Source organism: Leifsonia lichenia, assembly GCF_054780215.1.
Map to the genome: position 1 here is coordinate 111,506 of NZ_BAAGWT010000009.1, position 55,820 is coordinate 167,325.

Annotated in this window: 54 protein-coding genes and 1 pseudogene (2 of these 55 running past the window's edge); 32 read left to right on the forward strand and 23 right to left on the reverse strand. The window is 64.7% G+C overall.

Annotated elements, in window-relative coordinates; all coding sequences use genetic code 11:
* The 10 genes from ACYVGI_RS15610 to ACYVGI_RS15655 form a co-directional block, all read left to right on the forward strand.
* On the forward strand, positions 1-585 hold the 3' portion of the coding sequence (locus ACYVGI_RS15610) for a hypothetical protein (RefSeq protein WP_460633514.1). It extends 60 nt beyond the left edge of the window; the window shows 585 of its 645 coding nt (coding positions 61-645); its start codon lies beyond the left edge, outside the window; its stop codon occupies positions 583-585.
* 5 nt (positions 586-590) lie between these two features.
* Entirely contained in the window at positions 591-746 is a 156-nt protein-coding gene (locus tag ACYVGI_RS15615; RefSeq protein ID WP_460633515.1) for a hypothetical protein, read from the forward strand.
* Positions 743-1,066, forward strand: coding sequence for a hypothetical protein (locus ACYVGI_RS15620; RefSeq protein WP_460633516.1), 324 nt, complete (start codon positions 743-745; stop codon positions 1,064-1,066). Before ACYVGI_RS15615 ends, ACYVGI_RS15620 begins: the two co-directional genes overlap by 4 nt.
* Entirely contained in the window at positions 1,063-2,109 is a 1,047-nt protein-coding gene (locus ACYVGI_RS15625; RefSeq protein WP_460633517.1) for a hypothetical protein, read from the forward strand. Before ACYVGI_RS15620 ends, ACYVGI_RS15625 begins: the two co-directional genes overlap by 4 nt.
* Before the next feature lie 3 nt (positions 2,110-2,112).
* Entirely contained in the window at positions 2,113-3,648 is a 1,536-nt protein-coding gene (locus ACYVGI_RS15630) for an SCO6880 family protein (RefSeq protein ID WP_460633518.1), read from the forward strand.
* A gap of 1 nt (position 3,649) precedes the next feature.
* Positions 3,650-5,098, forward strand: a complete 1,449-nt coding sequence (locus ACYVGI_RS15635) for an ATP-binding protein (RefSeq protein ID WP_460633519.1) — start codon at positions 3,650-3,652, stop codon at positions 5,096-5,098.
* Positions 5,095-6,900: a type IV secretory system conjugative DNA transfer family protein gene (locus ACYVGI_RS15640; protein WP_460633520.1), complete on the forward strand. Its 1,806-nt coding sequence runs from the start codon at positions 5,095-5,097 to the stop codon at positions 6,898-6,900. Before ACYVGI_RS15635 ends, ACYVGI_RS15640 begins: the two co-directional genes overlap by 4 nt.
* Positions 6,900-7,301 (forward strand): hypothetical protein, encoded by a 402-nt coding sequence (locus tag ACYVGI_RS15645; protein ID WP_460633521.1) that lies wholly within the window; start codon positions 6,900-6,902, stop codon positions 7,299-7,301. Before ACYVGI_RS15640 ends, ACYVGI_RS15645 begins: the two co-directional genes overlap by 1 nt.
* The gene (locus tag ACYVGI_RS15650; protein ID WP_460633522.1) at positions 7,298-7,768 is read left to right on the forward strand and encodes a hypothetical protein; all 471 of its coding nucleotides are present in this window, start codon (positions 7,298-7,300) and stop codon (positions 7,766-7,768) included. Before ACYVGI_RS15645 ends, ACYVGI_RS15650 begins: the two co-directional genes overlap by 4 nt.
* A 111-nt stretch (positions 7,769-7,879) precedes the next feature.
* A complete protein-coding gene (locus ACYVGI_RS15655) occupies positions 7,880-8,323 on the forward strand; it encodes a single-stranded DNA-binding protein (protein ID WP_460633523.1) in 444 nt (147 codons plus the stop codon).
* A 201-nt stretch (positions 8,324-8,524) separates the two neighbouring features.
* Here the strand turns inward: ACYVGI_RS15655 and ACYVGI_RS15660 are convergent, their stop codons facing one another.
* Positions 8,525-10,873 carry an AAA family ATPase gene (locus ACYVGI_RS15660; protein WP_460633524.1) on the reverse strand — a complete coding sequence of 783 codons (2,349 nt, stop codon included), beginning with the start codon at positions 10,871-10,873 and terminating at the stop codon, positions 8,525-8,527.
* 375 nt (positions 10,874-11,248) lie between these two features.
* On the opposite strand from ACYVGI_RS15660, the gene ACYVGI_RS15665 reads away from it, so the two are divergent.
* Both ACYVGI_RS15665 and ACYVGI_RS15670 read left to right on the forward strand, forming a co-directional pair.
* Positions 11,249-11,434: a hypothetical protein gene (locus ACYVGI_RS15665; protein ID WP_460633525.1), complete on the forward strand. Its 186-nt coding sequence runs from the start codon at positions 11,249-11,251 to the stop codon at positions 11,432-11,434.
* Positions 11,435-11,533: 99 nt separating this feature from the next.
* On the forward strand, positions 11,534-12,379 hold the full coding sequence (locus ACYVGI_RS15670; RefSeq protein WP_460633526.1) for a PIN domain-containing protein: 846 nt from the start codon (positions 11,534-11,536) through the stop codon (positions 12,377-12,379).
* Between the two features lie 754 nt (positions 12,380-13,133).
* Here the strand turns inward: ACYVGI_RS15670 and ACYVGI_RS15675 are convergent.
* The 7 genes from ACYVGI_RS15675 to ACYVGI_RS15705 form a co-directional block, all read right to left on the reverse strand.
* Positions 13,134-15,809 carry an AAA family ATPase gene (locus ACYVGI_RS15675; RefSeq protein WP_460633527.1) on the reverse strand — a complete coding sequence of 892 codons (2,676 nt, stop codon included), beginning with the start codon at positions 15,807-15,809 and terminating at the stop codon, positions 13,134-13,136.
* A gap of 372 nt (positions 15,810-16,181) precedes the next feature.
* Complete coding sequence (locus ACYVGI_RS15680) at positions 16,182-17,042, reverse strand: ArdC-like ssDNA-binding domain-containing protein (RefSeq protein WP_460633528.1); 861 nt, start codon at positions 17,040-17,042, stop codon at positions 16,182-16,184.
* Positions 17,043-17,282: 240 nt separating this feature from the next.
* A complete protein-coding gene (locus tag ACYVGI_RS15685; RefSeq protein WP_460633529.1) occupies positions 17,283-17,792 on the reverse strand; it encodes a DUF2306 domain-containing protein in 510 nt (169 codons plus the stop codon).
* A gap of 23 nt (positions 17,793-17,815) precedes the next feature.
* On the reverse strand, positions 17,816-18,337 hold the full coding sequence (locus ACYVGI_RS15690; RefSeq protein WP_460633530.1) for a GNAT family N-acetyltransferase: 522 nt from the start codon (positions 18,335-18,337) through the stop codon (positions 17,816-17,818).
* A 33-nt stretch (positions 18,338-18,370) separates the two neighbouring features.
* Complete coding sequence (locus tag ACYVGI_RS15695) at positions 18,371-18,781, reverse strand: arsenate-mycothiol transferase ArsC (RefSeq protein ID WP_460633531.1); 411 nt, start codon at positions 18,779-18,781, stop codon at positions 18,371-18,373.
* Complete coding sequence (locus ACYVGI_RS15700; RefSeq protein ID WP_460633532.1) at positions 18,778-20,163, reverse strand: FAD-dependent oxidoreductase; 1,386 nt, start codon at positions 20,161-20,163, stop codon at positions 18,778-18,780. The genes ACYVGI_RS15695 and ACYVGI_RS15700 overlap by 4 nt, the downstream gene beginning before the upstream one ends.
* Before the next feature lie 13 nt (positions 20,164-20,176).
* A complete protein-coding gene (locus tag ACYVGI_RS15705; RefSeq protein WP_460633533.1) occupies positions 20,177-20,914 on the reverse strand; it encodes an aquaporin in 738 nt (245 codons plus the stop codon).
* Positions 20,915-20,952: 38 nt separating this feature from the next.
* Here ACYVGI_RS15705 and ACYVGI_RS15710 point away from each other — a divergent pair, with 38 nt between their 5' ends.
* Entirely contained in the window at positions 20,953-21,618 is a 666-nt protein-coding gene (locus ACYVGI_RS15710) for an arsenate reductase/protein-tyrosine-phosphatase family protein (protein WP_460633534.1), read from the forward strand.
* Here ACYVGI_RS15710 and ACYVGI_RS15715 read toward each other — a convergent pair.
* Together ACYVGI_RS15715 and ACYVGI_RS15720 are read right to left on the reverse strand one after the other, a co-directional pair.
* Positions 21,615-22,799, reverse strand: a complete 1,185-nt coding sequence (locus ACYVGI_RS15715) for an MFS transporter (RefSeq protein ID WP_460633535.1) — start codon at positions 22,797-22,799, stop codon at positions 21,615-21,617. The genes ACYVGI_RS15710 and ACYVGI_RS15715 overlap by 4 nt on opposite strands.
* The gene (locus tag ACYVGI_RS15720; RefSeq protein WP_460633536.1) at positions 22,796-23,149 is read right to left on the reverse strand and encodes an ArsR/SmtB family transcription factor; all 354 of its coding nucleotides are present in this window, start codon (positions 23,147-23,149) and stop codon (positions 22,796-22,798) included. Before ACYVGI_RS15720 ends, ACYVGI_RS15715 begins: the two co-directional genes overlap by 4 nt.
* A gap of 85 nt (positions 23,150-23,234) precedes the next feature.
* Between ACYVGI_RS15720 and ACYVGI_RS15725 the strand changes: the two genes are divergently transcribed.
* The 11 genes and pseudogenes from ACYVGI_RS15725 (at position 23,235) to ACYVGI_RS15775 (ending at position 31,672) form a co-directional block, all read left to right on the forward strand.
* The gene (locus tag ACYVGI_RS15725; RefSeq protein WP_460633537.1) at positions 23,235-24,545 is read left to right on the forward strand and encodes an NAD(P)-binding domain-containing protein; all 1,311 of its coding nucleotides are present in this window, start codon (positions 23,235-23,237) and stop codon (positions 24,543-24,545) included.
* A gap of 150 nt (positions 24,546-24,695) precedes the next feature.
* Positions 24,696-25,040, forward strand: coding sequence for an ArsR/SmtB family transcription factor (locus ACYVGI_RS15730; RefSeq protein ID WP_460633538.1), 345 nt, complete (start codon positions 24,696-24,698; stop codon positions 25,038-25,040).
* Positions 25,037-25,717, forward strand: a pseudogene (locus tag ACYVGI_RS15735) (cation diffusion facilitator family transporter). Before ACYVGI_RS15730 ends, ACYVGI_RS15735 begins: the two are co-directional and overlap by 4 nt.
* A gap of 10 nt (positions 25,718-25,727) precedes the next feature.
* Positions 25,728-26,633 (forward strand): metalloregulator ArsR/SmtB family transcription factor, encoded by a 906-nt coding sequence (locus ACYVGI_RS15740; protein WP_460633539.1) that lies wholly within the window; start codon positions 25,728-25,730, stop codon positions 26,631-26,633.
* 71 nt (positions 26,634-26,704) lie between these two features.
* Positions 26,705-27,115: an arsenate reductase ArsC gene (locus ACYVGI_RS15745; protein ID WP_460633540.1), complete on the forward strand. Its 411-nt coding sequence runs from the start codon at positions 26,705-26,707 to the stop codon at positions 27,113-27,115.
* Positions 27,116-27,120: 5 nt separating this feature from the next.
* The gene (locus tag ACYVGI_RS15750) at positions 27,121-27,783 is read left to right on the forward strand and encodes an arsenate reductase/protein-tyrosine-phosphatase family protein (protein ID WP_460633541.1); all 663 of its coding nucleotides are present in this window, start codon (positions 27,121-27,123) and stop codon (positions 27,781-27,783) included.
* Positions 27,780-28,763, forward strand: a complete 984-nt coding sequence (gene trxB, locus ACYVGI_RS15755; RefSeq protein WP_460633542.1) for a thioredoxin-disulfide reductase — start codon at positions 27,780-27,782, stop codon at positions 28,761-28,763. The genes ACYVGI_RS15750 and trxB overlap by 4 nt, the downstream gene beginning before the upstream one ends.
* A 57-nt stretch (positions 28,764-28,820) precedes the next feature.
* Positions 28,821-29,144 carry an ArsR/SmtB family transcription factor gene (locus ACYVGI_RS15760; RefSeq protein WP_460633543.1) on the forward strand — a complete coding sequence of 108 codons (324 nt, stop codon included), beginning with the start codon at positions 28,821-28,823 and terminating at the stop codon, positions 29,142-29,144.
* A gap of 3 nt (positions 29,145-29,147) precedes the next feature.
* Complete coding sequence (locus ACYVGI_RS15765; protein ID WP_460633544.1) at positions 29,148-30,131, forward strand: arsenate reductase/protein-tyrosine-phosphatase family protein; 984 nt, start codon at positions 29,148-29,150, stop codon at positions 30,129-30,131.
* A gap of 86 nt (positions 30,132-30,217) precedes the next feature.
* Positions 30,218-31,063: an AbiJ-NTD4 domain-containing protein gene (locus ACYVGI_RS15770; protein ID WP_460633545.1), complete on the forward strand. Its 846-nt coding sequence runs from the start codon at positions 30,218-30,220 to the stop codon at positions 31,061-31,063.
* A 93-nt stretch (positions 31,064-31,156) separates the two neighbouring features.
* On the forward strand, positions 31,157-31,672 hold the full coding sequence (locus ACYVGI_RS15775) for a universal stress protein (RefSeq protein WP_460633546.1): 516 nt from the start codon (positions 31,157-31,159) through the stop codon (positions 31,670-31,672).
* Here ACYVGI_RS15775 and ACYVGI_RS15780 read toward each other — a convergent pair.
* The 5 genes from ACYVGI_RS15780 to pstS are packed head-to-tail and all read right to left on the reverse strand — an operon-like array spanning position 31,648 to position 36,307.
* Positions 31,648-32,430, reverse strand: a complete 783-nt coding sequence (locus ACYVGI_RS15780) for a response regulator transcription factor (protein WP_460633547.1) — start codon at positions 32,428-32,430, stop codon at positions 31,648-31,650. The genes ACYVGI_RS15775 and ACYVGI_RS15780 overlap by 25 nt on opposite strands.
* Positions 32,427-33,200 (reverse strand): phosphate ABC transporter ATP-binding protein PstB, encoded by a 774-nt coding sequence (pstB, locus tag ACYVGI_RS15785; RefSeq protein WP_460633548.1) that lies wholly within the window; start codon positions 33,198-33,200, stop codon positions 32,427-32,429. The genes ACYVGI_RS15780 and pstB overlap by 4 nt, the downstream gene beginning before the upstream one ends.
* Before the next feature lie 8 nt (positions 33,201-33,208).
* The gene (gene pstA / locus ACYVGI_RS15790) at positions 33,209-34,117 is read right to left on the reverse strand and encodes a phosphate ABC transporter permease PstA (RefSeq protein ID WP_460633549.1); all 909 of its coding nucleotides are present in this window, start codon (positions 34,115-34,117) and stop codon (positions 33,209-33,211) included.
* Positions 34,117-35,163, reverse strand: a complete 1,047-nt coding sequence (pstC, locus tag ACYVGI_RS15795) for a phosphate ABC transporter permease subunit PstC (protein WP_460633550.1) — start codon at positions 35,161-35,163, stop codon at positions 34,117-34,119. Before pstC ends, pstA begins: the two co-directional genes overlap by 1 nt.
* A 10-nt stretch (positions 35,164-35,173) precedes the next feature.
* A complete protein-coding gene (gene pstS / locus ACYVGI_RS15800; RefSeq protein ID WP_460633551.1) occupies positions 35,174-36,307 on the reverse strand; it encodes a phosphate ABC transporter substrate-binding protein PstS in 1,134 nt (377 codons plus the stop codon).
* A gap of 710 nt (positions 36,308-37,017) precedes the next feature.
* On the opposite strand from pstS, the gene ACYVGI_RS15805 reads away from it, so the two are divergent.
* Positions 37,018-37,320, forward strand: a complete 303-nt coding sequence (locus ACYVGI_RS15805) for a hypothetical protein (RefSeq protein WP_460633552.1) — start codon at positions 37,018-37,020, stop codon at positions 37,318-37,320.
* A 55-nt stretch (positions 37,321-37,375) separates the two neighbouring features.
* On the opposite strand, the gene ACYVGI_RS15810 is transcribed toward ACYVGI_RS15805, so the two are convergent.
* Positions 37,376-38,779 carry a ParB/RepB/Spo0J family partition protein gene (locus ACYVGI_RS15810; RefSeq protein WP_460633553.1) on the reverse strand — a complete coding sequence of 468 codons (1,404 nt, stop codon included), beginning with the start codon at positions 38,777-38,779 and terminating at the stop codon, positions 37,376-37,378.
* Positions 38,780-39,132: 353 nt separating this feature from the next.
* On the opposite strand from ACYVGI_RS15810, the gene ACYVGI_RS15815 reads away from it, so the two are divergent.
* Together ACYVGI_RS15815 and ACYVGI_RS15820 are read left to right on the forward strand one after the other, a co-directional pair.
* Positions 39,133-39,513 carry an ArsR/SmtB family transcription factor gene (locus ACYVGI_RS15815; protein WP_460633554.1) on the forward strand — a complete coding sequence of 127 codons (381 nt, stop codon included), beginning with the start codon at positions 39,133-39,135 and terminating at the stop codon, positions 39,511-39,513.
* Positions 39,510-40,550 carry a cation diffusion facilitator family transporter gene (locus ACYVGI_RS15820; protein WP_460633555.1) on the forward strand — a complete coding sequence of 347 codons (1,041 nt, stop codon included), beginning with the start codon at positions 39,510-39,512 and terminating at the stop codon, positions 40,548-40,550. Before ACYVGI_RS15815 ends, ACYVGI_RS15820 begins: the two co-directional genes overlap by 4 nt.
* 426 nt (positions 40,551-40,976) lie before the next feature.
* Here ACYVGI_RS15820 and ACYVGI_RS15825 read toward each other — a convergent pair whose 3' ends face one another.
* Positions 40,977-41,684: a hypothetical protein gene (locus ACYVGI_RS15825; RefSeq protein WP_460633556.1), complete on the reverse strand. Its 708-nt coding sequence runs from the start codon at positions 41,682-41,684 to the stop codon at positions 40,977-40,979.
* Positions 41,685-41,815: 131 nt separating this feature from the next.
* Between ACYVGI_RS15825 and ACYVGI_RS15830 the strand changes: the two genes are divergently transcribed.
* Both ACYVGI_RS15830 and ACYVGI_RS15835 read left to right on the forward strand, forming a co-directional pair.
* Complete coding sequence (locus ACYVGI_RS15830) at positions 41,816-44,311, forward strand: glycoside hydrolase family 2 TIM barrel-domain containing protein (protein WP_460633557.1); 2,496 nt, start codon at positions 41,816-41,818, stop codon at positions 44,309-44,311.
* Between the two features lie 37 nt (positions 44,312-44,348).
* Positions 44,349-45,290, forward strand: a complete 942-nt coding sequence (locus ACYVGI_RS15835; RefSeq protein WP_460633558.1) for an alpha/beta hydrolase fold domain-containing protein — start codon at positions 44,349-44,351, stop codon at positions 45,288-45,290.
* A 69-nt stretch (positions 45,291-45,359) separates the two neighbouring features.
* Here ACYVGI_RS15835 and ACYVGI_RS15840 read toward each other — a convergent pair whose 3' ends face one another.
* Together ACYVGI_RS15840 and ACYVGI_RS15845 are read right to left on the reverse strand one after the other, a co-directional pair.
* Positions 45,360-47,369, reverse strand: a complete 2,010-nt coding sequence (locus tag ACYVGI_RS15840) for a glycoside hydrolase family 3 protein (RefSeq protein WP_460633559.1) — start codon at positions 47,367-47,369, stop codon at positions 45,360-45,362.
* A gap of 52 nt (positions 47,370-47,421) precedes the next feature.
* The gene (locus ACYVGI_RS15845; RefSeq protein WP_460633560.1) at positions 47,422-48,705 is read right to left on the reverse strand and encodes an MFS transporter; all 1,284 of its coding nucleotides are present in this window, start codon (positions 48,703-48,705) and stop codon (positions 47,422-47,424) included.
* Between the two features lie 151 nt (positions 48,706-48,856).
* On the opposite strand from ACYVGI_RS15845, the gene ACYVGI_RS15850 reads away from it, so the two are divergent.
* Both ACYVGI_RS15850 and ACYVGI_RS15855 read left to right on the forward strand, forming a co-directional pair.
* The gene (locus ACYVGI_RS15850) at positions 48,857-49,576 is read left to right on the forward strand and encodes a TetR/AcrR family transcriptional regulator (protein ID WP_460633561.1); all 720 of its coding nucleotides are present in this window, start codon (positions 48,857-48,859) and stop codon (positions 49,574-49,576) included.
* Positions 49,573-50,421, forward strand: a complete 849-nt coding sequence (locus ACYVGI_RS15855; RefSeq protein ID WP_460633562.1) for an alpha/beta hydrolase — start codon at positions 49,573-49,575, stop codon at positions 50,419-50,421. Before ACYVGI_RS15850 ends, ACYVGI_RS15855 begins: the two co-directional genes overlap by 4 nt.
* Positions 50,422-50,425: 4 nt before the next feature.
* Here ACYVGI_RS15855 and ACYVGI_RS15860 read toward each other — a convergent pair whose 3' ends face one another.
* On the reverse strand, positions 50,426-51,058 hold the full coding sequence (locus tag ACYVGI_RS15860; RefSeq protein WP_460633563.1) for a TetR/AcrR family transcriptional regulator: 633 nt from the start codon (positions 51,056-51,058) through the stop codon (positions 50,426-50,428).
* 65 nt (positions 51,059-51,123) lie between these two features.
* A complete protein-coding gene (locus ACYVGI_RS15865) occupies positions 51,124-53,547 on the reverse strand; it encodes a glycoside hydrolase family 3 N-terminal domain-containing protein (protein WP_460633564.1) in 2,424 nt (807 codons plus the stop codon).
* A gap of 309 nt (positions 53,548-53,856) precedes the next feature.
* Between ACYVGI_RS15865 and ACYVGI_RS15870 the strand changes: the two genes are divergently transcribed.
* Entirely contained in the window at positions 53,857-54,441 is a 585-nt protein-coding gene (locus tag ACYVGI_RS15870) for a TetR/AcrR family transcriptional regulator C-terminal domain-containing protein (protein ID WP_460633565.1), read from the forward strand.
* Positions 54,442-54,451: 10 nt separating this feature from the next.
* Here ACYVGI_RS15870 and ACYVGI_RS15875 read toward each other — a convergent pair whose 3' ends face one another.
* Together ACYVGI_RS15875 and ACYVGI_RS15880 are read right to left on the reverse strand one after the other, a co-directional pair.
* The gene (locus tag ACYVGI_RS15875; protein WP_460633566.1) at positions 54,452-55,678 is read right to left on the reverse strand and encodes a GDSL-type esterase/lipase family protein; all 1,227 of its coding nucleotides are present in this window, start codon (positions 55,676-55,678) and stop codon (positions 54,452-54,454) included.
* Positions 55,675-55,820: the final stretch of a TetR/AcrR family transcriptional regulator gene (locus tag ACYVGI_RS15880; RefSeq protein ID WP_460633567.1), read on the reverse strand. Its footprint extends 442 nt past the window's final position; 146 of the gene's 588 nt are visible here — the last part of the coding sequence; its start codon lies beyond the right edge, outside the window — the gene reads right to left on this strand; its stop codon occupies positions 55,675-55,677. The genes ACYVGI_RS15875 and ACYVGI_RS15880 overlap by 4 nt, the downstream gene beginning before the upstream one ends.

Here is a 55,820-nt window from a genome sequence, read left to right on the forward strand (position 1 = left end):
GTCTCCACGGGGCCCGCCAGAGACCCGTTATTCACGACCGTTGCGCCGGCCGAGCCGACGCCGACTCCGTCGAGCGCTGCAGCGCCGGCTGCGGACGGCATCGTGGATACCGTCTACGTCCAGGTCTTCCCCAGCCGCATCTTCAAGTCGAAACACGGCTGCCGGTGCACCCTCCCGGATTCGAACCAGGAGCTCTTCCCTGCCGGAACCCCCGTCGTGTTGATGAAGCTCACGATGACCGGCGAATGGAAGCCCTCGCAGGGGAATCAGACCTATCAGATAGTCACCGGCACCACTTTGCAGGGAACCCAGTTCGATGGGCGTCCCGAACCGGCCGTCCTCGACACGGCGGACGGACCTGCAGCCGCGAAAGCCGCAGGACTTCCATGGCTCCCGACCGGTCTCTTTCGTAGCAAGACCGACTGGACGGTACCGAACGACAAGGGACGCTCCTTCGCCGCCGCCTGGTACCTCCCGGACGGCGTGGACCGCCTCCTGCTGACCGTGGACGTCCCCTCCGAGGGGCAGCCCCTGCACCTGGTCGTTCCACTACCGAGCTCCGACGCGAACGCGAGCGGGGAGTGAACCTCATGGCCCTCCTGCTCAACCTGCTCGGTCTGCTGCTGATCGTCGGCATCGCATTGCTCGGCATCGTCGCCAGCGGACTGCTGACCGCAAAGCGGATGGCTGAGACGAACGAACCCACTCCGAAAACGGACACCCCGGAAAGGAAGACCGAATCATGAACGCACTCAACGAGGCCCTGGTGACCGTGCACTCGCGCGCCATCACCGTCCTGACAGTGGCCAACCCGTCGCCGGATTTCTCAGGCCCTGGCGTTTCCGCGCTCCAGTCGATCGCGAACGTCGTGTTCGCCATCGTCCTCAGCCTCGCCGTGATCGGCGGACTCATCGCCGCCGGATTCATCGTGGTCGGCCACATCTCGAGCAATGGACGGGTGCAGAAGATGGGCATGGTCGGGCTCGTCAGCTGTATCGCCGGCGTTGCCGTCGCGGGCGGGATCGCCGGACTGATCAATTGGGGTCAGTCGCTGAGGGTGGCGTGAGCATCATGTTGGTTCTTTCCGCACCGCCCGATCCGTTCTCGCCGAACTACGGCTGCTTCCTCTCCGACTTCAGCTGCCAAGCCTCACAAACGGTGGCCCATTTCATGGCGTCCACCATCCGCAATCTCGGCGACTTCATCGCCACCATGATCAGCGGGGCATTCAACACCAGCATCGACCAGGGCAGCTGGAACATCGCCCACTCCCAATTTCTGTTCTGGGTCGCGGTCACCGCACCGGTCATCCTGATCGTCGCGCTCGTCCAGATCGGGATCGCAATGATCCTGCAGGATTGGCACCGGATCGGCCGCACCGCCGCTGGCGCCGCCCTCGCCATCCCGTTCTCCGCGATCTGCGTGTGGGGGATGCAGAAGGCGTCCGGGATCACCGACGCCATCACGACCAGCCTCACCACCACCGTTCAAGGCGGCGACCTCAGCAAGGGGCTGCTGCGCGTGATCGGCATCCTCGACCTGTCGAAGCAGGGCCCAAACGCCGTCATGCACAACTCCCAATTCACGCAGGGCGGCGTCATCTTCACAATGGTGTCGCAAGGAGCGCAGGGACCTGCCTCGGTGGGCGAATATGTGATGGCGCTGCTGGTCGTCGCCCTGATGATGATCGCGTCGCTGTTTCTTTTCATCGCCATGTCCATCCGTGAGTTCGGTCTGCTGGCTTTGGCTGCAATGGCCCCGGTCGGGTTGATGATGATCGGCCAGCCCAAGCTGACCGCGTGGGCGCAACGGTGGATGAATCTCACCGTCGGGCTGCTGATCGCCAAGCCGCTCGCAGCGGGCGTCGTCTTGCTCGCGGTGGAGCTGACCAAAGCGAGCCTCAGTATTGGGGTCATCCTGATCGCCGCCGGCGCGGTGATCACCGCATCGTTTAGCCCGCTCTGGGCCACCAAGCTCGTCTCGTTCGCCGGAGCCGAGGTCGGCACCGCCCTTCATCACCGGTTCTCAATGCGCGACCAGTTCTCGCGGGTCAACACTGCTGCAGCACCCGTGCGGTCGGCCGCGCGGGTCATCAAGGTTGGGAGATAACCCATGACCACGTTCATCGCCGACCAGCTGATCAGTGACGAGGGCGCACCCCGCGTCCGCTTCGCCGCCCGCGAGCGCCGGGGGATCTTCCTCGGACTGACGTTCCTGCAACTCGTCGTCGTCGGCGGAGCCATCGCTGCCCTGCTGGCAACCTTGCTCATCAACCCCAATGCGATCTGGGTGATGTTGCCGATCGTCGCTCTCGTGGCCTTCTTCGCCCTCGCCACCTATCGACGCGAACCCGTCCTTGTGATCGCCGCGCAGGCTGCCCGCTACGCGTACCGCAGCGTCGCCGGGCAGACGGTGTTCCGCCGCGACGTGTGGCTGCGGGTCACCATGGCGTCTTTGAAGGTCGGCCACGCCCAGATCGAAGCTGTCACACCGACCGTGACCTCGAAGTTTCTTCTGCCGGGTGCGCTCGGGGACGTGCAGGTCGTGCAGATCCCGGGTGCGGGCGCGTTCATCTACAACGCCCGCGGCCGCCTCGCTTCCGTCACCGTCCGCGTCGGATCCCGAGCATGGGCGCTGCGCGACAAAGGTACCCAGGAAGCCGCCTACGACGGATTCGTCGAATGGCTCAGCTCACTGGAAAGCCTGCCCGGCGTCCGCGAGACCACCATTCGTATCCGCGTAGACCGCGCGTCGTCCAACGAGCTGCGCGACTACCTGCTGGCTCGCGAGAGCGAACACGCTCCGCAGGTCAGCTCCGAGCTGCGTCAGCAGTACTGGGACCTGACCCAGACCGCGTCCAAGCGGTCGATGGGATTCACGAACTTCGTCACCCTCACCTTCGACACCGGCATTCTGAACGCTGCGATCCGCGACGCAGGCAAGGGCCTCACGGGACTTGCTGGTGTGCTCAAGGAGCGCGTAGCGGGCATCGAGACCTCGATGGAACACGCCCGATTGACCCCGGCCGGATGGCTCACCTCGGACGACCTCGACGAACTTCTGGCCCTTTCAGCCGACCCCGTTTCGGCGGCAACCCGACGCGAGCAAGACGCGATCACCGAGGCGCAGCCTGCACCGCCGGTGATGGGGATCGACGAGGGCTGGGACACGATGCGGGTGGATGAGTCGTGGCATCAGACCTTTTGGGTGGCTGAGTGGCCCCGCACCGATGTCCGGACTGGATTTCTGGAGCCGCTGCTCTACGCCGGGGATGCGACCCGGGTTATCACGCTGCAAGTTCGCCCGGTGGCGACGCACAAGGCGCTGGCCCAGCTGAACCGCGCCCAGTCCGACATGGAGACCTCAGCCACCATTCGGATGAAGCTCTCCTCCCGGATCCCGCTGACTCACTTGCGTGAGGAGGAGGACCTTGCGGTTCGGGAGCACGATCTGGTCGATGGGTTCGGTGATGTGGAGTACCGCGGGTTCGTGACCGTCTCCGCTGAGTCGAAGGATGCACTGTCCAAGGCCCGCACGGATATCGAGCAGGCGTCACACCCGGCTCGGCTGGTGTTGGCGTCGATGTCGGGGCAGCAGGCGGCCGGGTTCGTCACCGGAGCACTGCCAGTGCCGTTAGAGGGGGAGTGAGATGAAGCCCAACACCGTCATCGGCCGCATTTCAGCTGACGAGAAGCCTGGAGCCAACGCGCGCAAACGCCAGCCGGAATCCGCGGAAAAGGGGTCGAGTTGGAAGCTGCAGTCGACGGAGTTGCCGGCGTCGAAGATGCCGGCGTGGGGGTGGAAGCAGCCGCACAATCTGCGCGGCCCACTGCGCGCCACCCCACCAGCACACCGCTGCAGTTCCAAGGTTCTTGGAGGTGCGTATCCGTTCCTGGCGGAGACGGGCGACATCCTCACCGGAGCGTACATCGGCGAGAACGAGCTCTCCCGAGCCCCGTTCTGCTTCGACCCCTGGGACGCCTACTCGGCCGAGGCCGTCCGCTCCCACTCGGTCGCCATCCTAGGCGTCAAAGGCACCGGCAAGTCGATGCTCGCCAAGTCCTGGTCCTCCCGCCTGGCGCGGCTGGGTCGCAAGGTCGCCGTCCCGCACGACCCGAACGGCGAATGGGTGCGCGTGGCCGAGTACGTCGGAGGCACCTCGATCAGCGTTGGCCCTGGCAAAGCCGCCCGCATCAACCTGCTCGATGAGGGTCCGCGGGATGCGACGTTTTCGGATGAGGAGTGGAACCAGAACGTGCTCCAGTATCGCCGCGGCACGGTCAAGACGATCATCCGCCGGCTGCGCGAAGGCGGAAACCTGGAACCGGTCGAACACACCGCGCTCGACGTGGCGCTCGACGCACTCCGCGGGCAGTCGACGGTCACCATCACCCACGTCTACAACCGCCTCATCGACCCCGACACGGACCAGCCCGCTGAGGTCGCCGAGGCCGGACACCGGCTCGCGCACTCGCTGCGGCGGATGGTGTCCGGCGACCTGACCGGGTTCTTCGACGGACCATCCACGGTTCGCTTCGACGCGGACACCCCAATGATGGTCGTCGACACGTCCGCGCTGAAGGGCGCCTCTCCAGAAGCGCAGGCGCTCGCCCGCCTCGCGACCGCGAACTGGATCCGCCGTTCTTCGCTCGGCGCCAACCGGCAGGCTCGGGTCATCATCCACGAGGAAGCCGCCGTCGAACTCCTCAACGATGTCTCCGGCGGTGACGGGCTCGCAGACCGGGTGGAAGACGAGAAGGTCGCCCGTCACCTCGGCACCAGCAACTGGTACCTGCTGCACCGGGTCGCGGATCTCGATGCTCTCGGCGACCGAGATAGTGCCCTCCACTCCCGGGCGCTCGGCCTCCTCGCCGACTGCGAGACCCGCATCTCGTACGCGCAGCACTCCGGCGAGATCGCCCGGTCCCGAGAGATCCTGGGCTGGAACGACACCCAGGCCGACCTCGTTCGCAAACTCCACAAAGGCGAGGGGCTCTGGCAGATAGGTCAGGACCGGGTGGCGAAGGTCCGCAACATTTGCACCGACTACGAGCTGGGCATCTTCCGCACCGACGCCCTCGGAGGCGAACGGGCATGAGGACTCACGACTCGTCCTGGACGCGCATCGCCCTTTATTCGCTCTTCGGGCTGGTCGTCGCCGGTGCACTCGCGACGGGGATCGCAGCGGGGACGATCGCCGCGGTCTGCGGCACCGGCGGTCAACCGTCGAGCGTCTTCGCTGGCCTCCAACTCGCCCTCAATGGCAGCCTTGCCGGTTTCACGTACCCGTCAACGTGTCAGGCGCCCGTCGCCCTGATTCGCGTGCTCGACGCGCTGGCCCTCCTGCTTATTCTCGGAACGGTCGCCGCCGCGGCCACCTGGTGGCTCCGCTACCGCCAGTCCGACCGACACTTCATCCACGAGCTCCGCGGCCGGGACGGGCTGGCCAAGCCCGGCGAAGTCCGCAAGCACACCTCCGCCGGCGCCGCCCTCCACCGTGCGAAGACCCTCCGGCCGTCCCTGACCGGTCCGACACCGTCGGCAGTCGGATGGAAAGTCGGCCAAGCGCACGGGCAGGACGTCTACGTGTCGATCGAGGACTCTATCGTCGTCGAGGGCGCACCCCGCTCCGGCAAGGGCTACCGGTTCATCATCAACGCCATCCTCGACTGGGACGGACCTCTGATCACCACTTCCACCCGGAACGATAATCTCTCCGCCACGATGCGGGAGCGCGCCCGCGTCGGCGAAGTGACGGTGTTCGATCCTCAGGAACTCTCCGGTGTCCGCTCCGCCTTGCGGATCTCACCGGTCACCGGATGCGAGGACCCGCTCGTCGCCGACCAACGAGCCCAGGCGATCGTCGCCGGAACCGCACTTGGCGCATCGAAGTCCAATCAGGAATGGGCGCAGGTTTCCTCCTCCGTTCTCTCCCGGCTCCTGCATGCCGCTGCCGTTTCGGGTCGCGGCACCGATGCGCTCGCGCGGTGGGGATCCAATCCGCGCCTCGCGCTGGAAGCAGTCGGGGTGCTCGCGAACCAAGGATCCCCGGGCTGGTCCGAGGACCTGGACGCGATCATCAATGGCGACGAGAAGCTCCTGGCCAACTCTTGGTTTGGCGTTTTCGGCGCCCTCCGCCCGCTTTCGATTCCCGCGATCCGGAACGCGATGACGCCTGGGCCGGGAGAGCAGTTCGATCTTGACCGGTTCCTTGCCGGATCCAACAGTCTGTATCTCGTCGGCACCGGTGCCGGCGCAGGGTCCGTCGGCGGCTTCCTGGGGGCGATCCTGGATGACATCGTCGAGACCGCGCGCCGCAAGGCGCTCGCCTCACCCGGCTCTCGCCTCGACCTGCCACTCGCACTGGTGTTGGACGAGATCGCGAACATGTTCTCCTGGCCCGCGCTTCCTCGGATCATGGCCGACGGTGGCGGCATCGGCATCTCCACCGTCGTCGTCCTGCAGGCGCTGTCACAAGCCGAGACTGCCTGGTCGCGGTCGGAAGCTGACACAATCTGGTCCGCAGCCACCGCCAAGCTTCTCCTCGGCGGCGCGTCCGACGTCGACCACCTCCGCGACATCGAATCGCTCCTTGGCCTCCGACGGGTCAGTAACACCGGTCACTCCTACAACGACACCGGGTCCTCCACCAACGTCAGCAACGAGAAGGTGCCGGTCATGACGATCGATGAGATTCGGCGAATGCCAGAAACCGTCGGGCTTCTCGCATACAGGACGCGTCGCGGGATCCTTCTTGACCTGCGCGGTTGGACCGACCGCGACGACGCCCGCCAGGTTGGAACGGGCAAGCAGCTCACCGAGCTCGACCAGCAGGTCGTGTTCGGCGAACAGTATCAAGCTGGTCTGGATCGCCGAGGATCCGCCCGGGAGGAACGCTGATGTCCAACCGTCGCCGTCCCGCCAGGGACAACAACTACCGCACCCGCTACCTTCATTCGCCAGTTTGGTTCGGCCGCCGAGACCGTTGGTTTATCGAGGAAGCACGCCGCGCCAGCACGATCCGCTGCGCTCTGTGCCTGGGCGCGGGCAGCGCTCGAACCCTCGAGCTGCACCATCTCGACTACCGCGGCGTCACCCAAACCCCGCACGGCTGGATCGCTCACGAGCGCCACGAAGACCTCACCGCCCTCCACCCGCGTTGCCACGAATACGTTCACCAGCTCGTCGAACGCGACCGCGCACTCTCCGGATTCGTCTCCCGCCGCACCGCATCTCTCCAAGCAATCGCACGCCTGCGCGCAAAGATCGGTCGGTACATCGAAGCCCTGGACCAGCAGTGACCGATGACATTCCACTCGATGAACTCGTGGCCTCGCTCCCCGAGACGTGGGACGACCAGCCACCGCGTCGAACCCCGGGGATGCTCGGCATTCACGTCATCAACTGGCTCACCCTCGACGACGCCGACGCCCCACAGGCCTGGACCGACCTACGGGACTGGGTGACCTGGCTTACCCACCGCTACAACCTCCCCACCCGCAAGATCCCGCCGTGCTGGTACAAACACGGCGCGCTTGTCGAAGAACTCTCCGCCCTCCACACCGCCTGGCTTGTCTCCTACGACAGCCTCGACGCCGGCTACGGCCCCATCGGCTGGCATGAACGCCTCGCCGTCGGCATCCCGCGACTCGCCACTTGGTACAACGGCGAATGCCACAACGGCCACATCGAACTTCCACAGACGGGCGACGACGCGGCGCCGTCGGACTGGGGCGATTGGATCAGCCAGAGCCATGCGCGGCCGTAACCACGGGATCCGAGGTTTGCGCGCCGCCGGCGCGCATATTCCTCCGTCGAATCGGAATGTGTAGTTGAAGGCGACCCGACGAAAGGTCGCCCAATCGAAAGGAAGAGAACGATGAGCACACGAGTCCCGATCAGCATCGAAGGCAACCTCGTCGCCGACCCCGACTACGGCGAATCACAGAACGGCACGAAGTTTGCCAAGTTCACCGTCGCAGTTACCGACCGCAAACTCGAAGACGGCAAGTGGGTCGACGGCGACACCCAGTACCACCGCACCACCGTCTTCGGACGCACCGCCGAGAACGTCCGCGAGAGCCTCGCCAAAGGCGACACCGTCATCGTCAACGGCAACCTCGAGTTCCGGCACTGGACCGACCAAGCCACTGGCGAACCCCGAGCCGCCACCGAAGTCGTCGCCGACAGCGTCGGCCCCTCCCTCCGCTACACCACGGCGGAGGTGACCCGACGCGCCCCAAAAGCTGACGGCCCGGACGCATCCGCATCGGGGCCGGCATTCTTAAACGCGGCACAGTCGGGTGCCGCATCGATGGCCTGAGACCTAGACAGGCGGCGGTGGCGGGGTCCGCTCTGGGCCCCGCCACTCGACGCGATTACACCCGCACGCGTCATCCAGCCCTAGGCAATGGCACTCCGTGTTTAGCTGAGAAGCAGCAGACGCTGACACCACGCGACAGGAGGGCCTGTCATTCGAGCGCCGCGCCTTGTGCGCGCTCCAACCGACGAGGGCGAAGCTCACCTAGTCTGGCAACGCGAAGAGCGCCGCTTCGTCGATGCCAAGTGCTTCGCACATCGCACTCAAATGTCTTGGGTCGTTAGCACGAATCATCAAAAACAGCGAGCGAAGGACCACGGTTGCCTCGCTCGGGTCGAGCATGGCCGACACGTTGCCCTCTTCATTGTGCGAGTATGCGTGCAGATAGCGTTCCACGTGCGTACGGATCGCTGGGTCTTCTAGTTCGCTGATGGCAGCCTTCATTCCAATATGAAACCTGCCGATGTGCTGCGGGAACCTGAAGCTCAAGAATGCCTCGATCATCTTCCTTGCTGCGTTTGGCGCAAGTGCCAGCAGATCCATCCGCTCGGCAAGACTGATTTCGGGAGTGGCCTCGATCACTGAGGTTGCGACCCGAGCGAATAGGAAGTGGTAGAGCGATCGGAGTCTGCTGGACTGCCGAGTATTAGCAGTCCACGGATCAAACTGTGGCAAGCGGCGTGGCTTTTCGGAACCGCGCGACCGGTGTCGCATCCGAATTTCGTGAATGGTGTACCCGCCAATGACATGCTTCCCGGCGCCTTCGAGTTGTATAACCCACTGCCGAAAGAGCTCAAAGTTGTGAGTCAGCAGCAGTACTTGGCTTGCGTATGTGTTCTCAACCAGGGACGACCAGAGGAAGGAGGAAATGCCGAATAGGATGCCGTCGTCCATGCTGGACACGGGATCGTCGATCACAACGATGGGTTCGTCGCCGGCGATGACGCCTTCCCGAATACTTGCCAGAAAGTGTAGGAGCGCGATGGCCGTGCGCTCCCCTTCACTCAAATGAGTGGCGGGGCTTCCTGCTCGTTCAATTCGGTATTGTTTGCCGTCTTCGCTGGGGGCGAATGCGAGGTCGGAGCGACCGAGCAATCGAGACACGCTGGTCGTAAGTTCGGCGGCCTGCGGCACGGGGTCTGCGTCCACGTTGCTGAGCGCGATGATCCGACCGCGAATGTCCTTGAGTTCAGCCTCGAGTTCGTTCGCGCGCTCCGTGACCTCCTGCAGGCTTGCCGCCCTGCGGTCGTACTCATCGGCAAGGCTCTTGACTCGCGCGAGTTCCACCCTGCGCGCTGCCACGGTAGCCTGCGCGGTGTGTTCTGACCGTCGCTTCTCGTGCGCTGCAACTACACCTGCCACCTCGTCGAGTGTCGGAATCTCGATGGCGCTCGCGACGTAGGAAGTCGACCTGAACGGGTTAGACCGTTTTGCGGTGAGGGCTTCGGATAGCTCGGAAATCGTCTTTTGGAAACGATCGATTTGAGCTCGAGCGTTGCTTCTCGCGGCACGGAGCATTCCCGCGAGATCCGGATAGAGATCACCGTCTCGTGGAATGCTCTCGGCCATCTTGCTTGCCTCAGCGTGGCATCCCTTGAGCACGTTGAGCTGTGCGTCAATGCGGCTCTGGAGGTCCGTCACCGACCGATCGAAGTGCGCCGCAAGGTCTGCGCGTCGGCTAGCCGAGATTCCGTTCCCGCAGAACAAGCAGTGTTGCTCGTGCACATGCAGCGCAAGCCCCTCCTGGACCCACATTGCGCGGGAAGCGTCGGCGGCCAGCTCGGCAAGCGGTCGCGAGGTCACATCGGTGTTTAGGAGCTCAACCGACGCATCAAGAAGAGCGTCTGGCCCTGGTAGCAGCGTCCGGGCGAGGGACGTGTACGAGGCCGGGGCGTCTGAGTTCGCGGTCTTGATGTCCGCGGCAATATCGGTGGACGCCGAGTCGAATACGGTTCGATCGCCCGCGAGCAAAGAACGCACGTTCCGACGCGTATAGACGTTCGTTCCGCGGTAGGTCGCTACAGGGGACGATCGCAGATCATCGACAATGCGGCCCGCGATCTCGGTCATCCGTTGCTGCAGCTCGGTGTCGGTACTCTTCGCGAGCGCTCGCGCTTCTGCGGCTAGTGGTTCTATCTCAGTGCGACGCAGCTCGGCGTCCTCTAGTTCCCGCTCAGCATCGACGTTGGTCTTTCCCAGGGTAAGCAAACTGTCGGAGCGTGGTCCGTGCGCATCGTCAAAACGCAGGTTTTCCTGAACATACTCGGCGTTGAACACCTTCACCCGCGCCCAAAAGCCCTCGCTCGATTGGGTGATCGAGGTTTCGACACCGTCAACCGAAACGCCGAGCTCGATGTTCGATCGAGTGGCCTCCGGTGACGCAGTTGCACATGCGCGGAAAAGGTTTGCGAGAGTGCTTTTCCCGCTGCCATTGGTGCCGTAGATCAGGTTGACACGTGCGAATTCGTTCGGACGGTTCTCGTCATTCCACGCTTGGAACACTCGATAGTTGCCGATCTTGCGAACTCGAGTGATCAGCGCTCTTGCCACCATGCTCCTAAAGTCCGGGAGACGTTTTTCCCCACCACCTGTGAGACTACTGGCCGCGGAGGACGTGCCATCTGACTACTGTCGATGTGTCGGCTCTGCAACTGCCGGGTTTGCGACGCTGTGGTTGGGATGGGAGACATTCGGGGGTTGAATGCCAAACTCTTAGAGTGAGATGAGGTTGCTATCGGTGTCGTCCGCGGACTGCCACGAAATTGTCTGAGGACACACTCGGACAGGCCATCTGGGCATGGTGCAGTGTGCTGGACTCTTGCGCAGCGGGCGACAGTTGAGCAATGTAGTGTCACGCCTCATCGACCCGACGACGCGTCGATGCTCGCAGGCATGTGAAAGGAGCGGAGCTTGCCCGAGAAGCGCCGTGTGACCTACAGCGCTCCTGTGCTGCCATTCGACTACGAGCCTGACGGAGATGCGATCTGGCCGTGCCCGGACTGCCTGCCATGGCACGTGGAGGTCGTTGTGACGCCCGAGGAGGGCGTCATGATCAGGGAGTGGCACGCGGTCGACTGCCGCGTGTTCAATGAGGACTGGGCCGAGATCGAGTGAGGCGTCACGGGCCTGGCGCGAACACTGGGTCTACCGCAGGGAATTGCGGATCGCCGTGGGCCGGCCGTGTGAGATGCCTGGCAGAAGGGTGAACGCAGAATGGTCGAGGTCCTGGGAGATTCCGACACCGCCGCCCGGGTGGCGTACAACCTTCAGGTCGCTGCGAACGATGCTGCCGCTGTTTTCAACGACACGGGCCTCGACCGGTTCAACAGCTACATTCGCTGGGTCAACACCCACGTTCGCATGCTTGCGGGACAGATCAGCGAGCAAGATATTGACACCCTCCTGCGAACACGGGGATATTGGGCCCTTCGAGCCAGCGACCCTGCGGCTTTAGGCGACAACCTCAACGAAACTGTAAGTCGCGAACTGGAGGCGCAGCGCTGCGCACTAGCCAACGCGTCGAAAGAAGTTACACAGGAGTTGCAAAGGTGGCATGGAAAGGGTCAGGAACCGATTGCGCTGGTCCTCGATACGGGGGTGGTGGAGCACCACGCCACAGAGCTCGACACGGCGGACTGGCATGCGATAGCCGACGTGCGCCCGCACCACTTCCTCTATCTCGTCGTTCCCCGAGTTGTGCTCGACGAACTCGACCGGCACAAGCAGAGTCGCGGAAACGACACGCAAGCTCGGGCTATGCGCGCAAACGCAAGGGCTGCGATCAAGGTGCTTTGGGCAATGTTCGGAACCGGAGAACTGGCGACTAGCTTTGTGCGCCCCGACGAAACTCCTAGCAGGGAGGGTCGATTCGAGTTGCTGAACGACTCCATCGATCACGTGCAACTCGCAGATGCCGATGCCGAACTGCTTGATCGCGGCCGCGCCCTTATGGCCTACCTCCCTGTCAAGGTCGTCACGTTCGACACCGGGATGGCCCTGAGGGGGCGGGCAGCAGGTATCGACGTCGTCCGTAGCAAGTCTCGAAATCCGGAGGAGTAGCCGCAGCCGCTACGAGCCGGTGCCACGCTAAAGAGTCGAAGGGGCTAAAAACATCCTTGTCGCACTGCGTCGTAGGCAAAGCAAGCGATACTCGTCCCAATTGGGCGTCGGGTAGTACATCCGCGCCGCGTCGACCTGCTGCGCTTCAAGTCCGGCGCCGTTCTCCAGGCGGGTGCAGGCCACCTCGCCGAGAAGTGGCTAGCGTCTGACGGTTTCATCACGGAGGACTCGATCTAGCGTGGTCACGCGATCCCGTACCGTCGAAAGTCCGCAGATGGATTCTCTGGTAGCGGCGTCGGCAGGAAGACTGGGGCATCGACGTTGCCGGTTGTTCCGGGGACAATGAACTGTGGATCGGTATGAGCAACGGCACTGGGGCGCCACTGGCCCCGCAGCGGTAGAACTCTGCCGCCACTGGATGGTCCGTCTGGGCGCGACGGATACAGTCGTTGCTCTCAATGGAGCAACTCAGGTCTGTGACCTGTACAGCTCGCGGTATCTCGCCTGGGTTCAGAGCCGCCGGGGAAACCTTGATCTTGGTGTCGTCGAACGCGCGGCAGCCGTTAGCTCGTCCGACGGCCGCGCAGCGCTGGTGTTCCTCGCCGGAGGAGTATACCCATCGGTGCAAGACCGAGCTGATGCTCTGGAAGTGGGGCTGCTCCGCTTCGACGCACGCTCCGGTGATCTTGACGGAGCGAATGCTGTCGGTCGACGCGCGCTCGCGAGTGGGTTGGTGGTGGCATAGCCATTCCAGCTACCGCAGATCAGGACCGTTCGACGCAAGTGGCAAGCGGCTGGTGACGGGCCCTGTTCGGGACTGAGCTGCGCGGTGGAGTTCGACCCGTGCGGCCGCCCGCGACTTCTCGATCGTCTCTTCCACGGTCTGACGCTGCATGGTCTCGACGAGTCGGGTTTGAGCAGTCTTCTGAGTCGTAGCGACAACAACCGCTTGGTTATTGATCTTGCCTCTCGTCATTCCCACATAAAGGCCGGCCGCATCGATGCCCGGGCCGACCATCGATCGGTCAGTTGTGTCTCCCTGTACGCCGTATACAGTCGTGGCGTAAGCCAAGTGAAGGTGTGATTCCGCGTACTCGTGGCTGATCTTTCTCAGGTCTGTCGAATCATTTACAGACGCCAACAGCACATGCTGCGCTGTGACGCTCTTGACGACCCAGTTCTGCCGATTCTGCACGTCCAACGTGCTGTCGTTGCGTCGCGTCTGGACGACATCACCGACGAAAATCGGCTGCCCGGCCTGGCCAGTCACCGCTTCGTTGGTGTCGACTGATCCGGCCGCGATTCGACGACTCTGGATATCCTCGCTCACCGATTGCGCCTCGGCGTGGGTCGCGGCGACAAGAGCGATGGATTGACGAGCCCGTGCTGCGTCGAACCATGCGGCGACAAGCGCATTGTGGGCTTCCATTTCGCTGTTCGAGAGCACTACGTGCCCGGTGCTGATAAGTTCCTCGGCGGTGCGCAGGGCCTCTTCGAGATCGTCTGGTCTGCGTAGTCTGAGGCTTAGGTCGGCCCAGGTTGGATCCTCGAATCGATGGACCGTCATGAGTTCGACCTGTCGAGTCGCGCGACGCCAGAATAGGGCCATCGCGCCGGAGTGGCCGACTGGAAGCGCCTGATGCTGGTCGCCAACGAGGGCGACGCATGCTTCCGTGCGCACGACAACGTCGAGCAGGGCGTTCGCTGCCTCGAGGTCAAGCATGCCGGCTTCGTCAACGACGATGCGGTCGCCTGGTCGAATCGCGATTCGCGGGCCGGAGTACTGCATCCCTGTCGTCACGTCGAGCTCGCCAACGGTGAGACGCGACCACTTGGTGGCCCCAGCCTGGTCGCCGGTCCAGCGCCATCCGTAGTCGTGCAAGAGCTGATGGAGAGAAGACGACTCGCTACCGGTCTCGCGTCCCGCAACCGCGGAGGCCTTCTTCGTTGGAGCGACGATGATCATGGCGCGACCGCGGCGGCGGAGCGTTGCTCCCGCTACCTTAAGCATGGTCGTCTTGCCAGTCCCAGCGGCGCCAGAAATCGTCACGATACGGTCCGACCCCGCGATCGCGGACGCACCCTCCAACTGTCCCTCGTCCAGCGCGCGGTCGGGGTCAATAGCTCTCGCGACCTCAGTGATCTCGGAGGCGGGTGGCACCTCGCCGGGCGCTGCAAGCGACTCGGTCCGCTGCGCGACAGTCGCCTTAAGAGTCGCGGTCGATATCGCCATACGCCGCTTGATATGCGCAGGAATCTCCGGCTCCGACAAGAGTGTCACCGTGTGTGTGCGAGTGGCGTAGGAAGTTACTTCGTCCACGATCGGGGCAAGCCGGGCCCGATCCACGATCACTCCCGACGCCGCGATCGCTCGGATTGCTCCGGCTCGGACATCCAAATCGCTGAACCGGCCTCCAGTCCCGGTTGACCGAGCGTCCGCATCGGCGATGGCTTTCGCTGCGAGGAGTTCGACATCGAGGTCCTTGATGGCGGCCGACAGTGCCATCAGCTCAGCGCGCGGCTGGCCGAGTTCCGGGTCTGCGTGAAGGAGTTCTGCGATCACAATGGATGCCCAATCCTCCTCGTTCAGCTGTCCCGGCTTGCTCGGCCGGCCGGCCGCCCACGCCCACTGATCGATCTGGGTCAGCACCGTTGAGGAGGGCTTCTCATCCGGGTGGTGCTCCTGCCAAGCACGGAGGTGTGCGGCCTTGTTCGCTTCGATCTGCGCGGACCGCTTCGACAAGGGTCGCACCAGATGCTGCAGTTGCGCGATCTCGCCATCCGCGTTCAAAGTGAAGCCCTTAGCGGCGAGCGCCCCGATCCACGCTGGGTCAGTGCGCGACGCCAGGTCACCTTCCGCGTTGACAACGTTCTGGAACCGCAACGCGACGCGGGTGTCGACGTTCGACCACTTTCCATCGAGCCCCTGTACCTTGACGTTCAACCACAGATGGCGGTGCTTGTGCGGGTCCAGCGACCGCGACCGTTCGTGCCGCAGCTCGACGACTTCAATCCTTGCGAGGTGTTCCCGGACGCATCCCTGTTTGCCGCGCCGGGCGTTGAGTTCGGTCTGCCACAACTTGATGATCCGGTCCCGCAGCCGGTCCTGCATGTCCTCGTACGCGGCTGCCAACTCCGGGTCGAGCATCGCCGCGATCGAGTACGACTTCGGCGCGTTGATCGTCGCATCCAAGATCAGGTCCGCGACCGGTGACTCCAGATCTCGGCCCCGACGCTCACCGGTGAGTGGGTCGACGCCGTCGACCCACTCCCTCAGCCGGGTGCGGGTGAGGAGGTCGTCGCGGATGCTTCCGTTCTCCACGATGTACCGGGTCATCACCGCGTCCGCGTACCCGGCAGCAGCCAGAGCGCCGTTGGCAGTCTTGGCAGTCAGGGTTGCATCGCAGACACCGCCGAAGGCGTAGTGCACCGCCTGCTTGACCCCTTGGGCTGCTTGCCCGCGCTTCCAGCGCGCTACTCCACCTCTCACACTTACACGTTCCGGTTGCGGGCCTATTTTGGCGCGCACATCTCGAAGAGTGCCTACGTGCATTCGCTCTTTGCTCTTCGATCCGTCCTACTAATCTCTTCTCTCGCTCCTCGTCTTGTGCTCTCTTTGGTCTCCCTCCTTTTTGCCTTCCTTCGTTGCTCCTGGTTCTTCCCTTCCTGTTCTTCTCTCGTCGCGCGCATTTTCCCGCTCAGCATTTGCGAACCTGCTCTGGCTCTCACGTGTCGCTGCTCCCGAGCACGAAAGAACCCCGGCCCAGGGAGACGGGTCGGGGTTCTTGGATTCGCTAGGGGACTACTTGTCGAGCATCCCCACGATGGTGTGTGCCGCCGCGAGGACGCGCGCAGCGGAGTCGCGAATCACGGTGACGTCTTCGTCGCTCCATCCGGTGATGTAGCCGATGCTGTAGGCGCTGGTGTCGAATCCGCAGAGGCCGGCGACGACGTAGGCGACCGATTCGGCCTCGACTTCCATGCGTCCGCGATGCTGCCGATACTCTTCGACGCTGTCGATGTGGTGCAGCTCGATGTGCGCGGTCTCGTGAATCAGAGTCTTCGCGGCTTGTTCGGCGCTGATGCTTTCCGCCAGGATCACATGCAGCGTTTCTGGGTCGGTGTAGCCGCTGTCATGGGCGAGGGGTTCGCGGCTGATCCTCCATCCCCGGGACTCGAGGTGATTGGTCAGTGGAGTGATGATGCCGTGGTCGTGTTCGCCGATGAGTCGCTGTGTGGGATCCCGGGGGAGCGGGTCGGCCCCGTCGATCGGGTCGGTCTGTGTGATGTCGAACACGGACAGGGTCGGGAAGTATCGGGTCACGCGCCCTTCGTCCTCGGTCGGCTCATTGGCGTCGGTTGCGGTCTCGGTCGTCTTCTCGCGGTATCCGAAGATCTTGATTGACTTCTCGCCTTTGCGTACCTGCCGGCCCTTCGCCTGCCACTGTCGGAAACCGGCGACCATGGTTGCGTCTGGGTTCTGCGCGAGGATCAGCAGAAGGTTGTTCAGGCTGTAGTTGTGAAAGGAGCGGGCGAACTCCAGGAACGCCCGCCACTGGCCGCTGTCGGCGAGCTGCTGGACCTGCTCCACAATCGACGCGTGAAGTGCCTCCGCCGCTGCCTGACGGTCCTCCGCGTCTCGGGCGATGATCTTGCTCCCCATGATTCGCTTGCTCCTTTGTCCACTCGTCCTTCTCGCCGTCCCGGCAGGAAGATCAAGAACGGGCGGAGGCCGAGCAGCGACCGGCACGAGCGGTTGCTAAGTGGAGGAGCGCAGCGACGGAGTCTGCAAATAGCGAGGGTCGGGAACGGAGCAGCCGGAGGCCGTTACGATCGCAGGCCGGAGCGGGGAGAAGACACACATATCGCGCCGACGCAGTCGGCTCCACGCAGAAGTTCGTTGCTAGTTCGACGGCTGATGTTGACGCCGTCGAACCACGGCCCTGACGATGAGGGGCGTTCCAACGATCGCTGGCAGGAGCCAGAACAGCCAGGACGGGAGGAGCTGCCAGATCGGCAGCTGGGGTCCGTTGTCGACGTAGAACGCGGTCAGCATCGCGACATAGGAGACTCCCATGGCGATGATGTGCGGAGCGTCGCCGGGTCGGTGTAGCCGACGATAGATGAACCCGTAAGTGGCCGCGACGGCAGCCACAGCTCCGGCGGCAACGAGCGGTAGGTCGGTCGGCCACCGGAATGCGGACATCGCGCAGGCGGAACTGAAGACGATCAGGATCGCTCCGAAGTAGATCCGGCCGCTGACCAGGTGTCGGCCGGAGCCCTTCCGGCTGAACATGGCGACCAGTCCGCTCACGATGGCGACCAGCGCCGCGCTGACGTGGATTCCGAGCAGAACGAGGAACACGACGGAGCGCGACGCCACGTCCAGTCCGAGCAGGGGTTCCGCGTGCACGAGAGGGCCTCCCTAAGGTGCGCTCAGGTTAGCTCCGCCAATGGATTCGAGCTACCTTCTCGTCGCCGCTCGATGAGTATGGTGTCGCGCCACTGCCCGGCCCAGGGGCCGTAAGTCATCAGGGCGATGCGCTCGCGGTGGCCGACCACCCGGAAGCCGGTCTGTTCGTGGAGCCGGATGCTGGGGGCGTTTTCGCGGAAGATGCTTGACTGGATGGTCCAGATGCCCGCGTTGTCGCAGGCGGCGATCAGCTCGTCGAGGAGCTTTCGTCCGAGTCCGTGGCCGCGCGCGCGTTCGGCCACGTAGACGGAGTGCTCGACGACGCCCCGGTACACCTCACGTGAGGACACCGGAGATACAGCTGCCCATCCGGCGACACCGCCCTGATCGACCGCGACCAGTCGCCCGACCTGCAGCTTGCTCGCGTCGAACTGCTCCCACGATGGAGGCGCCGACTCGAACGTAGCGTTGCCGGTCGCGATCCCCTCGGCGTAGATTCGCTCGACTTCTGGCCAGTCCGCTTGCGTGAGTGCACGGATGATCATTCGGCGGCCGGGCTTTCCAGAGTGGTCACTGGGTCATTCTCGTGCGGGCGCCACCCACTCCACCAGCTCCTCGACCTGAACCAGGATCGAGTCTCGGAGTTCACGCACGCCGTCGAGATCCCAGCTCGCCGGGTCGGGGAACTCCCACTGGACGAACTGGCCCGCGACGGGGCCGGGGAGTTCGAGCCCCGGTTTCATGGCGACGACGACGTCGGCAGTTGCCAGGTCGTCGACAGTCACGGCGCGGGGCTGCGAGTTGGAGCTGTCGATGCCGAGTTCGGCAAGGGCCCGGACTACGGGCCGGCTGGGCCCGTCGGTGGGGGCCGTTCCGGCACTGGTCGCACGGGCGCGATCGCCGGCGACATGACGGAAGAGGTGGGATCCGAGCTGGGACCGGCCGGCGTTGTGGGTGCAGATGAAGAGGACGACGGGGGAGGTGTTCATACAGTGATTTCGGCTTCGGTGGTGTCTCGGGTCCAGGCCTGGGTCGCTGCTTGGACGGCGTCCCATGGTGAGCCGAGTGGTGGTGTGTAGGAGAGGTCGAGGTCGCTGATCTGCTGGACGGTGAGGCCGGCGAAGAGCGCGGTGGCGTATGTGTCGACGCGTTTCGCGGTTTCCGTGCCGAGGCGGCCAACGAGTTGAGCGCCGAGGAGGCGTCCGTATTCCGCGTCTCCGGTGATTCGGATGCTGATTGGTTGGGCGCCTGGGTAGTAGCGCTTGTGATCGTCGGCGGTCGTCTGGGTGGTGACGCTTTGGAAGCCAGCGGCGCTTGCTTCGTGGTCGCGCAGACCGGTTCGGGCGGCGACGAGGTCGAAGACCTTCACGACCTGTGTTCCGACGGACCCGGCGAATCGGGCCTCGCCTCCGATGGCGTTCTCGCCGGCGACGCGTCCTTGCTTGTGTGCGGTCGTCCCGAGCGGGAGGTAAGTGACGCCGAGCAGCCGGTGGTGAGTGACGACGCCGTCGCCGGCCGCGTAGATGTGGGGAAGTCCGGTGCGCATTTGATCGTCGACAACGACCGCGCGTCCAGCGCCGAGGGTGGCCCCGGCGGATTCCAGGAGTTGAGTATTTGGGCGCACCCCGACGACGGCGAGCACGATGTCGGCTCTCAGGTGAACAGGCTCGCCATCGTGGTCGGCGTGCACGACAAGACCGTCGCCGTCCTTCTCCACCGAGCGAACGACGGTGCTGGTGCGCACGTGAACCCCGTGGCGGATCAATTCCTCGCGGACGGAGGATCCGAGTTCGGGGTCGAGAGTCGAGAGAACTTCCTGTCCCCGTTGGAGGACGGTGACATCGATCCCGCGTGCGGTGAATCCCTCAGCCATTTCGAGCCCGACGTAGCCGGCGCCGATGATGATCGCGGTGCGCGGATCGCGGGCCTCAAGGTCCTTATCCAGGGCGAAAGTGTCGCCCATCGAGTGGATGACGTGCAGCCCGTCTGCGGGGGTGAGCTGGTCGAGCCCCGCAATGCCGGCGTGAGAGGGAAGTGCGCCCGTCCCGACGACCAGTTCGTCGTAGGCGACGACGGACTCGGTTCCGTCCGAGGTCCGAACTTTCAACTGCTGGCGCGCTACGTCGATGCTGGTGGCGAGCGTGTTGAGCCTCAACGACATCCCGGTCGCTTCGAGGTCGGCGTGGGTCCGATGGGCCAGAGACTGCCACGGGCGCACGTCACCGGAGAAGTAGTAGGGGATGCCGCAGATCGAGAAGTTCGGGTATTCGTCGGCGACGACGACGGTGACGTCGGTCGCCGGGTCGAGTTCGCGGGCGCGCAGCGCGGCAGAGATGCCGGCGTCGCTGCCGCCGATGGCGACGAGATGCATGGGACGGTTCCGTTCAGCGATCGGTGGTCTGCGGGATGACGACGTCCGCGGCGGCCTGAGCCAGTACTTTCTCAGAGCGGAACAACGCCAAGGTGAGTCCGGCGCCGATGGCGGCGCCGACGAGTTGCGCGGCGATGAAGGGGAAGACGGACGCCGGGGCGATCCCGGCGAAGGAGTCGGAGAAGATCCGCCCGATCGTGACGGCGGGGTTCGCGAACGAGGTGGAGCTGGTGAACCAGTAGGCAGCTCCGATGTAGGCGCCGATCGCGGGAGCGGCCGCTGCGCTGCGGCCCGTTCGAGCCAGAGCGAGGATCAGCATGATGAGTCCCGCGGTTGCGACGACTTCGCCGAGGAGCGTCCCGGCGGTGACCCGCTCGGTGGTGGCGATGCGTGTGGGGAGTTCGAACATCGCGTTCGCCAGCAGTGCTCCGCCGATGGCGCCGAGGACTTGAGCGAGTATGTATGCCGAGGCTTCGGTCAGGGTTAGCCCGTTGCGGGCGGATCGGCCGACGACCCAGTCGACCAGCGAGACGACCGGGTTGAAGTGGGCTCCAGAGACGGAACCGAACAGGAGGATCAGCACGGCAAGGCCGAGGGCGGTGGCGATGCTGTTTTCCAGCAACTGCAGGCCTGTGTCGTGGGAGAGGCGACTGGCCGCGATTCCGGAGCCGACGACGACCGTGACGAGGAGGCCGGTTCCGAGGAACTCAGCGAGCAGTCGAGAGAAGAGGCGCGTATTCATCAGGTTCATCTTGACCGGTGACGGTTACCTCAGTCAACATTGAGGTAATGAACAGTGGGCGAAATTCGTTGGAGGAGCGGGCTGCGTTGCACGCGGCCCTGGCGGATCCGTTGCGCCTACGGGTCGTGGATCTCCTTGTGCTCGGTGACTTGACGCCGGGAGAGCTCGTCGCGGAGTTGGGGGTTTCGACCAATCTGCTCGCGCACCACCTCGCGGTGCTTGAGCGTGAGCGGATCATTGTGCGCGAACGCTCGGAAGGAGATCGCCGGAGGACATACGTGCGCCTGCGGCCGGCCGCGCTCGCGGCAGTTGGGCCGTCGGCCGATGCGGCGGCGCACCGCGTCGTCTTTGTCTGCACCGCGAACTCGGCGCGCTCGCAACTGGCGGAGGCGCTTTGGTCGCGTTCTAGCAACGTCCCTGCCGTGTCTGCGGGAACGCACCCGGCGGCACGCGTCGCGGTGGGCGCTGTTCAGGTGGCGGCGCAGCACGGAGTCGCGTTGGCGGGTCGACCGAAGTTCTACACCGATGTTCTCGCTGCCGATGACTACGTTGTGACCGTCTGCGACCGTGCGCACGAGGAGCTGGCGCTGGGAGGCTCGCACTGGTCGATTCCCGATCCGGTGCCGGATGGCAGTGCGCTCGCGTTCGAAGCGGCCTTCGAGGAGATTGCACGAAGGGTCGACTCCCTCGCCGCGCATTTGACGCCGAGCTAGGTCGCCCGCGCGAGAGCCAGTGCTGCCAGAGCCACGCCGGCCATGAGCGCGGCCATTCCCGCGTAGCTGCCGACACCGTTGGCGATGAGGGGCCCGAGCGCAGGTGCCAGTGCCGTCAGCACTGTGATGGGTGCGGCGAAAACGCCATTGATTGATCCGTAGTTGTGGACTCCCCAACGATCAGCGGCAGCCGACGCCTGGACCAGCGTGTTGGCGCCGCGTATCGCACCGACCAGGATCGCTAAGAGAAGCAGCAACCATACCGGTCCTGGGATCAGGGCCAACGCGAGTACCCCCACGGTCGACCCGAACGCGATGATCGCGATCGGCAGCCAGGGTTTCGCGCGTCGAGGTGTGACGTAGAAGAGCAAACGACCGATCACTTGGCCGGCGCCGACCAGCCCTAGGGCCAGCGCGGCGACTGGGTAGCTCATGCCCTTCTCAGTGAAGAGCGGAATGATCGCCAGAGTCACCGTGTACAGGCTGGCCGTGATCAGTGACATCGTGCCGACCAGCACCCAGAACCTCCGGGTTCGGACCACTGTCGACACCCGATGCTCGGCTACCGATTGGTGGGGAAGGGGCGCCCATCGCTTCTCTACTGACAACCAGTGCAGGGGCGCACCGACGACGAGCAAAAGCCCGGCGAGCAGGAGGAGGGTGATTCTCCAGTTGGACGCACCGAGCAAAGCGGCAGTGGCGGGGGCGAACACAGTGGAGGCGAGACCACCAGCAAGGGTGACGATGGTGAGGGCGCCCTGTCGGCGCTCACCGTAGCGACAGGTGATGACGGCGAAGGCTGCCTGGTACAGCACAGCGCCTTGCGCTCCGCCGACGACAATCCAACACAGGAAGAATAGCTCGAGGTTTGGCGCGGTCGAAGAGGCGGCGACGCCGATTGCGCCGACAATTGTGCCCGTTGTCATGACGATCCGAGGACTCCACGAGTCGAGCAGACGTCCAACGATCGGGCCGGTGAGTGCAGAGACCACCAGCCCCGCTGCGATCGCGCCAGTGACGGCGGCAAGGGCCCAGCCGGTGTCCACGCTGATCGCGGGCGCGGCCACGATCGGTGCGTAGTAGAGGACCCCCCAGTTCAGGATCTGGCCGGCGGACAGTGCGGCAAGGCTCCAGTGCGACGCCTGCCTCGTTGCTATGCCTGACTCGGCGACCTCGGTCACAGCGCCGTGGTGAGGACCTTCGAGACTCGCTCGAGACTTCCCGGGACCAGCTTGTAGTACGACCAGGTGCCGCGCTTCGACCGGGTGATGTAGCCCGCGTCCAGCAAGAGTTTGAGGTGGTGCGACACCGTCGGCTGGCTGAGCCCGACCGGTTCGGTCAGATCGCAGACGCACGCTTCCTGGCCTTCCGAGTTCGCCACGATCGAGAGCAGGCGCAACCTGGTCGGATCCCCGAGCGCTTTGAATGCGCTGGCCATGGACTCCGCCTCGTCGAGGGAGAGCGTCTCGCTGGTCACCGGGGTACAGCAGGCATTCACGGGGGTGATCGGGAGTGCTTCAAGGACAGCCATGCTGTTAGTGTACCCGTACATTGACAGACTTCGATGAAGCGGGCACACTGTATATCGAAAACCTTCGATGAATGGAGAATGACGGATGACTCTCGTCGACCTCACCGCCCCAGTGGTCCACCGCAGTCGGCTTGACGGTCTGCCGGTGGTGATCATTGGCGCCGGCCCGATTGGGCTCGCCGCCGCAGCGCATCTGATCGAACGCGGCATTCCCTTCGAGGTCTACGAGACCGGGCCTGCGTCGGGTCACACCGTTGCTCAATGGGCGCACATCCGATTTTTCTCACCCTGGAAGATGCTCGTCGATGCCGCGGCCGCCCGTCTCCTCGCGGAGACCGGGTGGACAGCTCCGGACGACAAGAAGCTTCCCACCGGCGGCCAGTTCCTCGAGGAGTATCTGGCACCGCTGGCAGCGCTCGATTCGATCCGCCCGCACATCCGCTACGGCGTCATGGTGACCGACGTCAGTCGCGAAGGCATGGACCGCACCCGCAGCACTGGGCGCGCCGACACACCCTTCCTGCTCCGTATCCAGGACGCGGAGGGCGTGCGTGAGGTGACTGCGCGCGCTGTCATCGATGCTTCGGGAACGTACCTCACCCCAAACAGCCTCGCCTCGTCCGGCCTCGATCCGCTCGGGCTGCCGGCGGTGGCCGAATATGTCTCGCACGCCCTGCCCGACGTCGTGGGGCGGGAGCGCGACCGGTTCGCGGGCAAGCGTGTCACCGTCGTCGGTGCGGGACACTCGGCCGCGAACACACTGCTCAACCTTGCGGCGCTCAAGCGCGAGGTCCCGGAAACGCAGATCACCTGGCTGATTCGCAACGCCAGTGCTGTTCGCGTCACGACCTCGGAAGATGACCAGCTCATCGAGCGCGCCGCGATCGGCAAGCGTGTCGATCGCCTCATCGACACTGGTGCCATCGACCAGCTCGACCGGTTCGAGATCCTCCGCCTCGCCCCGACCGAGCACGGCGTCCGCGTGGTCGGTCAGCGCGCTGGCGAACTCGTCGCGCACGACACCGATGTGGTGGTGAACGCGACCGGGTTCCGGCCCAACTTGGACATGCTGCGCGAGATTCGGCTCGAACTCGATGAGATCGTGGAGGCGCCTGTCCGGCTGGCGCCGCGGATCGATCCAAACATCCACTCCTGCGGAACGGTCGAACCACACGGGTTCGCCGAGCTGCAGCAACCGGAGCCGAACTTCTTCCTGGCCGGGATGAAGTCTTACGGCCGCGCGCCGACGTTCCTGCTCGCCACCGGATACGAGCAGGTCCGCTCGATCACCGCCTACCTAGCCGGCGACATCGCGTCCGCCCGGAACGTGCAGCTTGTGCTGCCGGCCACCGGGGTTTGCTCCACCGGAGGAAGCTCCGGCTCGTGCTGCTCCTAGTCGGCTGACTGTGTGCATGGGTGGCCGGCGTTCGAACGTTCCATTAGTACAGCAAACGCTGTACCATTGGCGCATGACGCACGTTGGCCACCTCCATGGGCGGACGGTGGACCACCTGGCCGCCTTCGCCGCTCCCACCTGGGCCGCCCGATGACGACGCTCGCGCCAGCTGCCACAGTCACGCACACCGCCGCTCTTGCGCGCTTCGGTCACGCGCTATCGGATCCCACCAGGCTCGGCATCCTGCTCGCCTTACGCGAGGCGCCCGCCTTTCCGTCAGATCTCGCCGAAGCGCTCGACGTGTCCCGACAGGTGATGTCCAACCAGCTTGCCTGTCTGCGGGGCTGTGGACTGGTCGAGGCTATCCCGGAAGGCCGGCGGACGTGGTACCGGCTCGCGGACGGTCATATCGCGCCAGCGCTGGACGAACTTCTGCGGGTGACCTTGTTCGTCGAGCCTGGATGCTGCGCGGGGGAGGAGTGTCACTGCGCATGAGCGCCTTTGCTTCTGTTGACCGGGCCGCCGTTCTTCAACGCCGGATTCGATGGATCGTCGCGGGAACCATCGGCTACAACCTGATCGAAGCCGTGGTGGCGATTACGGCGGGCAGCGTCGCGTCGTCGGTCGCCTTGATCGGCTTCGGCCTTGACTCGACCATCGAGGTTCTCTCGGCGGCGGCCGTTGCATGGCAGTTCACACGTCGCGACCCTGAGCGCTGGGAGAAGCCGACCCTGCGGGTCATCGCGGTCGCGTTCTTCGCGCTCGCCGTTTAGGTGACCACCAGCTCGCTGCTGTCGCTGATCGGACGGATCGACGCCCAACACTCGCCGGTCGGGATCGTACTTACTGCATTGAGTGTGCTCATCATGCCGTTTCTCTCCTACGCCGAACGACGCGCCGGACGGGAACTGGGATCCGCTACCGCAGTCGCCGATTCCAAGCAGACCTTGATCTGCACTTACCTTTCCGCCGCAGTGCTGGTGGGCCTGCTCCTGAACGGCTTTTTCGGCTGGTGGTGGGCCGACCCGATCGCAGGCATCGTCATTGCCTTCTTCGCGCTGCGCGAGGGCGTCGAAGCCTGGAAGGGCGACGCATGTGCGACCTCGGTTGGGATGCTGCTCGACGAGGAGCAAGACGAAGGGCGTGGCGCGGCTGAGCGCCAAGGAGCATAGACTCGCGTCTATGAGTGTCGCTAACCCCACGGGACTGCAGAGTCTCAAGCGGATCAGTGATCCCACGCGGGCCGCCCTCCTCCGTATCATCCTCGATTCCGAGGAGGGGAGAGGGTCGGTGACTCGGATGGCCGAGACTCTGGGGCTAACCCAGCCGACCGTGTCTCACCATCTGCGGATACTGAAGAACGAGGGGCTGGTCGAGCGGGAACAGATCGGTCGAACGGCGTGGTACTCGATCACGCCTTCCCAGTTCGATCGTGTCTCCGACCTCGTTCGGGGCGGCGAGACGAGAGATGACACGGACGCTTTGCGGCGGATCGTCGCTGACCTCACTACTCGATACCGGGGTATTCTCGCGCAAGAGACTGTCGGCGAGTATGTCGAGGACAGCTATCGCATGCTTGGGGAACGCGACGGGTCGCATTCCAATCGTGCATCTCAGACCAGCAGCTTCACGATCGACCGTCTCGACGCGCTCCTCAGGACCGTCGAATCCTCTCACACCGTCCCCGAGGTGTTGTTCGTGTGCGTGCAGAACGCTGGCCGCTCGCAGCTCGCTTCGGCGATCCTGCGACAGCTCGCCGGCGACCGGGTCATTGTCAGGACGGCGGGCTCCGAGCCGGCCGATGCGGTTCGGTCGACGATCGTGGCTGTGCTCGATGAGATTGGCACACCCCTAGGCGGCGAGTTCCCCAAGCCGTTGACGGACGAGGCTGTGTGGGCGGCGGACTACGTGATCACGATGGGCTGCGGCGACGCGTGCCCGATCTATCCGGGTCGTGAGTATCTGGACTGGGACATCCCTGACCCGGTCGGGCAGCCTGTCGCCAGGGTGCGAGAGATTCGGGATGACATCGAGGAGCGTGTTCGCAGCCTGCTCGAACGGCTCGAAGGTGAACAGTTCGGGAACTGAGCGTCCCGGACTGGAATAAGCATTGATCTACATCTATGCTTATCGTAGATCATTGAGAACCGAGGAGAACCATGTCTGAGAAGCCCACTGTCCTGTTCGTTTGCATTCACAACGCCGGCCGCTCCCAGATGGCCGCAGGTTTCATGCGCGAGCTCTCCGAGGGACGGGTCGACGTGCTCTCCGCCGGCTCCGAGCCCAAGGATCAGATCAACCCCATCGCCGTGCAGGTCATGGCTGAACAGGGCATCGACATCGCGAACGAGCAGCCGAAGATCCTCACCACGGAGGCCGTCAAGGAGTCCGACGTGGTGATCACGATGGGCTGCGGCGACACCTGCCCGATCTTCCCCGGCAAGCGCTACGAGGACTGGGAGCTCACCGACCCCGCCGGCCGCCCGGTCGACGAGGTCCGCCCGATCCGCGACGACATCAAGCAGCGCGTAGAGAACCTGCTCTCCGAGCTTCTCCCCGCGGCGGTGTGACGCTCATGACCATCGACGCAACGGGGCGCCGAGCTCAACCGGAACTCGCCTATCCGGAACGCTATCTGCGTCGGCTGGCCGATGAGCTGGCCGAGAAATTCGAGGGCATCTTCAACCGGGAAACCGTCGAACGCTATGTGCTGGAGTCGTACACGGCTCTCCTTCGCACCGCGACGATAAAGGCGCACCTGGCGACCCGCACCATCCACTTCGCGACCGAACGCCTCACCGCGCTCGCCCAAGCCAAGGGTGCACTTCCCGTGATCTGGCCCGAGGTGCTCTTCGTGTGCGAGCAGAACTCGGGCCGTTCACAGATGGCGGCAGTGCTCACCGAACGCCTCTCGGGCGGTCGTGTCCACGTCCGCTCCGCCGGGTCGATGCCGGCGAACGAGTTGAATCCGGCAGTCGTCGAGGTGATGACCGAGCTCGGCTTGGACATGAGCCGCGAGTTCCCGAAACCGTTGACCGACGATGTCGTACAGGCCGCCGACGTGGTGGTCACGATGGGCTGCGGCGACGCATGCCCGATCTACCCGGGGAAGCGTTATCAGGACTGGGAGCTGCGGGATCCGCAGGGACAGTCGATCGACACGGTCCGGGAGATCCGCGCCGAGGTGGAACAGCACGTGCGCGAGCTGCTGGAGAGCCTGGAGGTGACGCCCGCATGAGCGTCGAGAACGTCGTCGTTATCGGCTCCGGTCCCGCCGGCTACACCGCCGCGATCTATCTGGCCCGCGCGGGCCTGGAGCCGATCGTGCTGACCAGTTCGGTCGAGATCGGCGGCGCCCTGATGAACACCACCGAGGTCGAGAACTTCCCCGGCTTCATCGACGGCATTCAAGGCCCAGACCTGATGGAGAATCTGCGTCAGCAGGCCGAACGCTTCGGCGCCCGCCTCGTCTACGACGACGCCACAGCCGTCGACCTCACCAGCGACCTGAAGACGATCACCACGGGTAGCGGCACGGAATACCAGGCGCACGTCGTCGTCCTTGCGATGGGGTCCGCTCATCGCAAACTCGGCATCGACGGCGAAGACCGACTGTCTGGATATGGGATCTCCTGGTGCGCCACCTGCGACGGCGCATTCTTCAAGAATCAGGACATCGCCGTCGCCGGCGGGGGCGACTCGGCCCTGGAGGAGGCAATGTTCCTCACCCGGTTCGCCAACTCCGTCACCCTCATCCACCGCCGCGACGAGCTCCGGGCGTCGAAGATCATGCAGGATCGAGCTCATGAGAACCCGAAGATCAACGTCCGGTGGAACACGCAGATCGCCGAAGCCCACGGCGACGAGAGGCTTGATAGCCTGAGCCTCCGCGACACGATCACTGGAGAGCCTGGAACTCTCGACGCGACGGGCCTGTTTGTCGCTATCGGCCACGACCCGCGCAGCGCCCTCGTCGCCGGACAGATTGAGCTCGACCCCGAGGGGTACGTGAAGGTCAAGCATCCGACAACCGAGACGAATCTCGCTGGGGTGTTCGCGTGCGGGGATCTCGTCGACCGGCGCTATCGCCAAGCGATCACCGCGGCAGGAACAGGCTGTGCCGCGGCGCTCGACGCAGAGCACTTCCTGGCCGCCCATGGTCTCGGCACTCACGCACAGTCGCAGACTGCCGCTGAGGACGCGCTCGCGCGCAACTGAGGGCAAGCGCATGATTCCTCAGGAGTCCCTTCATCCCGGTCAACTAGGATCCCTGCCATGGGATTGCTTGACCCGCACGACGGTGGCGACGCAACGCCGGCGCCTCTCGAGCGCGGCACCGCTGAGGAGCTCGCACGCACTCTCCGCGCGATCGCAGACCCGACTCGGATCCAGCTGCTCAGCATCCTCGCCGGCAGCCCGGATGGGGAAGCTACCGTGCAGACCCTCACGGACGGCATGGGTCTGCGTCAGCCGACCATCTCGCACCACCTGCGGATCATGCTCGAGGATGGGCTCGTCGAGCGTGAACAGCGTGGCCGCAAAGTTTGGTACTCGATCGCACCCGACCGGCGCGCGTCGATCACCGACCTTCTTGGGTGAGCGATGAACCCGGCCGACGGATCACCGCGGCCGCTCGACTCGGCCAGTGCGGCTGAGCGCGCGACTCAGGTCGCGGCGCTCGCCGACCCGGGCCGGTTGCGGTTGATGAGCATTCTGGTCACCGACCCGCAGGGCCTCTATTCGGAGGCGGTTCTGGCTCAGTCGCTCGGCTTGACCTCGGTTGGGATCACCAATGACATCCGGGTGCTCGTCGAAGCGGGACTCCTGACCTGCGAGCCGTCGGCGACGGCGCCGATTTATCGGCCGACCGCGGACGCATGGATGCGGTTCGGTCGCATCCTCGGCGGTCCGGCTGCGCCGGACACCACCCCGGCTCACGTGGCGTCCGACCGACCGCCTGCGGAGACGCTGCCTCCGGTGATCCAGAAGATCGCCGATCGGCTCGCCTACCGCTTCTCCGCTAACTTCTCGAAAGAGACGGTCGGCAAATACGTCGCGGACAGCTATGAGTTGCTGAGGGAGCGAGCGCAGGTCACTCGTCACCTTCCATCGCTGACCAGTCGGTTCGCGACGGACCGGCTGGGGGCGCTCGCCGCCGCCCATGGCTTCGACCTCAGCGGCACGCCCGAGATCCTTTTCGTCTGTGTCCAGAACGCCGGTCGCAGCCAGATCGCTGCCGGCATCCTGCGGCAGCTCGCTGGAAATCGTGTGCATGTCCGCACGGCCGGATCGCAGCCGGCCAGCGCGATCGACGAGACCGTCGTGGAGATCCTCGATGAGATCGGCGTGCCGGTGGGCGCCGATTTCCCGAAGCCGCTTACTGACGAGGTCGTGCAGGCCTCGGACATAGTGGTGACGATGGGCTGCGGCGACGCGTGTCCGGTCTATCCGGGACGACGGTATCTGGACTGGCCGGTCGAGGACCCTGTGGGGAAGCCGTTGGAGGAGGCGCGCCGGATTCGGGACGATATCCAGCAGCGAGTCGAGGGGCTATTGAAGAGCGTCGGGCTGGAGCCGATCCACTAGAGCGGTGCCGTAGTAGCCGGGATCGCGCGGGCGTTTGTCCCTTGTCGAGCGCCTCACCTGTTCGAGAGGCTCGCTAGCCTTGCCACATGGCATCCTTCTCCGAGCGGCACGGTTACAAAGAGGTCCGAACGCTCATCCAACGCGAGAGCCTGGATGACGAGACACGGACCGATCTGTGGAATGTGCTCGCCCTTACCCCGGGCATCCTCGACTCCTATGGCGACACGACGGAGGAGAACACCCTCACCGCGATGTGGGTCTGGCATTGGAGGAAGCCCCGAGACGAGCGTCTATCGCTTACCGCATTGTGGGATCTGATGAAGGCGACTCTGCTGAAAGGCACCTGGATTGAGGTTTTCGACCTGCTTGAGGCCTTCATTCGGTACCTCGACGCGAACAAGACCTATGACTTCGATGCCTTGCCCAACACCATGGTTGAGGCGTTGAACGGCAGATTCGAAGACAATCTGGTCGGCTATCGATTCATCGGGCACGAGATTACCCCCGTCGATTCCGCGGCCGAGAGTGACGCTGTCACCGAGGCCCTCGTCGATGCGGACTCGATCAAGGGGGCACGCCACAGCCTCGACAGGGCCGTGGAACTTCTCGCGGACCGGCAGACCCCGGATTACCCGAACTCGATCAAAGAGTCGATCTCCGCAGTTGAGGCCGTGGTGAAGAAGGTCACGGGCGAAGGGCAGCTTGGAGCCGGGCTCAAGAAACTGGAGGCAGCTGGGCTCATCATCCATCCTGCGCTCAAAGAGGCCTGGCTAAAGATGTATGGCTGGACTTCCAGTGCGAACGGCATCCGGCACGCTGGGATCGAGGCCGCTGACGCCGACCAAGCAATAGCGAAGTACATGCTTGTGACCTGCTCAGCGTTCGTGTCGTACCTCATCGAAGCGGGTCGGAAAACTGAACTTTTGACCTAGCACGGGTGGTAGCGAATGGTGGACGACTCGGGGCGTCGCTAGACGTAAGCTGGTATCAGATAGATGTCTATCTATTTGTCCGGAGGAGTCGTCATGAGCGATCGAAATGGCGTTCGATCGTCCTCACCGGTGCTCGCGGGTGTGTACCCTGGCCAACCGCGCCGTGTATTGCTGGAGAGTGTGCGCACGGCGATGGAGAGCAAGTCGCCGTTGATCTTTGCGCATGTTCGAGCCACCAGTTACTTGTCTGAATGGGACACCACCCGGCAGCGACGTGATGCCTTCCCGCACACGGACGACGGATACCTGGTGGCCGAGCTTGAAGAGGTAATCCGCTCCGCAGTGGGTGGGGCGGCCGTGAACTGGTCCCTGACCCTCATCGACGGCGACCCACCCAAGGCTTTGGCTCGTCTCGCCGATGAAGTCAGTGCATCCAGGATCGTTGTGGGCAGCCGCTCGCGCGGCGCGATGAGCGCAGTGGACGAGTGGTTGTCCCGCTCGGTCGCGACGCGTCTCGTACACCTGCAGAGCCGCCCGGTCATCGTCGTTCCAGTGACGGAAACTTCGGCGTACTCGGCTAACGCCTATTCGGAGTTGACGAAGCGATAGCCCAGACCGCGAACAGTCTGCAACATCGTCGAGCTTCCGGGTTTGACGGCTTCGAGCTTCTTGCGAATGCGCAGCACGACCACCCGTGTGCCCTCGACATTCGCGTCCCCGTAAACGCTGTGCTGCTCGGAGAGTTCCTCCGGACTCACGAGCCGGTGCGATTCGCTCATCAGGTACTTCAATACGTGGAACTCGCGTGGTGTTAACGCGACAACGTGGTCGTCGACGGTCACCTGGAACGCTTGCGGGTCCAGCCTGACGGGGCCGACGGTCACGACGTCGGCGGCATCGTTTGACGCTGGCGTTAGTCCGAGGTTTCGGACTGCAGCGGCGATGTCGGCGCCGCTGAACGGAAGCCCGATCAGTGACCGCGCGCCGTGCTCGAGTGCGTGGAATGCTCGCTCGTGTGAGCCGGGTTCGCTGCCGATCCCGACGATGATCGGGACCTCCGACCACGCGCGCAGCGCGTCGACGAATGCGAGGAGGTCGACGCCGGACATGTCGGTCGGGGCTACCAGGATGCTGGGGTGTTCCTCCGCGAACCCGAGTAAGGCGCTGAGTCCGTCCGAGTAGGTGCAGAGCTCGATGCCGTGTCGCAGCAGGCCCGAGCGAGAATCGTTGCTCAAGCGCAGACTGGACTCGATCGCCAATACACGCATGGGCCAACGCAACGGTGGCGGCGCAAGCCTGGTGGCACCGGCCTGTGCGTAGGCGTATTCCCCGATGACCGAGTTGCCGCGCTTGGACGTCGAGGTCATCCAAACCGCCCTGAGATGTAGTCCTCGGTTGCCCTCTGGGTCGGGTTGGAGAAGATCGTCTCTGTGTCGCCGGCCTCGATCAGTCGGCCCGGTTGGCCGACTCCACCAAGGTTGAAAAAGGCAGTCTGATCGCTGACCCGTGCCGCCTGCTGCATGTTGTGGGTGACGATCACGATGGTGAATGTCTCCTTCAGCTCGGTGATCAGATCTTCAATCGCCAGTGTGGAGATCGGATCGAGCGCCGAGCAGGGCTCGTCCATGAGGAGAACATCAGGTTCGACGGCGATGGAACGAGCGATGCAGAGTCGCTGCTGCTGCCCGCCGGAGAGGCTACCGCCTGGCTTCTTCAGCCGGTCTTTGACCTCGTTCCAGAGATTGGCGCCCCGTAGCGATCGCTCGGCGATCTCGTCGAGGCGTCCCTTGTTCTTCACGCCCTGCAGTCGGAGCCCGGCGACGACGTTGTCACGGATCGACATGGTCGGGAAGGGGTTCGGCCGCTGGAAGACCATCCCGATTGTCCTGCGAACGGACACCGCGCTGATGCCGGCTCCGTAGATGTTCTCGTTCTCCAGCAGCACTTCACCTTCGACGTAAGCCCCGGGAATCACCTCATGCATCCGATTGAGGGTGCGGAGCACGGTGGATTTGCCGCATCCGCTCGGCCCGATGAGGGCGGTGACGCTGCGCGGCGCCACGTGTAGGGACACGTCCTCGACGGCGTGGAATTTGCCGTAGTAGACGTTGAGGTCTTTGATGTCGAGTCGTTTCATCGGGTTTCCTATGCGGAGTGTTTGCGGGTGAGGAAGCGGGCGAGAAGGGTGGCGATCACGTTCAGTAGCGCGATGATGATGATCAGCGTGAGGGCCGCGCCCCAGGCGCGGAACTGCCCAGCTGGCAGCGGGTTGATGAGTTCGCTGTAGATCAGGAGCGGAAGCGAAGCCATGTTGCCGTTGAAGATGTCGAAGTTGAGCGCCCGGCTGTAACCGACTAGAACCAGGACCGGAGCGGTCTCACCCATCACGCGGGCGACAGCGAGCAGGACTCCGCTGATGATGCCGGAGAACGCGGACGGTAGGACGACTCGGACGATGGTGACCCACTTCGCGACGCCGAGCGCGTACGACGCCTCCCGAATCTCGTTCGGTACCAAGCGCAGCATCTCTTCGGTGGAACGAATCACGACGGGCAGCATCAGGAGCCCGAGCGCGATTGAGACCGCGAACGCGCTTTGAGGGAGGCCGAGAGTGGTGATCCAGAGCGCGAATACAAACAGGGCGGCCACGATCGACGGGATGCCGGAGAGCACGTCGACCATGAAAGTCGTGATCCGAGCGAACGTTCCACGCCCGTATTCCACGAGGTAGATGGCGACGAAGATACCCAGCGGAACCGCGATGAGAGCGGCAACGAAGGCCTGCGCGAGGGTGCCGTAGATCGCATGGTAGGCGCCGCCGAGGAACTGTTCGGGCAGGACACCGCGAAGTGAGTGCGTCCACCAGGTGGAGCTGACGACGGCGCCAATACCCTTGGCGATGACCACAATGAGTACCCACGCGAGCGGGACGAGGGCGACCAAGAAGGCGAGAAGGACGAGGATGCGGGCGGTGATGTCACGCGCTCGTCTGGAGTCGCTGACCGGGGGAAAGACGACGTTGGTGTGCGGCCGGCCTTTGGTGGCGGTTGTCATCAGGCGGCTTTCCTTCCTGCGATCAGGCGGGCGACCACGTTGACAACGAAGGTGAGGACGAAGAGCACGAAACCGGCGGCAATGTAGGCACCTGTAGGCAAGGGGGCGCTGAATTCAGCGGCCGCCGATGCGATCTTGCTCGCGAAGGTGTAGCCACCATCGAAGATGCTCCAGTGGGAGGGGATCGGCGAGGTCCGCAGAATGATTAGGATTGCGATCGTCTCGCCGAGCGCGCGACCCAGTCCCAGCATGGCCGCCGCGATCGTGCCGCTCTTCCCGAACGGAAGCACCGTGGTGCGGATGACTTCCCACTTGGTAGCGCCGAGCGCTTGTGCCGCCTCGATTTGGGAGAGCGGGGTCTGCTTGTAGACCTCACGACTGATGGCGGTGACGATCGGCAAGATCATCACGGCCAAGACGACCGAGGCGGTGAAGATGGTGCCGCCGCCGTTGATCGCGACGTTGCCCTTTGCGAAAAGGGGGAACCAGCCGAGCGCCTGGTTGAGGAAGATCGCGACGGGTTCGATAGCGGGGGCGAGGATGAAGATTCCCCAGAGGCCGAAAACGATCGAGGGCACGGCGGCGAGGAGGTCGACGAGGGTGCCGAAGAATCGAGCGATGCGCTTGGGGGCGTACTGGGTCAGGAAGATCGCGATGCCGATTGAGACCGGTACAGAGATGGCGAGGGCGACGACCGAGCTCAGCACGGTGACGATGAGGAGATCGCGGATGCCGAAGCGGAGATTGTTCGCGTCCGAGGTGGAGAACTCGGTGCTGGTGAAGAAGTTGACCTTGTTCTCCATCAGGGACGGGACAGCCTTGATGAGCAGGAAGATCGCGATCAGCGCGATGGCGGCGACAATGGTGCCGCCGGCTGCGGTCGCCAAGCCGCGGAAGATGGCGTCGCCCGTGCGCCCTGGCTGTTTCTTGTCGGCGAGGGAGCCGCGGCGGGCTCGGACGGAGTTAGCGGTATCGGCCGCGAGGGGACCTGCCGCGTTCTGCGGCAGATCCCCAGCGGTTGCGACGTCGGGTCGCATGTTGTCCATGAGAGTGGTGCTAGCCGATCGCGTTGACCGCGGTGCTGAGCTTGCCGAGGAACTGGCTCGGGATCGGGATGTAGCCGTTGTCGGCAAGCCCCGCCTGGCCGCCGGTGATGGTCGACTGCAGGAACGCCTTGACAGCCTTACCGGTGTCCGCGTCCTTGTACTTCGAGCAGACAATCTCATAGGTGGCGAGAACGATCGGGTAGGCGCCCGTCGCGGTCGGCTTGTAGAAGGAGCTCGTGTCGAGGACCAGGTCGTTGCCAGTCCCCTTGATCTTTGCGCCCTCAATGGTCTTGCCGACCGTTTCAGTGGTGATCTTCACCGGGTCGGGGCCGGCGGACGTGACGATCTCAGCCTGCTTGAGGTTCTGCGACGTGGCGAAAGACCACTCGTTGTACGTGATCGCGCCTTCGGTCGTTTTGATTGCGGCTGAGGTTCCCTCGTTGCCCTTGGCGCCCTCGCCGACACCGCCGGCGAACGCCTTACCGACGCCCTTGGTCCAGGAGCCATCGGACGCGGATGTGAGGTATTTCTGGAAGTTGTCCGTGGTGCCGGACTCGTCGCTGCGGAAGATGACGTTGATCGGCTCGGAGGGGAGTGACGCGCTCTTGTTCAGTGCGGCGATCGCTGGGTCGTTCCAGGTCTTGATCCCACCGCTGAAGATCTTGCCAAGCGTCGGGCCGTCGAGGACGAGCGTGTCGACGCCCTTGACGTTGTAGGTCACCGCGAGCGGACCGAAGACGACCGGCAGGTTCCATGCTTCGCTGCCGCAGGTCTTTTGGGCAGCCGCCGGCTCACCCTTGTCCGCGTTCAGCGGCGAGTCCGAACCGCCGAAGTCGGTCTGTCCGCCGATGAACTCAGAGACGCCGGCACCGGAACCGTTCGAGGTGTAGTCGAGCGTGGCGCTCGGGCAGGCGGCCTCGTAGGCCGCGATGAAGCGGGTCATAGCGTTGGCCTGCGCGGTGGAGCCGCTGGCCTTCAAAGCGGTCTTGCCGCCGCAGTCCACCTTGGAGGCTGCTGCGGTCGAGGAGCCGGTGGGGTTGGCCCCTGCATTGTTGTCGCTGCCGCAAGCGGTCAGCATAACGAGGCTCAGGACACCGGCGGCCAGGGCGGCCGGCAATGTCACTGCGCGCGATCGAATCGACACGGTAGGTCCTTCCATTCGCGGGCGAGGGCCCGCTTCAGACGAATGTGATTGCCGGCTGGACCGGCGTACCTATAGAAGATCGTCTATGTGAATTCCAGGTGAACGGAAGGCGACATACAGATTTCAATAGACAGACTTCTATAGGTTGAGCGACGCCTACAGTCGGGAGTGATTGAGATCCGGTGCGGACGGGTGTTAGTAGAGTTCGACGGGGCTCACTGGCACCGAGAGTGCCAGCCGATCTCTGGCGAGATAAGCCTGGAGGGCGCGTCAGAGATCGGCTGGAACGGCAGGGTGCGCCAGCGACTTACGATGGCGTCCCGACAAGTCGCAAGCAGCTCGGACGAGTCCCGCCGCGTAGCGGCTCCGGAACCATCTGCCTCTCTGTGGCCCTGGGATGACGCAATCGCGATCGAATGCAGACCGGGTATCCGCTTCGTAGCATGTGGGTCGCGGTGTGGGGGCACATGTTGTGGCGTGCCGCTTAGCGGAGCCGCCGTGGGCGGCGCTGTCCTAGCTGGGTTTGTGTGTCTTTCCGCCGCCCGATCGTAGCTCGTTCCCGGTGCTTCCGTGCCGGGCTTTCGCGGCATATCCTCACTCGCTGCGCTCCCTCCGGTATTCCACGGTCCCGGCACTCACGCCCCTCCCACTCGCCACTGATCTCCCCGCCGGAAAGGCAAACAAAACGATCAACCAGGGGAGTGATCAGGATGCGGGTATTCATCATCGATGCGAGAAACATGGGTCCGGAACTGCAGGGTGGACTGATCGGGGTGGTCGGCTCGACCAGCCCGTCGACGGAGGAGAAGCGGGAGTGCGTCGAGACGGTGAGCGGGTACGCCGTTGACGGGTGGGCGATCGCCGCTGACCCGCGCACGCCAATCGGCCGACTCGCGGCGCTGACGGCCGAGACGGCGTGTGTGCCGTTCCTGGCCTTCAATCGGGTAGCCGAGCGGGGAGGCCCGGTCGTCGGGCCGTCGATGGTTGGGCCTTCGGTTCACGAACTATCCTGACCGCGCAAGAGCGAGAAGCGGGCCCGGTGCATGGGCCCGCTTCCGTCCGTCGCAATCAGTCGTCTGCGGCTGGCCCCGCGCCGCGTGATGCAGCGGCTCCTTCCGCATCCGCGGCGCCGTCGGCGGTCACGATCTGCTCGACGTCGCTGAGGCTGTACCCCCAGCTGGCGAGCAGGGCGAAGTAGTCGGTGTCGGTAGGGGACGGGTAACGCCAGGTCTGCTTGCTGGTGACGGATTCGCACGCACCGAGCACCACCGCGAGGGCGACATGCTGAGCTTTGGCCGGGGTCTGTTCGATCAATGCCGTGAGCTTGTCACTCTCGACGTAGCCGGACTGCTCCAGGCCGAGCAGCTGGTGGGCGAGTTCGTTTCCCTCGCGGGTGGCGGTGCTGATCGCCTGCCTGTGGACGGTGAGTCCCTTGGCAATCACGACTGCGGCGTCCTTCGGAAGGCTCTTACGGGAGAGGAGCGTGGTGAGCCATTCGCGGCGGACGATCTCGGCGGAAGCCCACGCCTTGTTGTTGGCGATCAGCGTGCGCCGCTCCGCCTTCTCCTCGTCCGTCATAGGGCCGGACTTGGACGGGCTGCCGCCGTAGCTGTGGAACCCGGCCGCCTTCGCATCCTGGACGAAGTAGGTGACGTTGGCCTCCCCGTCGGCGTAGACGCGCACGTAGGCCGCACGTCCTTCCAGACTTTCGATGTGCTCGACGGTGACGCGCTGGTCGTCGGCGGTGAGCAGTTCACTAATGCGGGTGTACTCGGTGTCGTAGTAGCCGGGATCGCTGTCGAGGATCAGGTAGCCACGTCCCGCCAGATCGGCTTCCGTGTCTGCCTTGGCCTTGGCCCGGGCCTTGTCATCGCGTGCCCGCTGGGCCGTGTGCGCGAACTGCGCCGGATCCGTTGTGGCGACTTGGATGAGGTTGGCGCGGGTCTCGTCGTCGTCGTCGAACTCGATCAGCACCGCCGCCTGATCCAAGGTCAACTGATTCTCATGGATCGCGGATGCCGCGATCTGGTTCTCGACCACCGCCAACGCGGTCTTGACCTCCCTCGTCTTGGTGCCGGTGCGGCGCGCGATCGCGGTGACGGAGAGTCCTTCGAACGCGAGCTGCTGGAATGCGGCGGCGCGGTCGGCGTCGGTGAGGGCTTCACGCTGGTCGTTCTCGACCATCTGCTGCACGATCCGCCTCGCGGTCGCATCATCTGCCTCCACGAGGTAGACGGGAATGGTGGCGAGACCGGCTTCGCGGGCGGCGAAGACCCTGCGCTGTCCTGCCCGGACGGTCACCTGGCCGTCGTCGCTTCGGTATCCGAGGACGGGGGTGAGGACCCCGTTCTCCTTGATGCTCTGCACGAAGGCGGGGGTGATGGGTGCGGAGGGTCGCACGTTGGTTTCGATGCTCAGGGTGTGGGGGTCGAGGTGTTCGATGGTGCCCGCAACCGTGGTGGTGTCGCTCATTTCTGCTTTTCCGATCAACTGTTCTTGTTCGCCTGTCTGGCAAGAGGATCGAGGGAGAGCGGAAGCGAGCGGAGTGCCGGGTCGTGGAATACCACAGGGAGCGCAGCGAGTGAGGATATGCCGCGAAAGCCCGGAACGTAGCCCGCGGGAGCGAACTACGATCGACGGCCAGGCAGACGGACAACCCGGCAAGCAGAGCGCCGCAGGCGGTCCCTTTGCGATCTTGCTTCACGTCAATCGAGCCCACGCCGTGTTTGGCGCGGGCTCGTGGGTGGTCACTGGCAACTGTGGCGTGGCAACTCGATCCAACCCGTGCAATTGCTTAACCACCGTTTTTGTGTATTAATCTGCGTATGGATGCAGATAAAGCAATATGCGGTCGACTTCCCGACAGTCAGTTCGTCGAGCTCGCCGTGGAAGTCTTTGGCATGCTCGCCGACGCTACTCGTGTGCGTATCGTTCTTGCGCTCAAGGATGCGGGTGAGTTGTCGGTGAACCACCTGGCTGACATCTTGGACAAGCAGCCGGCCTCGGTTTCCCAGCATCTTGCGAAGCTTCGGCTCGCGCGGATAGTTTCGACGCGTCAGGATGGTCAACGCGTCTTCTACCGGTTGGAGAACGAGCACGCCAGCCGATTGGTGACCGACGCGATCTTCCAGGCCGAGCACTCTCTTGGCGGTACTCCGAGGCACCACCACGGCGAAGCTGCGCTTGGCGCAGAGGCGACCGCGTGAGAGCTGCGCACACCCATCAGCACGACGGGCACCCACATGGTCACCAGCACGAGCACGGTCATGAGCACGAGCACGGTCATGAGCATCCGAAGGGTTTCAAGGGTTTCCTGTACGGGCTGTTCGTGCCGCATTCGCACGATGCCGCCGACTCGATCGACGATGCGCTGGAGGCGAGCACCGAGGGCGTCCGCGCACTGAAGATCAGTCTGTTCGTGCTGCTGGCCACGACGCTCTTGCAGGCCGTCATCGTCACCTTCAGCGGCTCCGTAGCCCTCCTGGCCGACACCGTGCACAACTTCTCTGACGCGCTCACGGCTGTGCCGCTTTGGGTCGCCTTCGTGCTCGGTCGCCGCGTCGCCTCTCGCCGCTACACCTACGGGTACGGGCGTGCTGAGGATCTCGCCGGCCTGTTCATCATCGCCGTCGTGGCGCTTTCGGCGATCGTCGCCGCCTGGCAGTCGATCGACCGGCTCTTCCACCCACATCCGCTGGAGAACCTTGGCTGGGTGATTGTTGCGGGCATCATCGGCTTCGCCGGTAACGAGGCGGTTGCGATTTACCGGATCCGGGTCGGTCAGCGCATCGGGTCTGCTGCGCTCGTCGCTGACGGTGTCCACGCTCGTATCGACGGGTTCACGTCCCTTGCCGTTGTGCTCGGCGCGCTTGGCGTCATGCTCGGCTTTCCACTTGCGGACCCGATCGTCGGTCTGCTCATCTCTGCGGCGATCATCGTCCTGCTCTGGGGCACCGTCCGCAGTATCGGCCGCCGCCTCCTGGATGTGATCGAGCCGGAGCTCGTCGATCAGCTCGAGCACGCGCTCGAAGAGACTGACGGAGTGATTGCCGTAGCTCGTGTGCAGCTGCGATGGGTCGGCCACCGGCTGCAGGGCGGTGCGAAGATCGTCGTCGGCGCCGACAGTCTCGTTGAAGCGCAACTGATCATGGGCGCAGCCCGCGCGCACGCGCATGAGCACCTGCGCAACCTCGACGAGCTCCAGGTCGAACTCGTGCCGGCGGCAGTCCGAACTCCGGGCTGATACAGCGGTGCCGGCTGGCCGCTGACCTGTGCAGTCGGAGCGGGGGCGCGCTCGAATGATGCGAGAGCAGCACGAACGGCAAGTGCACCGTCCGCGCGCGATGCCTACCAACAGCCGCGGCGCTTCCCTGACCATTGCGGCAGGTGAGACCGCCCCTCTTCCGAGAGCATGGACAGTCTTGCCCGCGTGACAATTTGACAACACTCAGACGAAAATGCAGCGTATCGGGCGACATCGAGACGTGTCGGGACCGCTGCAAATTCGCGGACCTCAGCAACCGATGAGGTGGGGAATAGCGCTTCGCTAGAGTTCGAATCCCACTCTCTCCGCTTTGCGAAACACGTCGCCCCCACGAGATCGTGCGGACCGCGAAGCTTGCCGTCGAAGCGCGGGCGGCGGCTTCCGGCGCCACCGCATCGTGAGCTGCTACGCGTCCATCGACCGTTCAAGCCCACGGATGAACACGTCGAGCTCATAGTCGAATTGCGCTCCGATGTCGGCCGGACCGTTGAGACCGGCAGACGCCAGTCCGCGAATGCCCTCGTAGCCGCCGGCTGCCTCGTCTTTGGCGAGGAGGTTCATGACCTCGGTGGACTGCGGGTGACCGCCCAACTGGTTCTGCATCAGGATGTCGCGTCCGACGGCCATCGCGAAATGGGTGGCGAAGATCACGGCGCGGCCGGCTGACGTCTCGTCGAAGCCCGCGGCGTGCAGGCGGCGGAGGACGAGTTCGATCGGTTCGAAGATCGCCAAGTTGTCGCTGTTGATACGGAAGTAGGTTACAAGTACGCCGGTCGCGACCATGCTGTCGCGCACCGCGACCGCCCAGGCACGCAACGCATCCCGCCAGTCGGCGGTGCCGCCGTCGTCGACGGTGAAGTAGCCGGAGAACGCGTCGGCGAAGGCGGACTCGAACGCCTCCTCGGCGACGAGTCGCAGGAGGGTGTCCCGATCGGTGACGTGGTAGTTCAGGGCCTTGCGATCCACTCCGAGCTCGTCGGCTACGGCCTGCATCGTGAGTGTTTGCGGGTCGAATCGCTTGGCGACATCGATGATGCGGGTTCGGTCGATCCGCAGGGGTCCGCCGCGCTTGCGTCCCTTCGAGCCGCTCGTGGCTGCCTCCGGTGCTGTCATGAAGACCCTCTCCCTTCGGCGTCGAGCTTGACGGGACGCTCTCTGCAGTCTATCGTTTCCCGCACGGGAAACGTGTTTCCCAGCCGGGAAACTCCGACTCTACGTGATCTGTCTCAGGAAGTGAATCGTCGATGATCCGCACATCATTCAATCGCCACTGGTACGTCTTCCCGGAGAGCTCGAGCCGGGGCGGCCGGATCGGTCCGGTGACGCTGCCCTATGACGCCATGCTTTTCGAGGAGCGAGACCCGAACACGAAGAACGGTGGCAATACGGGCTTCTTCCCGGGCGGCCTGTATCGGTACACGAAGACGTTCGACGTTCCGGAGGACTTGCGCGGACGCAGCGTGGTCGTCGAGTTCGAAGGTGTCTATCACCGCTCGAAGGTCTTTGTGAACGGGCAGCTCGCGAACGAACGACCGTCGGGCTACGCCCTCTTCCATGTCGCGATTGATGACTACCTCGAATACGGGACGCAGAACACCATCGAGGTCGTGGCTGACAACGCAGACGAGCCCAACAGTCGCTGGTACACCGGAAGCGGCATTTATCGCCCGGTCAGCCTGCTGGTCGGCGGACCCGTCCACGTCGCACCGACCGGACTGCGCGTATCCACCGGCGACGTGAGCAACGGAACGGCGACGGTCAACGTCGATACCGAGATCGTCAATGACGGGGCAGCCTCACAGGTGCTCACCGTTCAGGCCAGCCTTAAGAGCCCCTCCGGTGACGATGTCGAGCCGGTGACCGGCGACCTACTCGTAGCCGCAGGCGGTCGGGCCCGGATCCGACAGCAGGTCACAGTTCCCGACGCCGCGCTCTGGTCGCCGGAGAACCCGCAGCTCTATCGGATTGCCGTCACCATCAGCGATGAAGGTGGAGAGATCGACGGGGTCGATGACGAGTTCGGCATCCGCACTCTCGCGGTCGATTCTCGCAATGGCCTGCGCATCAACGGAGCGCCGGTGAAACTGCGCGGCGCGTGCATCCACCACGACAACGGTGTCATCGGCGCCCACACCCTCGATGCCGCCGAGGACCGCCGGGTTCGCATCCTCAAGTCGAGCGGCTACAACGCCATCCGGAGCGCTCACAACCCCGCTTCGCGAGCCCTACTCCGGGCCTGCGACCGCCACGGCATCCTCGTCATGGACGAACTCACGGATGCGTGGACCAAGCCCAAGGTCGCCCACGACTACAGCAAAGACTTCGAGCAGTGGTGGGAGCGCGACCTGGAAGCGCTCATCGCCAACGCCCACAACCACCCGAGCGTCATCATGTACAGCATCGGGAACGAGATCTCCGAGACGGCGACGCCGCGAGGGATCGAAACTAATCGTCGGATGGCCGAGCGCACCCGGGAGCTCGACCCGACCCGCTTCGTGACTAACGGGATCAACGGGTTCCTCAACCTCATCGCGCCGCAGGACGACCAGAAAAAGCCACCGAAGAAGGCTCCCGCTAAAGACGCGGATGAGAACCCGAACAAGAACCTCATCCGCGTGCTCAACCTGATCCTGGGCATCCTCGACAAGCTGCTCAACCGAATCGTCCGTCTGAAGGCCGTCGACAAGCGGACCAAGGACGTGTTCGCGGACCTCGATATCGCCGGTTACAACTACATGATGGGGCGTTACGAACTCGACGCGAAGCTCCACCCCGACCGCGTCATCGTCGGAAGCGAAACCCGATCGACCAACGGGGCGACGATCTGGAAGCAGATCGAGAACCTCCCCAACGTGATCGGCGATTTCACCTGGACCGCGTGGGACTACATCGGCGAGGCCGGCCTCGCCACGAAGCAGTACGGAACCACGAAGCGCTCGATCTACCAGCCGTATCCGGCCCTGCTCGCCGGGGAACCCGTGATCGACATCACGGGTCACCGCCAGACCCAGGCGTACCTGAACGAGATCGCCTGGGGTTTTGCGGACAGCCCGCACATCGCCGTTGAACCGGTGAACCACTCTGGCGAGAAGGTTGTGAAGACGGGCTGGCGCGCCACCAACTCGATCGCCAGCTGGAGTTGGCAGGGCTGCGAGGGTCGCGTGGCGACGGTCGAGGTTTACTCGGACGCGTCGCGCGTGGAGCTGCAGCTGAATGGACGCAGGGCCGGCATCGCGCCAGCCGGCCGCGATGGGCTCTACCTGACGAAGTTTACGCTCCCGTATCAGCCGGGTGAGCTGGTAGCCATCGCCTACGCCGAGGACGGAACCGTGACGGGTCGCTCCTCCCTGACCAGCGCCGGTACGGGTCTTCGCCTCGACGTGCAGCCGGAGTCCACCGAACTCCGAGCGGACGGCGGCGACCTCGCCTACCTGCCGATCGCGTTGACCGACGACGCGGGCACGGTGCTGCCGCTCACCGACCGCGACGTCACGGTAACGGTGGGGGGTCCCGCCACCCTGCTCGGGTTCGGCAGCGCCGAGGCGATCAGCACCGAAGGCTTCAACACCGACACCCACACCACGTTCTACGGTCGTGCCCTCGCCGTGATCCGCAGCGGTCACGAAACCGGCGAGGTCACCGTCACCGTCACCGCTGAGGGATGCGAACCGGTGCGGGTCGACCTCTTCATCACGAACGCGGACGAGAGCGAACTGGCCGACGATCACGTCGCTGGCTGAGCTCAAGACCCCGCCCTAACCCCACGGAAGCAGAACAATGCCCCTCCACCCTCACTTCGCAAACAGGGCAGCCCTTCTCGATGGCTTCGACTCGATTGAGGAGGCGATGCGCGACCCGGAGACGGCTGCGAAACTCGCAGCGGCTTTCGCCGACGATGTCGTCGAGCCCGGGCCCATCGGCGATGTCCACGATGAGGCGCTCGATACGCCGGTCGGCCCCCTGCGCGTGAAGATCTACCGACCGGAGTCGCTGGATAGGACAGGACCGGCATTCGTGTGGGCACACGGCGGCGGATTCGCCGGCGGCAGCATCGACATGCCGGAGGCCGACACCGTCGCGCGCGAACTCGCCTTCCTTCATGACACTCTCGTGATCTCGGCCGACTACTCGCTCTCCAACGGGACGTCCGTCACCTACCCACTCCCGCACCGGCAGATGACGGAGGTCGTCAGGTGGGCTCGGCGCGAGTCGGAGGCGCTCGGGTTCGATCCTGCTCGCCTTGCGCTCGGTGGGGCGTCCGCCGGAGCGAACCTGGCGTTCGGGGCGATGTTGGAGCTCCGCGCGAACGGCGAGCAGCTTCCCGCATCGCTTGTCGTGGTCTACCCGCTCCTTCACCGCACGCTCGCGACGTCCCCAGAACTCGAGCCCGAACTCGCATCGGCTCTCGGGCCGACGCGAATGACTCAGGGCGTTATCGACATCATGTTCGGCGCGTACACGGCCGGCGCCGAAGCCCCGTTCGCCTCCCTCGACGACAACGACCTGACGGGTTTCCCACGAACGCTCACGATCGTGTCCGAGTACGACGACCTCCGACCCTCCGGAGAGGTCTTCCACTCTCAGGCAGTGACCGAGGGCGTCGATGCGTCCCTGTATGTCGCTCGTGGCATGACGCACGGCCACCTGGATCGAATGCGCGAGATCGAGGAGGTCGGCGCGACCGTTCGCACGATCGCCGGATTCATCCACACGCGCTGAGACATCCGCTTCACACAAAGGGCGGCCGACCGGATCGTCCGGTCGGCCGCCCTTCTCGCTTGCTGACTGTCACACGCTGGCGAGTTCCGCCTTCAGCGCGTCGATGGTCGCAGGATCGACATTGGATGCCGCCATGCCGAGCAGAGCGTTCACCGACATCGAGCGGGCCATCGCGAGCATCGGGTTGCCGATGAGCTCCGGGATGTAACGCTCGATGATGGCGCTGCTCTCGGGGTCGTCGAGGACGTCGCCGATTGGGGAGTGGTCCAGGTCCCAGCGCCCGCCTGAAGCCTCGTCATCGTCCGCCGCCTCGGACTTCTCAGGCTGCGCTGCGGGTGTCCAGTCGGTGTAGCGCAGCCCGGAACCGAACGGGAACGTCGGGTTCTCCGTGTCGTTGGGCACGTCCTCCTTGCTTGCCTCCACCGCTGCCATCGTCGACGGCAGCTCGAAGGGAAGCCCGCCGAGGGGCTCGAGCTCGCCGAACAGTACCTTCACGAACGCGTCGCCGCTGGATCCGAAATTGACGATCAACGACGCGATGTCAGCGACGAATGGTTCGACGATCGCCGGGCGGTCGAGGTACACGTCCACGACGGTCGGCACGGTCGCAGCGATCGAACGGATGTGCTCGAGATCCTCGGCGTGGAAGTCAAGGGAACCGGCGTGGAAGAAGTTCTGCAGCTCGCCCGGCTCGCCGCGGGACTCCCACGGTGCGACGACGCGCAGGACGGCGACGTCCGCTTCCTCGGGGGTGGCGACGACCGTCGCCCACCGCCGGAGGATTCGCTTGTCGATCCCTTCTGCATACACGCGCACACCCGGGGTGAGCGGGAGGTGTGCTGCCCCGTCATCGTTCTTCAGAAGCGTCTGCGCGTGGGCCTGCGCTTCGATACCGAGACGGCGCGCCTCATCGGTTCCGACCAGGCTGTCGGCGTCGTCGGCATCGACGAACGGGTTCTCGAACAGTCCAAGGCGGAACTTCTCGCGCAGCAGGCGCCGTACCGACTGGTCGAGGCGTGCCTCCTCGATGCGGCCCTCCGTGACCAGGCGGACGAGCATGGCGGGTTCGGTCTCGCCACCGAACTGGTCCACGCCGGCGTCGATCGACTTGATCATCCGCTCTTCCTCGGTGAGGTCCTCGACGCCCCAGAACTGGCGCGAGACGACGCCCCAGTCGGTGCAGATGATGCCTTCGAAGCCGAGCTGCTCGCGAAGGATGTCAGTGAGGATCACCTTGTTGAAGTTGAAGCCAACCTCTTCGAACTCGGTGTTGATGGGCATCCCGTAGTACGGCATCATCTGGGAGACGCCGGCTGCGATGAGCTTCTTGAACGGCTCGAGGTGGTACTCGAAGTTGTTGCCCGGGTAGACCTGCTCGCGGCCGTAGGAGAAGTGGGGGTCCTCGCCCTTGAGCTGCGGTCCGCCGCCGGGGAAGTGCTTGGCCATCCCGGAGACGGAGGCGGGGCCGATCTGTGTGCCCTGGATGCCGCGGACGTAGGCGGCACCGAGGCGGCCGACGACCTCGGCGTCGGAGCCGAAGGTGGTGCTGGCTCGGGACCAGCGCGGCTCGGTCGCGATGTCGACTTGCGGGTGCAGCGCGGTGCGGATGCCGACGGCGAGGTACTCCCGACGGATGGTATCGGCGAACTTCTCAACGAGGTCCGGGTCGTCGAGCGCGCCGAAGCCGAGCATCTCGGGCCACTGCGAGAACGGGCCGGCGAGGAGCGAGGTGGCGGGGTTGTCGCTGAACGAGTGGCGAGGGTCGGTGGAGAAGGTGACCGGGATGCCGAGCGGCGACTTCTGAGCCTCTCGTTGAACGCTGTTGGTCCACTCGGCGAGCTCGCGCGCGGACGGCGCTTGCAACACGTTGAAGTGCGTGATGCCCCGGTCGATCAGGGTGCGGGCGGAGGGGAGCCCGAAGATGCCGGGGGCGTCGAAATCCCCGTACGGCAGGATCGGGTGGAACATGAGCGCGGCCTTGTCGTCGACGCTCATTCGGGAGAGGAGGTCCTCGACGCGCTGTTCGATGCTGAGGGCAGCATCCTGGTAGGGAAGGCGGATGTCTTCGGTTGTTTCCATGAGTGAGAGTGCCTTTCGAATTCTTGCTTGCGGAGCGGATGTCGTTGTCTGGTCAGCGCACCTTGCGGACGCGCAGGATGAGGAAGGCGCCGGCGATGGCCATCACCGCGCCGACACCGAACCAGAGGGTGTAGCCGGCGCCGAAGAGCGCGTTGCCGAGGGGGATGAAGACAAGGCCCGCCAGAAGCGGTGCGAGGGCTCCGGGAAGGGCGCCGGCGGCGTTGAGGATGCCGAGGTCTTTGGCGGTGTCGTCCGGGTTCGGGAGGAGAGTGAGGCAGAGCGCCTGGTCGACGGCGAAGAAGCAGCCGGCGCCCATGCCCATCACAGCCTGTGCGATGAGCAAGACGGCAAGTCCGCCTTGGTGTCCGAAGAGCGGGGACACGGCGACGCCGGCGACGCCGAGGGCGATCATGCTCCCGGAGACGATGATGAAGGGCTTGCGGCGGCCGACGCGGTCGGAGATGAATCCGCCGACGACGCTGAAGACGACGAGCGTTCCGACTCCGACGATCTGGGCGATGGCGTTGAAGGACAGCTGTTCGGTGGTGTTCATGGCGTAGGCCGTGCCGAGGAACAGTGTGAGATAGGTCGAGACGCTCCCGTAGGCGACCAGGATCAGCGCGCGGCTGAGAAGGGCCCAGCCGAAGTCGGGGTGTTTGCGCGGGTTGAAGACGAACGACAGAAGTAGCTGCTTCACGTTCAGCGGCGTGCTGGGCGGGGTGGTGCGAACGTGATCCTTCAGCACGATCACGAAGATGATGGCGACGACGACGGCGAAGATGCCGGGAACGACGAATCGCAGGACTTCGGTAGGCAGTGCGGAGAGCAGCACTGCTCCGACGAGCAGGCCGAGCGGGGTGGCAGCGCCGAGGATGCCCGAGACGCCGCCTCGCTTCAGCTCGGGGACCTGGTCGGCAACCGTCGCGTTCTGCGCGGCTTGCGCGACGCTGCCGAACAGCTGGGCGAGGCACCATCCGAGAATCAGCAACGGAACGTTCGGGGCGATGCCGCAGATCACGAGGGCGAAGAGGAGCCCGACGACACCCACGATGATGAATGGTCGACGTCGACCGAACCGGGACATGGAACGGTCGGAGAGGCGCCCGGCGATCGGTTGCGTGACGAGCGAGAACGCGAGCCCGATTCCGGTGATGAGTCCCAGCTGGGCGGGTGCGGCATCGAGCCCCACGAGTCCCTGGACCTTCACGGAGAGACCGCCGATGGTCGGTCCGAGCAGGGCGAGGAACAATCCGAAGGACGACAGGGCCAGGGTCGGAACGTATCCGCGGGGACTCTTTGTGGGCTGAACGGCTGGGATGGCCGTGGTCTCGATCACGGGTGAACTCCTTTGTCCGAGTGCAGGTTCGGGTTTCGCTTCGGGACGACTCGAGTCCGAGTTTTTCCCGTAGGGGAGAATTGACTCCCGTGCGGGAAATAATAGACTGAGGGCGACGCTTCGTCAATTCGTTCGACCCAAGGAGGAGCCGATGGCTGATTTCGGCAATGCCACAGCGGGAACCCCTGCGCGCAAGCGGGGGCGCCCCCTCCAGATCGACCGATCGCGAATCCTTGAGGTCGCCAAGGGCCTCGACCCGCAGACTCTGACGATGCAGGCCGTCGCCGACGAACTCGGGGTGGATCGGAAGGCGATCAATTACCACGTCACGGATCGTGACGGCCTGTTGCGCCTGGTCGCCGCCGACGTCTTCGAGTCTCGCTTCGCTGACACCTTCACGGCGGAAGTGCTGGGTTCGGATGGCGATTGGCGGGCAACGGTCCGGGCGTGGGCGATGGCGATCCGCGACGGGATGGTCGCGACCGGAGTTGCGACGATGTATTACCGGATCGACACCGACAACCCGGCGATCTTCGAGCCCGTGGAACTCGTTCTCCGCCGGCTCGTCGAGGCGGGTTTCGGGCGTGAGGTCGCGAGCCGCGCTCTGATTTTCGTCACCCGCTTGGCGATGGGTGTCGGGCGGGACACCGTGATGGAGAAGCAGATGGGCGAGCATCCACAGGGTCCGGAAGTCCGGAGGGTGTTGAGCGAAGGCGCTGCCCAAGGCGATTATGAAGAACTTCGCTGGCTCGTCTCCGCGGATCTCAACGGACCGGACGACATCGACACCCAATTCGCCTTCGAACTTGACTTTTTCATCGCAGGGATGGAACGCCTTCTCCTCACCGCTACAGATCAGGGAACCGAATGAGCACAGAGACGTCGTCCGCCGACACGTTCACCACCGAGGATCACAAGATCACTGGTGGTCACGGCACCGTCCTCGTGCGTGACTACCGGCCTCGCACACTCACTGCTCGTACGGCGTTCTTGTGGGTGCACGGGGGCGGCTTCAGCAGCGGTGGATTGGATCAGAAGGAGTCCGATGCGCCCGCGCGTGCGCTGGCAGCAGCGGGAACGTTCGTCCGTACCGTGGACTATCGACTCGCGCCACGAGCGAATCCGTGGAAGGATCCCGACCTCGAGGCGCACCCTGGCCGGTACCCGGCAGGGCTCGACGATGTCGTCGACGCCGCGAGATCTCTTCTGGAAGAAACCGGCGCCCCGATCAACCTGGGGGGCGGAAGCGCGGGAGCCAACATCGCAGCGGGCGCTGCGATGCGCTTGAGGGATGAAGAGAGCGTCGTCCCTGTCCGGGCGCTCGCCCTGGCCTATGGCACCTTCCACGCGGTGCTCCCGGCGAGCGAGGCGATCGAGGCGGAACTGCGCGGGGTGCTGGCCAAGTGGGCGTTCAACCCGTCAATGCTTCGCCGCATGAACCTGAACTACGTCGGCGACCCGGCTCTGCTCGTCCCCGGCTATGCCTTCCCGGGCGGCGGCGACGTTCGAGGATTCCCTCCCACGCTCATCTTCGACTCCTCGAACGATCGCTTGCGTCGTTCGGGGCACGCCTTCGCTGACGAACTCCGAGCGGCCGGAACGGAGGTGCGCGAAGTAGTTATCACCGGCACGCACGCGTTCCTCAACAAACCGAAGAGTCCGGGATTCGCTCAGGGGATGCGCGAGCTCACCAGCTGGCTGGCCGCGCACGACTGAGGTCTCACGCCAGCCGCCCGAGCGTTGAACGCACAAGCTCGATGCTCTGCCGTTGAAGGGTGGCGATCGGTGGCAGGGGAGCGGCTCCCTCGCCATCCGGAACAAGGGAGCGCATCGCGCCGGCGCAGAGCCCGAGCAGCAGATGAGCGCTCGCGTCCCTCGGCTCGACATCCGACCACCGCGGGCTGGCCCGCAGAGTACGCAGCGTCACCTCGGTGAGGGCTTCGCTGAGTTTGCTCACGTGCCCGACGTGTGCGGAGACCAGCTGCGGGTGGCGCCGGATGATGTGTGCGCGATGCCGATGCTGAGCCAGGTCTTCCAGTACCGGCCGACCGATCAGGAAGAGCAAGCCCATGACCGATTCGACAGGATCCGATTCACTGTAGAGCGCGGAATGTTCGGCCAGCAGGTCGTCGTCGAGCAGGAGAAGAGTGCTTTCGAGCAGCGCATCCTGTTTGCTCTCGAAGTAGTTGAAGAAGGTGCGCGGGGACACGCCGGCGCGATCGGCGATGTGGTCGATCTTGGCGACCTCCAGACCGTCTCGGTCTACGAAGTAGAAGGTTGCCTCGCGTAGCCGAGCCCGCGTCTCGCGATGCTTCCTCTCGCGGAGCCCGAGCTGTGAGTCAGGATTCGTCATCGAATGTGGGCCACGGCACGGGCCGGCGGCGACGCGGACGTCGTCACCGGCCCGTGGTCGGGTTGTCAGACAGCAGCCTCGGCGAGGGACGCGACGTCGACCGTCGAGAAGAAGCTGCGCTCGCTGCTCTTGAGCGGGCGCGACGCTCCCTCGACCGTGAAGGATCCGGTGAGGCTCCGGTCGTCGGAGGACGTTCCGACGTAGACGTCGACGACTCCGGGATCGACGGAGAACCCGCCACGCGCGTTCGTGTAGCCGAGCTGCGCGGCCGCGACCGTGAAGGTGATGCGACGCGCCTCTCCGGCCTCGAGCTCCACGCGGCTGAAGCCGGCCAGCTGCTGAGCCGGACGCGTCACCCCGCTTGTGTTCGAGTGCACATAGAGCTGCACGACCTCGGCACCGGATCGATCGCCCGTGTTACGGACAGTCAGGGCGATCGTCGCCTCACCGTCGGTGCCGATCGCGTCGGGGGTGACCGACAGGTCCGTTATCTCGAACGCCGTGTAGCTGAGCCCGAACCCGAACGGGTAGAGCGGGGTGGCCGGCCCGTCGATGTAGTGGTTGCCGAACGGGGTGTGGCTGCGGTAGCCGCTCGCGGAACGCTGGTGGTGGAAAATCGGCAGCTGTCCCTGGTGCCGTGGCAGCGTGAAGGGGAGCTTGCCGCTCGGGTTGATCTCACCGGTGACGACGCGGGCGATGGCGTTGATGCCGCCGACGCCGTTGAACGACGCGCTCGCGAGAGCGTTGGCCTTCTGCAGCGAGGCGGGCAACACGTACGGCCGCCCCTGGATGAGGACGGCGACAGTCGGCTTACCCAAAGCGATAATCGCGTCGATCAGTCGGCGCTGAACCTCGGGCAGTTCGATGCTCAGTGAGTCGCTCGCCTCACCCTCGGTGCGATCGCCGACGAACCAGGCGCTGGCGCCCCCGACGGCGAGCACGACGGTGTCGGCGTCGCGCGCGGCACTCACGGCGCGGGTGAACGCGTGGTCGTCGAGCTCTTTGAGGATCCCGGTGCCCGGTTCGACGATGACGGAGGCGCCGAGCGCGGACAGCTCTTCGGCCAGGCCCTTTACGCCGTATTCGCTGCGCACCCATTCCTCCTGGGTGAGCGGCTTCTCGGCAGAAGCCTGCGTCTCCGGCATGTACTCCTCCATGCCGACCATGTTGTTGAAGCCGCCCTGAGCCATGAAGATGCCCACGGCACGAGCCGCAGGGAACGAGTAGGCGGGGTACTGGAACGCCGCGGCCTCGGCGTGCGGCCCGACGACGGCGACGCGCCCCGCCTTCACGTCGAGGGGGAGGATGCCGTCGTTGGCGAGGAGGGTAACGCTGCGGTCGGCCATCTCCTGGGCGAGTTCGCGGCCCTCCTGGGCGACAGCGTCCAGGTCGATGGTCTCCTGGGCGTACGGCTGCTCGAACAGACCCAGCTCGAACTTGGTCGTCAGTAGGCGCAGGGCGGAGAGGTCGAGGAGCTCCTCCTCCACGCGTCCGGCGCGCACCTCTTCGGCAAGGACCTTGCCGTAGGACCACGGCGATGGGAGTTCGAGGTCTAGCCCTGCTTCGAGGCCGAGACGCGCCGCGTCGGCGGCATCGACGGCGGCCTTCGCGCGGTCGACGACGTGCTGGAACGAGATGTAGTCGGAGGAGACATAGCCCTCGAATTCGAGGGTTCCGCGCAGGAGCGTTGTCAGGAGCTCGTAGGAGATCGCCGCGGGGACGCCGTTGACCTCGGAGTAGGTGTTCATGACGGAGCGGAGTCCCGCGAGCTGGATGGCGGCCTCGAACGGGAGGGCGAAGACGTCGCGGATGCGACGGGATCCGGCTTCGACGTTAGCCGAGTTCAATCCGCCCTCGGAGGCGCCGTAGCCCAGGAAGTGCTTGCCCGTCGCGACAACGCCGTCGGCGAGATCGGTACCCTGCAGGCCAGCGATGTACGACGTGCCGAAGGCTGCGGCGAGGTACGGGTCTTCTCCGTACGTCTCGTGAACGCGGCCCCAGCGCGGCTCGAGCGAGACATCGAGCACGGGGCCGAGCGCTTGGCGTAGGCCGAGGCGGCGCATCTGGCTGCTCACCAGGTCACCCATCTGCTTGCTGAGCTCGGGGCTCCACGTGGCAGCGACGCCCGACTCGGTGGGGAACACCGTGTGGCCAGGGGCCTGAACGCCGGCGATGGCCTCGTTGTGGAAGACCGCAGGGACGCCGAGACGCGTGTTCTCGACGAGGTAGCGCTGGATGAGGTTGATCTCTGTGGCGATCTGCTGTGGGTTGGTGCCACCCGTGCTGGTGAGTGGTGCGACCTGCCCGATGCCCTCGCCGAGCACTGCTTCGACCGTCTCCGTGTTGAGCACGCCACTAGCGAGTACGGACGGCGGCATGATGCAGGTCAGTTGCTGCGACTTCTCCTCGATCGTCATCTCTTTGAGGAGTAGCTGGGCACGTGAGGCGGGAGCGAGGGCCGCGTTCCGGAAGGAGTCGTCGTGGGACATTTCAGGCTTTCTTCGAGATCCGGGGAGCTCTCCTGAGACGCCACGGAGTCGACTCCTCTGTCAGTTCGATTCGCGGGTAGAGTATTTACCAACGGGCGTGAAAAAACAGTATCCGACAGTTCGGTATGACGCAAGCAGTCGATCGAGGGCTCAGGATGTTGACAGAATGAGTGCCTGAAAGTGAGGTACGCGATGGTGGAGGATCCAACTCGGGCAGAGCCTGTCCGGCGTGGACGCGGGCGCCCCGCGCGCGTTTCACGGGCCTCGATCATCGATGCGGCCAGGGGGCTGCCACTCGGGGAGCTGTCCATGCAGGCAGTCGCCGATCGACTCGGTGTGGACCGCACGACGATCAACTACCACTTCGCCGACAGGGAGGAGCTGTTCGCGACCGTCGCCTCGGCGATGCTCAGTTCAGAGCTGGCCGACTACACCCCACCCGAGAGCGACGACTGGCGCGACTGGGTCCGTAGCTACGCGCAGAACATCCACGGTGCACTGATCCGGCACTCGTCGATCGTCCTCTACGTGAAGCTCCCGCTGGGAAGCGATGCGGCGGCGCTCGCGCCCGGCGAGGCGATCATCTCCAAGCTCCTCGACGCAGGATTCGACGAGGATTCCGTCGGTCACGCGGTCGCATTCATCAGCGAAGTGGTGCACGCTACCGCTCAGAACGAGATCCTGGTCTCGCAAGGTGGGCACCCGCAGGGTGAGGAGCTCATCCGTTTCCTCGAGGACCAACCGGCCGATGCAGTTCCCGGCCTTCGGCGTCTGATCGAGCTCAACCCACTCGGCCGCACGGCGCACTTCGACTTCGCGATCCAGATGGTGATCGCGGGGCTGGAATCGTTGCTCCCGTCTGACCGCTACGCCGGCTCAAAAACGAGACCCTAGCGACTTGTCGCTAACGGGTTGACCCTTTCGCGTCGGTGACGAGGGACTCGAGGGCGGGCCGCAACCGGCTTGTCCACGCGCGATATCCGGCCGTGTTCAAGTGCAGCCCGTCCGTAGTGAGGTCACGCCTCAAGGACCCTCGCGGCGTTGCTAGGATCGGCCAGAGGTCCAGGAAGGTTGCACCCGCGGATGCTGCGATGCCGCGATATCGATCGTTGAGACGGCGGATCCGGTCGGCGTACTTGCGTTGCCGAGGCATCACCGAATTGATCACAAGCGGCACGTCGGGTGCGAGGTCATGGATTCCTTCGAGGAGGAGCTCGAATCGATCGGCGATGGCGTCGGGTTCCCGGTCGCCGGCGTAGCGGAGGTCGTTCGTCCCAGCCAGGATCGAGACGCCGGCCGGCGCATCGATGGCCGTATCCAATCTGTCGATCATCTGCGAGATGCGGTCACCACCGATTCCACGGTTCACGACCGGGAGTCCGCGAAGCCACCCGTCCCACACCCCTCCTTCGGTGATGCTGTCCCCCAGCAGGACGATGGATCCTCTGGGTCGCGGGAGCGTTCCGAAGAGGGTCGCTCGGAGTTGCCGGGAGCGTTCGGTTATCCCACCTACCGCGGGCGGGTCCATCGGAACTGCCGTAGGTGGCATAACAGTGGTATCGATCAGGGGCGCAATCGCGGAGGCGATCGACGCATAGACGCCGGCGCTCCAGGACGACAGTGAGACCAAATACCCTTCGCCCGTTCGCTGAGGGATTTCGGGTGCTTCAACGAAGATCCCGCCGCGTTCGGTGACGAGGCGAGCTGCGCGGTGGTTGTACGTCGTCGCGAGAGGCCCGAGGTCGGATCGCGGCGGAACTCCCACGACGATTACGGGAGCGGGCGCGACGGTACGGCGCGCTTGGGAGACGAGTTCTGCGACATTGCCGGCGACGCGTTCTGGATCGGCCGAGCGTCCGAGCCCGAGCAGATCGCCGGTGCCGGTGAGGATCACGAGCGCTCGGGGCTGCCGGACGAAAGGGAGCAGGGGCGACAGCTCGTCGACTCGCAGAAGCAGATCTCCGAGAGTGCGAACGGTGAGTTCGGGGAACCATTCGGGCCAGTTGCCGCCGTTCGCCCGCCCGTCACCGATGAACACGAGATCACCCGGTTCGGTGGGAAGTACGCGGGATTGGTTCGTGCGTCCGATGCGGGCGAGGAGGGCATGGGCGGCTCGGCCCTTGATGCTCACGGCTGGGTCTCCGGCAGGATGCCGTTCAGGATGGTGTTGGTCAGGTCGTCGGCGAACCCCATCGTGACCTCTTCGTGCGTGACAAGCCGATAGAGCAGGGCGCCGACGATGACCTCGGCGATCGTCTCGGCTGGCGTTCCGC

What these genes read in the sequence shown, in the direction of transcription:
- ACYVGI_RS15615 (WP_460633515.1), top strand. Translation starts at nt 591, where the DNA reads ATGGCCCTCCTGCTCAACCTGCTCGGTCTGCTGCTGATCGTCGGCATC.
- ACYVGI_RS15620 (WP_460633516.1), top strand. Translation starts at nt 743, where the DNA reads ATGAACGCACTCAACGAGGCCCTGGTGACCGTGCACTCGCGCGCCATC.
- ACYVGI_RS15630 (WP_460633518.1), top strand. Translation starts at nt 2,113, where the DNA reads ATGACCACGTTCATCGCCGACCAGCTGATCAGTGACGAGGGCGCACCC.
- ACYVGI_RS15635 (WP_460633519.1), top strand. Translation starts at nt 3,650, where the DNA reads ATGAAGCCCAACACCGTCATCGGCCGCATTTCAGCTGACGAGAAGCCT.
- ACYVGI_RS15640 (WP_460633520.1), top strand. Translation starts at nt 5,095, where the DNA reads ATGAGGACTCACGACTCGTCCTGGACGCGCATCGCCCTTTATTCGCTC.
- ACYVGI_RS15645 (WP_460633521.1), top strand. Translation starts at nt 6,900, where the DNA reads ATGTCCAACCGTCGCCGTCCCGCCAGGGACAACAACTACCGCACCCGC.
- ACYVGI_RS15655 (WP_460633523.1), top strand. Translation starts at nt 7,880, where the DNA reads ATGAGCACACGAGTCCCGATCAGCATCGAAGGCAACCTCGTCGCCGAC.
- ACYVGI_RS15660 (WP_460633524.1), bottom strand. Translation starts at nt 10,873, where the DNA reads ATGGTGGCAAGAGCGCTGATCACTCGAGTTCGCAAGATCGGCAACTAT.
- ACYVGI_RS15670 (WP_460633526.1), top strand. Translation starts at nt 11,534, where the DNA reads ATGGTCGAGGTCCTGGGAGATTCCGACACCGCCGCCCGGGTGGCGTAC.
- ACYVGI_RS15680 (WP_460633528.1), bottom strand. Translation starts at nt 17,042, where the DNA reads ATGGGGAGCAAGATCATCGCCCGAGACGCGGAGGACCGTCAGGCAGCG.
- ACYVGI_RS15690 (WP_460633530.1), bottom strand. Translation starts at nt 18,337, where the DNA reads ATGATCATCCGTGCACTCACGCAAGCGGACTGGCCAGAAGTCGAGCGA.
- ACYVGI_RS15695 (WP_460633531.1), bottom strand. Translation starts at nt 18,781, where the DNA reads ATGAACACCTCCCCCGTCGTCCTCTTCATCTGCACCCACAACGCCGGC.
- ACYVGI_RS15700 (WP_460633532.1), bottom strand. Translation starts at nt 20,163, where the DNA reads ATGCATCTCGTCGCCATCGGCGGCAGCGACGCCGGCATCTCTGCCGCG.
- ACYVGI_RS15705 (WP_460633533.1), bottom strand. Translation starts at nt 20,914, where the DNA reads ATGAACCTGATGAATACGCGCCTCTTCTCTCGACTGCTCGCTGAGTTC.
- ACYVGI_RS15710 (WP_460633534.1), top strand. Translation starts at nt 20,953, where the DNA reads ATGAACAGTGGGCGAAATTCGTTGGAGGAGCGGGCTGCGTTGCACGCG.
- ACYVGI_RS15720 (WP_460633536.1), bottom strand. Translation starts at nt 23,149, where the DNA reads ATGGCTGTCCTTGAAGCACTCCCGATCACCCCCGTGAATGCCTGCTGT.
- ACYVGI_RS15725 (WP_460633537.1), top strand. Translation starts at nt 23,235, where the DNA reads ATGACTCTCGTCGACCTCACCGCCCCAGTGGTCCACCGCAGTCGGCTT.
- ACYVGI_RS15730 (WP_460633538.1), top strand. Translation starts at nt 24,696, where the DNA reads ATGACGACGCTCGCGCCAGCTGCCACAGTCACGCACACCGCCGCTCTT.
- ACYVGI_RS15740 (WP_460633539.1), top strand. Translation starts at nt 25,728, where the DNA reads ATGAGTGTCGCTAACCCCACGGGACTGCAGAGTCTCAAGCGGATCAGT.
- ACYVGI_RS15745 (WP_460633540.1), top strand. Translation starts at nt 26,705, where the DNA reads ATGTCTGAGAAGCCCACTGTCCTGTTCGTTTGCATTCACAACGCCGGC.
- ACYVGI_RS15750 (WP_460633541.1), top strand. Translation starts at nt 27,121, where the DNA reads ATGACCATCGACGCAACGGGGCGCCGAGCTCAACCGGAACTCGCCTAT.
- trxB (WP_460633542.1), top strand. Translation starts at nt 27,780, where the DNA reads ATGAGCGTCGAGAACGTCGTCGTTATCGGCTCCGGTCCCGCCGGCTAC.
- ACYVGI_RS15760 (WP_460633543.1), top strand. Translation starts at nt 28,821, where the DNA reads ATGGGATTGCTTGACCCGCACGACGGTGGCGACGCAACGCCGGCGCCT.
- ACYVGI_RS15765 (WP_460633544.1), top strand. Translation starts at nt 29,148, where the DNA reads ATGAACCCGGCCGACGGATCACCGCGGCCGCTCGACTCGGCCAGTGCG.
- ACYVGI_RS15770 (WP_460633545.1), top strand. Translation starts at nt 30,218, where the DNA reads ATGGCATCCTTCTCCGAGCGGCACGGTTACAAAGAGGTCCGAACGCTC.
- ACYVGI_RS15775 (WP_460633546.1), top strand. Translation starts at nt 31,157, where the DNA reads ATGAGCGATCGAAATGGCGTTCGATCGTCCTCACCGGTGCTCGCGGGT.
- ACYVGI_RS15780 (WP_460633547.1), bottom strand. Translation starts at nt 32,430, where the DNA reads ATGACCTCGACGTCCAAGCGCGGCAACTCGGTCATCGGGGAATACGCC.
- pstB (WP_460633548.1), bottom strand. Translation starts at nt 33,200, where the DNA reads ATGAAACGACTCGACATCAAAGACCTCAACGTCTACTACGGCAAATTC.
- pstA (WP_460633549.1), bottom strand. Translation starts at nt 34,117, where the DNA reads ATGACAACCGCCACCAAAGGCCGGCCGCACACCAACGTCGTCTTTCCC.
- pstC (WP_460633550.1), bottom strand. Translation starts at nt 35,163, where the DNA reads ATGGACAACATGCGACCCGACGTCGCAACCGCTGGGGATCTGCCGCAG.
- ACYVGI_RS15805 (WP_460633552.1), top strand. Translation starts at nt 37,018, where the DNA reads ATGCGGGTATTCATCATCGATGCGAGAAACATGGGTCCGGAACTGCAG.
- ACYVGI_RS15810 (WP_460633553.1), bottom strand. Translation starts at nt 38,779, where the DNA reads ATGAGCGACACCACCACGGTTGCGGGCACCATCGAACACCTCGACCCC.
- ACYVGI_RS15815 (WP_460633554.1), top strand. Translation starts at nt 39,133, where the DNA reads ATGGATGCAGATAAAGCAATATGCGGTCGACTTCCCGACAGTCAGTTC.
- ACYVGI_RS15825 (WP_460633556.1), bottom strand. Translation starts at nt 41,684, where the DNA reads ATGACAGCACCGGAGGCAGCCACGAGCGGCTCGAAGGGACGCAAGCGC.
- ACYVGI_RS15830 (WP_460633557.1), top strand. Translation starts at nt 41,816, where the DNA reads ATGATCCGCACATCATTCAATCGCCACTGGTACGTCTTCCCGGAGAGC.
- ACYVGI_RS15835 (WP_460633558.1), top strand. Translation starts at nt 44,349, where the DNA reads ATGCCCCTCCACCCTCACTTCGCAAACAGGGCAGCCCTTCTCGATGGC.
- ACYVGI_RS15840 (WP_460633559.1), bottom strand. Translation starts at nt 47,369, where the DNA reads ATGGAAACAACCGAAGACATCCGCCTTCCCTACCAGGATGCTGCCCTC.
- ACYVGI_RS15850 (WP_460633561.1), top strand. Translation starts at nt 48,857, where the DNA reads ATGGCTGATTTCGGCAATGCCACAGCGGGAACCCCTGCGCGCAAGCGG.
- ACYVGI_RS15855 (WP_460633562.1), top strand. Translation starts at nt 49,573, where the DNA reads ATGAGCACAGAGACGTCGTCCGCCGACACGTTCACCACCGAGGATCAC.
- ACYVGI_RS15860 (WP_460633563.1), bottom strand. Translation starts at nt 51,058, where the DNA reads ATGACGAATCCTGACTCACAGCTCGGGCTCCGCGAGAGGAAGCATCGC.
- ACYVGI_RS15865 (WP_460633564.1), bottom strand. Translation starts at nt 53,547, where the DNA reads ATGTCCCACGACGACTCCTTCCGGAACGCGGCCCTCGCTCCCGCCTCA.
- ACYVGI_RS15870 (WP_460633565.1), top strand. Translation starts at nt 53,857, where the DNA reads ATGCAGGCAGTCGCCGATCGACTCGGTGTGGACCGCACGACGATCAAC.